Source organism: Microbacterium sp. CFBP9023, assembly GCF_034045055.1.
Lineage (GTDB): Bacteria > Actinomycetota > Actinomycetes > Actinomycetales > Microbacteriaceae > Microbacterium.
In genome coordinates, this window is the sequence record NZ_JAXCWI010000003.1 from 282,641 (window position 1) to 340,311 (window position 57,671).

52 protein-coding genes (2 of these 52 running past the window's edge) are annotated in these 57,671 nt (G+C 68.1%); 38 read left to right on the forward strand and 14 right to left on the reverse strand.

Going from position 1 to position 57,671, the window contains the following annotated elements:
* The 4 genes in view from tsaD to SOM10_RS16070 are tightly spaced (at most 3 nt apart) and all read left to right on the forward strand, a layout consistent with a single transcriptional unit that may run on beyond the window.
* On the forward strand, positions 1-952 hold the 3' portion of the coding sequence (gene tsaD, locus SOM10_RS16055; RefSeq protein WP_320491066.1) for a tRNA (adenosine(37)-N6)-threonylcarbamoyltransferase complex transferase subunit TsaD. 119 nt of this gene lie to the left of the window's left edge; 952 of the gene's 1,071 nt are visible here — the last part of the coding sequence; the start codon falls outside the window, past its left edge; it ends in the stop codon at positions 950-952.
* Positions 952-1,464, forward strand: coding sequence for a hypothetical protein (locus SOM10_RS16060; protein WP_053098950.1), 513 nt, complete (start codon positions 952-954; stop codon positions 1,462-1,464). Before tsaD ends, SOM10_RS16060 begins: the two co-directional genes overlap by 1 nt.
* 3 nt (positions 1,465-1,467) lie before the next feature.
* Positions 1,468-2,529 (forward strand): hypothetical protein, encoded by a 1,062-nt coding sequence (locus SOM10_RS16065; protein WP_320491068.1) that lies wholly within the window; start codon positions 1,468-1,470, stop codon positions 2,527-2,529.
* Complete coding sequence (locus SOM10_RS16070; protein ID WP_320491070.1) at positions 2,513-3,736, forward strand: hypothetical protein; 1,224 nt, start codon at positions 2,513-2,515, stop codon at positions 3,734-3,736. The genes SOM10_RS16065 and SOM10_RS16070 overlap by 17 nt, the downstream gene beginning before the upstream one ends.
* Positions 3,737-3,750: 14 nt before the next feature.
* Here SOM10_RS16070 and SOM10_RS16075 read toward each other — a convergent pair whose 3' ends face one another.
* Positions 3,751-4,959: a class I SAM-dependent methyltransferase gene (locus tag SOM10_RS16075; protein ID WP_320491072.1), complete on the reverse strand. Its 1,209-nt coding sequence runs from the start codon at positions 4,957-4,959 to the stop codon at positions 3,751-3,753.
* A 143-nt stretch (positions 4,960-5,102) separates the two neighbouring features.
* Between SOM10_RS16075 and groES the strand changes: the two genes are divergently transcribed.
* The 3 genes from groES (at position 5,103) to SOM10_RS16090 (ending at position 7,903) form a co-directional block, all read left to right on the forward strand.
* A complete protein-coding gene (groES, locus tag SOM10_RS16080; RefSeq protein WP_039394204.1) occupies positions 5,103-5,399 on the forward strand; it encodes a co-chaperone GroES in 297 nt (98 codons plus the stop codon).
* 143 nt (positions 5,400-5,542) lie between these two features.
* A complete protein-coding gene (gene rarD / locus SOM10_RS16085; protein ID WP_320491084.1) occupies positions 5,543-6,481 on the forward strand; it encodes an EamA family transporter RarD in 939 nt (312 codons plus the stop codon).
* A 144-nt stretch (positions 6,482-6,625) separates the two neighbouring features.
* Positions 6,626-7,903 (forward strand): ABC transporter substrate-binding protein, encoded by a 1,278-nt coding sequence (locus SOM10_RS16090; RefSeq protein WP_320491085.1) that lies wholly within the window; start codon positions 6,626-6,628, stop codon positions 7,901-7,903.
* Between the two features lie 118 nt (positions 7,904-8,021).
* On the opposite strand, the gene SOM10_RS16095 is transcribed toward SOM10_RS16090, so the two are convergent.
* The 4 genes from SOM10_RS16095 to SOM10_RS16110 are packed head-to-tail and all read right to left on the reverse strand — an operon-like array spanning position 8,022 to position 12,094.
* Positions 8,022-8,786 (reverse strand): ABC transporter ATP-binding protein, encoded by a 765-nt coding sequence (locus SOM10_RS16095; RefSeq protein WP_053098956.1) that lies wholly within the window; start codon positions 8,784-8,786, stop codon positions 8,022-8,024.
* Positions 8,783-9,748 (reverse strand): ABC transporter ATP-binding protein, encoded by a 966-nt coding sequence (locus SOM10_RS16100; protein WP_320491362.1) that lies wholly within the window; start codon positions 9,746-9,748, stop codon positions 8,783-8,785. The genes SOM10_RS16095 and SOM10_RS16100 overlap by 4 nt, the downstream gene beginning before the upstream one ends.
* A gap of 46 nt (positions 9,749-9,794) precedes the next feature.
* Entirely contained in the window at positions 9,795-10,772 is a 978-nt protein-coding gene (locus SOM10_RS16105) for a branched-chain amino acid ABC transporter permease (protein ID WP_053098957.1), read from the reverse strand.
* 5 nt (positions 10,773-10,777) lie between these two features.
* Entirely contained in the window at positions 10,778-12,094 is a 1,317-nt protein-coding gene (locus SOM10_RS16110) for a branched-chain amino acid ABC transporter permease (RefSeq protein WP_042539449.1), read from the reverse strand.
* Between the two features lie 300 nt (positions 12,095-12,394).
* Here SOM10_RS16110 and guaB point away from each other — a divergent pair, with 300 nt between their 5' ends.
* Positions 12,395-13,897, forward strand: coding sequence for an IMP dehydrogenase (guaB, locus tag SOM10_RS16115; RefSeq protein WP_053098958.1), 1,503 nt, complete (start codon positions 12,395-12,397; stop codon positions 13,895-13,897).
* Between the two features lie 61 nt (positions 13,898-13,958).
* Here guaB and SOM10_RS16120 read toward each other — a convergent pair whose 3' ends face one another.
* Entirely contained in the window at positions 13,959-14,372 is a 414-nt protein-coding gene (locus SOM10_RS16120; RefSeq protein ID WP_056277275.1) for a hypothetical protein, read from the reverse strand.
* Between the two features lie 217 nt (positions 14,373-14,589).
* Between SOM10_RS16120 and SOM10_RS16125 the strand changes: the two genes are divergently transcribed.
* The 8 genes from SOM10_RS16125 to SOM10_RS16160 all read left to right on the forward strand — a co-directional run bounded on the left by SOM10_RS16125 (position 14,590) and on the right by SOM10_RS16160 (position 22,838).
* Entirely contained in the window at positions 14,590-15,633 is a 1,044-nt protein-coding gene (locus SOM10_RS16125; RefSeq protein WP_053098960.1) for a response regulator, read from the forward strand.
* The gene (locus SOM10_RS16130; RefSeq protein ID WP_320491093.1) at positions 15,633-16,622 is read left to right on the forward strand and encodes an ATP-grasp domain-containing protein; all 990 of its coding nucleotides are present in this window, start codon (positions 15,633-15,635) and stop codon (positions 16,620-16,622) included. Before SOM10_RS16125 ends, SOM10_RS16130 begins: the two co-directional genes overlap by 1 nt.
* Positions 16,619-17,332, forward strand: a complete 714-nt coding sequence (locus tag SOM10_RS16135; protein ID WP_320491095.1) for a PHP domain-containing protein — start codon at positions 16,619-16,621, stop codon at positions 17,330-17,332. Before SOM10_RS16130 ends, SOM10_RS16135 begins: the two co-directional genes overlap by 4 nt.
* Complete coding sequence (locus tag SOM10_RS16140) at positions 17,317-18,819, forward strand: glycosyltransferase family 2 protein (protein ID WP_235567436.1); 1,503 nt, start codon at positions 17,317-17,319, stop codon at positions 18,817-18,819. Before SOM10_RS16135 ends, SOM10_RS16140 begins: the two co-directional genes overlap by 16 nt.
* Positions 18,816-18,959, forward strand: a complete 144-nt coding sequence (locus tag SOM10_RS16145; protein WP_200955156.1) for a hypothetical protein — start codon at positions 18,816-18,818, stop codon at positions 18,957-18,959. The genes SOM10_RS16140 and SOM10_RS16145 overlap by 4 nt, the downstream gene beginning before the upstream one ends.
* On the forward strand, positions 18,956-19,303 hold the full coding sequence (locus SOM10_RS16150) for a response regulator transcription factor (protein WP_053098963.1): 348 nt from the start codon (positions 18,956-18,958) through the stop codon (positions 19,301-19,303). Before SOM10_RS16145 ends, SOM10_RS16150 begins: the two co-directional genes overlap by 4 nt.
* Entirely contained in the window at positions 19,300-21,084 is a 1,785-nt protein-coding gene (locus SOM10_RS16155; RefSeq protein ID WP_320491099.1) for a PAS domain-containing sensor histidine kinase, read from the forward strand. The genes SOM10_RS16150 and SOM10_RS16155 overlap by 4 nt, the downstream gene beginning before the upstream one ends.
* A 65-nt stretch (positions 21,085-21,149) precedes the next feature.
* Positions 21,150-22,838 (forward strand): ABC-F family ATP-binding cassette domain-containing protein, encoded by a 1,689-nt coding sequence (locus SOM10_RS16160; protein WP_320491100.1) that lies wholly within the window; start codon positions 21,150-21,152, stop codon positions 22,836-22,838.
* 2 nt (positions 22,839-22,840) lie between these two features.
* On the opposite strand, the gene SOM10_RS16165 is transcribed toward SOM10_RS16160, so the two are convergent.
* The gene (locus SOM10_RS16165; RefSeq protein WP_320491102.1) at positions 22,841-23,920 is read right to left on the reverse strand and encodes an FAD-dependent oxidoreductase; all 1,080 of its coding nucleotides are present in this window, start codon (positions 23,918-23,920) and stop codon (positions 22,841-22,843) included.
* Positions 23,921-23,996: 76 nt separating this feature from the next.
* On the opposite strand from SOM10_RS16165, the gene SOM10_RS16170 reads away from it, so the two are divergent.
* The 6 genes from SOM10_RS16170 (at position 23,997) to SOM10_RS16195 (ending at position 31,625) form a co-directional block, all read left to right on the forward strand.
* On the forward strand, positions 23,997-25,112 hold the full coding sequence (locus tag SOM10_RS16170) for a GuaB3 family IMP dehydrogenase-related protein (protein ID WP_053098967.1): 1,116 nt from the start codon (positions 23,997-23,999) through the stop codon (positions 25,110-25,112).
* A 57-nt stretch (positions 25,113-25,169) separates the two neighbouring features.
* Entirely contained in the window at positions 25,170-25,928 is a 759-nt protein-coding gene (locus SOM10_RS16175) for an SURF1 family protein (RefSeq protein ID WP_082298004.1), read from the forward strand.
* Positions 25,929-26,173: 245 nt separating this feature from the next.
* Entirely contained in the window at positions 26,174-30,802 is a 4,629-nt protein-coding gene (locus SOM10_RS16180) for an ExeM/NucH family extracellular endonuclease (RefSeq protein WP_320491104.1), read from the forward strand.
* A 129-nt stretch (positions 30,803-30,931) separates the two neighbouring features.
* The gene (locus tag SOM10_RS16185) at positions 30,932-31,141 is read left to right on the forward strand and encodes a WXG100 family type VII secretion target (protein ID WP_056277292.1); all 210 of its coding nucleotides are present in this window, start codon (positions 30,932-30,934) and stop codon (positions 31,139-31,141) included.
* Positions 31,138-31,278 (forward strand): hypothetical protein, encoded by a 141-nt coding sequence (locus tag SOM10_RS16190; protein WP_320491108.1) that lies wholly within the window; start codon positions 31,138-31,140, stop codon positions 31,276-31,278. Before SOM10_RS16185 ends, SOM10_RS16190 begins: the two co-directional genes overlap by 4 nt.
* Positions 31,275-31,625, forward strand: coding sequence for a DUF2510 domain-containing protein (locus SOM10_RS16195; RefSeq protein ID WP_320491110.1), 351 nt, complete (start codon positions 31,275-31,277; stop codon positions 31,623-31,625). Before SOM10_RS16190 ends, SOM10_RS16195 begins: the two co-directional genes overlap by 4 nt.
* Positions 31,626-31,634: 9 nt before the next feature.
* Here the strand turns inward: SOM10_RS16195 and SOM10_RS16200 are convergent, their stop codons facing one another.
* A complete protein-coding gene (locus SOM10_RS16200) occupies positions 31,635-32,441 on the reverse strand; it encodes a DeoR/GlpR family DNA-binding transcription regulator (protein ID WP_053098975.1) in 807 nt (268 codons plus the stop codon).
* Positions 32,442-32,690: 249 nt separating this feature from the next.
* Here SOM10_RS16200 and SOM10_RS16205 point away from each other — a divergent pair, with 249 nt between their 5' ends.
* The 11 genes from SOM10_RS16205 to SOM10_RS16255 all read left to right on the forward strand — a co-directional run bounded on the left by SOM10_RS16205 (position 32,691) and on the right by SOM10_RS16255 (position 43,899).
* The gene (locus tag SOM10_RS16205) at positions 32,691-33,986 is read left to right on the forward strand and encodes an ABC transporter substrate-binding protein (protein ID WP_056277298.1); all 1,296 of its coding nucleotides are present in this window, start codon (positions 32,691-32,693) and stop codon (positions 33,984-33,986) included.
* Positions 33,987-34,069: 83 nt separating this feature from the next.
* Positions 34,070-34,993, forward strand: a complete 924-nt coding sequence (locus tag SOM10_RS16210) for a carbohydrate ABC transporter permease (RefSeq protein ID WP_053098977.1) — start codon at positions 34,070-34,072, stop codon at positions 34,991-34,993.
* Positions 34,994-34,995: 2 nt separating this feature from the next.
* Positions 34,996-35,841 (forward strand): carbohydrate ABC transporter permease, encoded by an 846-nt coding sequence (locus SOM10_RS16215; RefSeq protein WP_053098978.1) that lies wholly within the window; start codon positions 34,996-34,998, stop codon positions 35,839-35,841.
* A 46-nt stretch (positions 35,842-35,887) separates the two neighbouring features.
* Positions 35,888-36,751: a ketose-bisphosphate aldolase gene (locus tag SOM10_RS16220; protein WP_053098979.1), complete on the forward strand. Its 864-nt coding sequence runs from the start codon at positions 35,888-35,890 to the stop codon at positions 36,749-36,751.
* 30 nt (positions 36,752-36,781) lie between these two features.
* Entirely contained in the window at positions 36,782-37,978 is a 1,197-nt protein-coding gene (locus SOM10_RS16225) for an ADP-dependent glucokinase/phosphofructokinase (RefSeq protein WP_320491114.1), read from the forward strand.
* Entirely contained in the window at positions 37,975-38,952 is a 978-nt protein-coding gene (locus tag SOM10_RS16230; protein WP_320491116.1) for a carbohydrate kinase, read from the forward strand. The genes SOM10_RS16225 and SOM10_RS16230 overlap by 4 nt, the downstream gene beginning before the upstream one ends.
* A gap of 40 nt (positions 38,953-38,992) precedes the next feature.
* Positions 38,993-39,463 carry a DUF3817 domain-containing protein gene (locus SOM10_RS16235; protein ID WP_053098982.1) on the forward strand — a complete coding sequence of 157 codons (471 nt, stop codon included), beginning with the start codon at positions 38,993-38,995 and terminating at the stop codon, positions 39,461-39,463.
* Complete coding sequence (gene guaA, locus SOM10_RS16240) at positions 39,460-41,046, forward strand: glutamine-hydrolyzing GMP synthase (protein WP_072590861.1); 1,587 nt, start codon at positions 39,460-39,462, stop codon at positions 41,044-41,046. The genes SOM10_RS16235 and guaA overlap by 4 nt, the downstream gene beginning before the upstream one ends.
* Before the next feature lie 81 nt (positions 41,047-41,127).
* Entirely contained in the window at positions 41,128-42,066 is a 939-nt protein-coding gene (locus tag SOM10_RS16245) for an L-lactate dehydrogenase (RefSeq protein ID WP_053098984.1), read from the forward strand.
* 113 nt (positions 42,067-42,179) lie between these two features.
* Positions 42,180-42,608 carry a YciI family protein gene (locus SOM10_RS16250; protein ID WP_053098985.1) on the forward strand — a complete coding sequence of 143 codons (429 nt, stop codon included), beginning with the start codon at positions 42,180-42,182 and terminating at the stop codon, positions 42,606-42,608.
* A gap of 1 nt (position 42,609) precedes the next feature.
* Positions 42,610-43,899 (forward strand): RNA polymerase sigma factor, encoded by a 1,290-nt coding sequence (locus SOM10_RS16255; protein ID WP_295101092.1) that lies wholly within the window; start codon positions 42,610-42,612, stop codon positions 43,897-43,899.
* 77 nt (positions 43,900-43,976) lie between these two features.
* Here the strand turns inward: SOM10_RS16255 and SOM10_RS16260 are convergent, their stop codons facing one another.
* Together SOM10_RS16260 and SOM10_RS16265 are read right to left on the reverse strand one after the other, a co-directional pair.
* Positions 43,977-44,249: a GlsB/YeaQ/YmgE family stress response membrane protein gene (locus SOM10_RS16260; protein WP_053098987.1), complete on the reverse strand. Its 273-nt coding sequence runs from the start codon at positions 44,247-44,249 to the stop codon at positions 43,977-43,979.
* A 158-nt stretch (positions 44,250-44,407) separates the two neighbouring features.
* Positions 44,408-45,334: a Bax inhibitor-1/YccA family protein gene (locus SOM10_RS16265; RefSeq protein WP_295101094.1), complete on the reverse strand. Its 927-nt coding sequence runs from the start codon at positions 45,332-45,334 to the stop codon at positions 44,408-44,410.
* An 87-nt stretch (positions 45,335-45,421) separates the two neighbouring features.
* On the opposite strand from SOM10_RS16265, the gene SOM10_RS16270 reads away from it, so the two are divergent.
* Positions 45,422-46,408 carry a glycerophosphodiester phosphodiesterase family protein gene (locus SOM10_RS16270; protein WP_320491123.1) on the forward strand — a complete coding sequence of 329 codons (987 nt, stop codon included), beginning with the start codon at positions 45,422-45,424 and terminating at the stop codon, positions 46,406-46,408.
* Between the two features lie 6 nt (positions 46,409-46,414).
* On the opposite strand, the gene SOM10_RS16275 is transcribed toward SOM10_RS16270, so the two are convergent.
* Together SOM10_RS16275 and SOM10_RS16280 are read right to left on the reverse strand one after the other, a co-directional pair.
* A complete protein-coding gene (locus tag SOM10_RS16275) occupies positions 46,415-46,876 on the reverse strand; it encodes a hemerythrin domain-containing protein (RefSeq protein ID WP_187250070.1) in 462 nt (153 codons plus the stop codon).
* A gap of 29 nt (positions 46,877-46,905) precedes the next feature.
* Positions 46,906-47,301: a YccF domain-containing protein gene (locus tag SOM10_RS16280; RefSeq protein WP_187250071.1), complete on the reverse strand. Its 396-nt coding sequence runs from the start codon at positions 47,299-47,301 to the stop codon at positions 46,906-46,908.
* A 165-nt stretch (positions 47,302-47,466) separates the two neighbouring features.
* On the opposite strand from SOM10_RS16280, the gene SOM10_RS16285 reads away from it, so the two are divergent.
* The 4 genes from SOM10_RS16285 to ligD all read left to right on the forward strand — a co-directional run bounded on the left by SOM10_RS16285 (position 47,467) and on the right by ligD (position 55,125).
* Entirely contained in the window at positions 47,467-50,310 is a 2,844-nt protein-coding gene (locus SOM10_RS16285; protein WP_320491126.1) for a lamin tail domain-containing protein, read from the forward strand.
* A 98-nt stretch (positions 50,311-50,408) separates the two neighbouring features.
* On the forward strand, positions 50,409-52,871 hold the full coding sequence (locus tag SOM10_RS16290) for an ATP-dependent helicase (protein ID WP_053098992.1): 2,463 nt from the start codon (positions 50,409-50,411) through the stop codon (positions 52,869-52,871).
* Positions 52,872-52,897: 26 nt separating this feature from the next.
* Positions 52,898-54,031, forward strand: a complete 1,134-nt coding sequence (locus SOM10_RS16295) for an SseB family protein (RefSeq protein WP_320491128.1) — start codon at positions 52,898-52,900, stop codon at positions 54,029-54,031.
* Between the two features lie 41 nt (positions 54,032-54,072).
* Complete coding sequence (gene ligD / locus SOM10_RS16300; RefSeq protein WP_056277321.1) at positions 54,073-55,125, forward strand: non-homologous end-joining DNA ligase; 1,053 nt, start codon at positions 54,073-54,075, stop codon at positions 55,123-55,125.
* A 3-nt stretch (positions 55,126-55,128) separates the two neighbouring features.
* On the opposite strand, the gene SOM10_RS16305 is transcribed toward ligD, so the two are convergent.
* The gene (locus SOM10_RS16305) at positions 55,129-56,172 is read right to left on the reverse strand and encodes an ATP-dependent DNA ligase (protein ID WP_320491129.1); all 1,044 of its coding nucleotides are present in this window, start codon (positions 56,170-56,172) and stop codon (positions 55,129-55,131) included.
* A 50-nt stretch (positions 56,173-56,222) separates the two neighbouring features.
* On the reverse strand, positions 56,223-57,671 hold the 3' portion of the coding sequence (locus SOM10_RS16310; protein WP_053098996.1) for a phytoene desaturase family protein. Its footprint extends 3 nt past the window's final position; the window shows 1,449 of its 1,452 coding nt (coding positions 4-1,452); the start codon falls outside the window, past its right edge; the stop codon is at positions 56,223-56,225.

The window sequence follows — 57,671 nt, forward strand, 5'->3', positions numbered from 1 at the left end:
CTACGGCGGAGTGGTTCCCGAGGTCGCCGCCCGCGCCCATCTCGAGGCGCTGCAACCCTCGATCGACGCCGCCCTGGCCGAGGCCGGCGTGCGGCTCGGCGACCTCGACGCGGTGGCCGTCACGAGCGGACCCGGCCTCGCGGGAGCGCTCATGGTCGGCGTCGGCGCCGCCAAGGGGCTGGCGGTGTCGCTCGACAAGCCTCTGTACGCGGTCAATCACCTGGTCGGACACATCGCCGCCGACATCCTGACTCCCGACTCCGAGCCGCTGGAGTACCCGACGATCGCGCTGCTGGTATCGGGCGGGCACACCTCGCTGCTGCACGTGCGCGATCTCACGACCGACGTCGAGATGCTGGGCGAGACCATGGACGATGCCGCGGGGGAGGCGTTCGACAAGGTCGCCCGACTGCTGTCGCTGCCGTACCCCGGCGGACCCGAGATCGATCGAGCGGCACTCGACGGAGATCCGAACGCGATCCGCTTCCCTCGAGGGCTTTCGCGCGCCTCCGACCTCGCGAAGCACCGTTACGACTTCTCCTTCTCCGGGCTCAAGACCGCTGTCGCGCGCTGGGTCGAGCGCTGCGAGGCAGACGGCGTTCCCGTGCCCGTCGCCGACGTCGCCGCGAGCTTCCGTGAGGCGGTCGTCGATGTGCTCGTGACGAAGGCGCTCGCCGCGTGCGCAGACCTCGGCGTGCCCCGCCTGCTGCTCGGTGGAGGAGTGATCGCCAACCGACGACTCCGCGAGGTCGCCCTCGCGAGGGCGGAGAAGGCCGGCGTGACGGTGCGCATCCCGCCGTTGACGCTGTGCACCGACAACGGCGCGATGATCGCGGCGCTCGCCGCGGAGCTCATCGCGTCCGGCCGTCGCCCGTCGACGCTGGCGTTCGGAGCCGACTCGACGCTTCCCGTCACCGAGATCCAGGTCGACGAGCGCGTCGCGGTGATGTGATGAGCGACGTGCCTCGCACTCCGGATAGGGCGGGTGCAGAACCGGGGCCCGCCTCGAGTGCCGCGGTGCCGCCGACCAGGATCGAGCGCCCGAGCGGCGAGGTCGAGCATCCGGCGGGGTCGGCACGCATACCCGGGTCGCGCCGCGAGGGATACACGAAGCTCCCCACCGGCCCGGTCGGAGTCGAGCCGGTGGTCGTCACGGGGCCAGTCGCCGAGGACATCGGTCGGGAGAGCGACTGGGAGCCGGCGACGGGCACGTCCGCCGTGGACGACACCCGCCTCGCTCCCTGGGCGCTGATGGCGGCGGTCGTCGCCTTGGCCGCGTCGTTCTTCGTCGGTTGGGGCATCCCGATCGCCATCGTCGCCGTGATCGCGTCGATCATGTCGCTGCGCCGACCGGTCGAGAGCCGCGCCATCGCTCGTTGGGCGCTCGTTCTCGGTCTGTGTGCGACCGTCTACAGCCTCGGCTGGCTCGTCTGGGCCGGGATGCAGTTCGAGAGACTCGGATAGCCGATGCTCGACGCGGACCGATCCGTCGAGCTGCGCGCGCTCCAGGCGCGGGCGTACGGCCGTGCGGGGGCGTTGAGCGCGGCGGATGCAGCGCGGCTGCGCGAGCTGGAATCCGCGAAGACGCGTCTGGCGGGGCCGCCGGCGACGAGAAGTCCGGAGACGCGTGCGCCGGACCCTGCGCAGGCTCCGCGGGGCGTTGCCGAGGAGGAGGGGAGCGCGTCACCTGCCGACCCGGTCGTGGACGTCGAGCGCCAGGGCGAGTCCCCGCTCATCGCGCTGCGACACCATCGGCGTCTCGCGGTCGCGGTCGCCACGGCCTTCGCGGTCATCGGCCTCGCGCTGGGCTGGCTTCTCTTCACCGACCGGGGTCCCGCGCCGATGCAGCTCAGCGCCCAGCAGGAGGAGTGGCAGAGCGCGATCGTCGCATCGGGGGGCTTCGACCCGGGGTCGGTGCGGGCCATGGCGGAGGAAGAAGGCGTCGTGATCTGGTTCGCGACGAAGAACGAGAGCGCTGACGTGTGCCTGGTGCTCGGACACGAGGACGCGACGGCTCCCGCGTGCACGACGCGGGAGCAGGCCGTGGTCCAGGGCGTGAATGCCACTCTCACGAAACCCGTGAGCCAGAGTCAGACTTATGACGTCGAGGCGCAGATGTTCCTCACGCCGGCCGGCGAGCCGGCGGTCGTCACCCGCAGCTACATCACCTCGCCGCAGTCCACGGCGATGTTCGCCAGCCCCGACGAGGCGGAGGCGGCGACCGCCCTCGCCGAGCGGACGGGACTGGACCGGCGGACGATCCTGGTCGCCGGCTACGACGATGACGTGCCGATCTGGACGGGGATCGACATGTCCACGCAGAGGTACTGTCTCGTCTACGACGGGTCGATGCCCGACCCTCCGATGGCCTGCGATGACAGCATCATGCTCGCCGACGCGGACAGGACGCTCGTGCTCGACGTCGTGGGTGAGGGGAAGACGACCCGCTACGAGTACCGGTTCGGCTACGGTCAGCAGTACCTGACCGTGACGAAGGGCTGGGAGGGCGACGATGCTGCAGGAGAGTGACTCTGCCGAACTGCGCGCACTGCAGGTCAAAGCGTACGGCCGCGACGGCGGCCTGACCGAGGCCGAGGCGGCGAGGCTGAGAGAGCTCGAATCGCTGCGCGGCGAGCCTGGCAGGCCTGACCGGGTCGACCCTGGCCCGCGCGACCGGGTCGACGCGCCGGTCGGGCAGGGACCGGCCCACGAGCCGCCGACGTCGGAGAAGCCGTTCCGTGACGGTCAGGCACCCGTCGCCGACGCTTCCCCCAGCGCTCCCGACGAACACGCGGACGACGGACGCCGGTCTGCCGAGACCGGAGGCCTCCGCGCCGCATTCCGTCAGCACTGGAAGGCGGTCGCCGCGGCATCCGCACTTCTGCTCGTGATCGGTCTCGGCACCGGCTGGGCGCTCTTCGGGCGTTCCGGCGATGCCGTCGCGTTGACTTCCGCGCAGCAGGAGCGGCGTGCGGAATTGCAGGCCGAGGGCGGGTTCGACCCGGGCAGTCTGCGCGCGATCGGACAGGACGAGGACGCCCTCGTCTGGTACGCGACGAAGGACGACGGCGAGACGGTGTGCCTGACGCTCGACGCCGCCGACAAGTCGGCGGATCAGTGCCAGCCCGCGTCCGATCTCGACAACGGGAACGGCATCGGCCTGAACGCGAGCGTCGCGGTGCCGGGGGAGGGGGACGAGGGCCTCGAGGAGATCTGGGCGTCCGCCGCGCGAGCGATGAACGGGGAGGTCGTCGGCATCATCCAGCGATGGCGTTCGGACGAGAACTCCTGGCTGTCGCAGTTCCAGGGTGACGAGCGGGAACGCGCCGAGCAGCTGGTCGAGGAGGGTTTCGAAGAGTTCTCCTTCTCCGTCGTCGGGTACTTCCGCGATGCCCCGGTCTGGCGCGCACAGCGCGTCGAGAGCGACGACATCCAGGACTGCCTCATCGTCGATGCCGTCCAGGCCGTCGAATGCCGCCCGGCGAGCGAGGGACAATCGTCGGCGGACGTCATCGAGGTCGCCGGAACCGTCGTGGACGAGGCCGGAGGGATGATCTCCGACTGGAGCGTGCGTCTCGCGTACACGTTGAACGGCATGCCCTACCTCGTGGTGTCCGGAGACAGCACGACGGCGACGGCAGAGCCGACGGTGAGGCCCGGTGAGACGCTCGAGCTCGGCGGCGAATTCCAGGATCCGATCCAGGTCGACATCCCGTCAGACGACACCGAGGGCTAGGCGCCGGGGAGACGTCAGCCGGCTGCCGGAACCCGATCGGCGAGGATCGCTCGTCGCTGATCACCCACGCGAGTGAGGATCAGCGTCGCGGTCTGCTCGCCCCGCAGCGCCAGCTTCTTGCGGAAGGCCGCGGGGTCGATGTCCATGCCGCGCTTCTTGATCTCGAGAGATCCGATCTCGTTCGCCTTGAGGACTGCGCTGATCGCCTTCGGGTTCGCCGGCATCGTCTCGCGCACCCGGAACGACTGCACGAACGGACTGGTGACCGCGGCGTCAGAGGTGAGGTACGCGATGCGCTCGTCGAGCATTCCCGCGTCGAGGCTGCGCGCGACATCGCCGATCAGACGCGCCCGGATCACCGCCCCGTCCGGCTCGTGCAGGAACGCGCCGAGTTCCCGCACGGGCTCGTCGACGGCGTCGGCGCCTGCGGTGAGTTCATGTGAGCGCTCGCCGCGGATCACGAGGGCGGAACGGCGGATGCCGTCGCGGGCGAGAGCGCGCGTCCAGAGCACGAGCTCGACCACGCTGCCGTCTGCGCTCACCCACTGCGCCTCGGCGTCGACGGGAAGTGAATCGCGGTCGTGACCGGGACCGAGCTTGATGCCCGTCGATGTGCGCGAGGCCACAGCGAAGGCCCAGTCCAGCGGCGGAGAGTAGTCATCGGACGAGACCCGGCGCGTCTCGCTGTGCCCGGCGGTGCGGCGGGCCGGATCCATCCAGATCGCCTGGTTCTCGTCGCCCTCGACGGGCACGTGCGCCTCGGCCGTGCCGTGGATCACCCTCGCGCTGTCTCCGAGAGGCGCCAGGTTGTACGCCGCGATCGCCGAGGTCACCTCGTCGGCGTCGACGGCGACGACGTCGAGCCCTGCACCGGCGAAGGCAAGAGAATCCCCGCCGATGCCGCAGCCGAGATCCGCGACGCGAGTGATGCCGGCGCGGCGCATCCGCTGGGCATGCCGGGCGGCCACGCCCAGCCGTGTCGCCTGCTCGAGTCCGGCCCGGGTGAACAGCATCCGGGCCGCGAAGTCGCCGAACTTGCCTTTCGCCTTGGTGCGAAGTCGTGCCTGTCCGACCACGGCCGAGACGAGCTCGGGCGAGTGGCCGGCCGCACGTAGCCGGGATACGATCCGAGCGACGTCGGCGACCTCGTCGACGGGGCCGAGTTCGTCCAGCGCCTTCAGGCCCTCGGGGGTGAGCAGTGCGCGCAGCTCGGAGATCTCCACTGCCCCAGCTTAGGCGGCGGGCTGTTCGCCGCATTGGCACTCGCATTGCGTGAGTGCCAGCGGAACGCCTAGACTGGATTAGCACTCTCGGGTTGAGAGTGCGAAAAGTCTTCCTGTCAGCGTCAAGAAAGAAGAGGTAGACCGTGTCGGTTTCCATCAAGCCGCTCGAGGACCGCATCGTCATCAAGCAGGTCGAGGCCGAGCAGACCACCGCGAGTGGCCTGGTCATCCCCGACACCGCCAAGGAGAAGCCCCAGGAGGGCGAGGTCGTGGCCGTGGGCCCCGGCCGCATCGATGACAACGGCAACCGCGTTCCGCTCGACGTCGCCGTGGGCGACCGTGTGCTCTACAGCAAGTACGGCGGCACCGAGGTGAAGTTCGGCGCAGACGAGTACCTCGTCCTGTCGGCTCGCGACGTGCTCGCAGTCGTCGTCCGCTGAGACAACGTCTTCGGAAGGCCCGGATGCATCACGCATCCGGGCCTTCCTGCGTGTTCGGCCACCGGTCCATCGATTCCTGCCAATGTCCGGACGGCGGGTCTCGTGGGGCGGAGGCGGCGCGGCGACGGGCATAGGGTTGTGCGGTGACCCCGACGAACGCCGCCTCCCGAGCCACTCAGACGGCGGGAGTCGCGTACGCGGGGGGAGCGTATCTGCTCTGGGGCGTGCTGCCCCTCTACTTCCTGCTGCTCGTGCCCACCGGTCCGTGGGAGGTCGTCGCGTGGCGCGTGCTGCTGTCGTTCGTCTTCTGCCTGCTCCTCCTCACCGTGATGCGCGGCTGGGCCGCCTTCGGCGTCATCGTCCGACAGCCGAGGCTGCTGGGATGGACGGCTCTGGCGGGTGTCCTGATCTACGTCAACTGGCAGGTGTTCCTCATCGGGACCCTCTCCGGGAACATCGTGGAGACCAGCCTCGGCTACTTCATCAACCCGATCACCACCGTGCTGCTCGGGGTGTTCGTGCTCAAGGAGCGCATCCGCAGGCTCCAGTGGGCGGCGATCGGCATCGCGGCGGTCGCCGTGATCGTGATCGTCCTCTTCTACGGCGAGTTCCCGTGGATCGCCCTCTCGCTGACCGCCTCGTTCGGCGTCTACGGACTCATCAAGAAGAAGATCGGCCCCGCGGTCGATGCGGTCAGCGGACTCACGCTCGAGTCGTTCTGGCTGATCCCGATCGCCGTCGTGCAGCTGATCCTCGTCGCCGCCACACCCGCCGGGATCACGATGGGCTCCCACGGTGCGTGGCATGCGGTGCTTCTCGCGTTCGCCGGTGTGGCCACGGCGGTGCCCCTGCTGCTCTTCGCCGCGGGCACCCGACGCATCAACCTCACCGTCATCGGGATGATCCAGTTCATCACCCCCGTCATGCAGTTCATCATCGGCGCGGTCGTGCTCGGCGAGCCGATGCCGCCCGAGCGGTGGGCGGGCTTCATCATCGTCTGGGTCGCGATCCTCGTGTTCCTGATCGACCTGCTGCTCGCCGCGCGTCGCGGACGCCGGATCGATCAGCCGACACTCGTCTGAACTCCCGGTTCACCCGTCCGGAAACTCGGTGTCGGATCGTTAACGCACCGAAACATCGGCGACCCCTACGCGAAGCCTTTCAGTCCTAGTGTTAGAGCACCCGACCGTGGTCACAATCCACGGCCAGTCACGCAAGGGAGCATCATGACCTCATTCACGCGCTCGCGCAGCGCCAAGATTCTCGCCGGAGTCGCGCTGCTGAGCGTCTCGGCGATCGTCGTCGCAGGCTGCAGCGGCACGCCCTCTGAGGAGCCGTCCGACGGTGGCGGCGGCGGCGGATCGTCGGCCGACCTCACGCTCGAGCTCGGCTCGCTGCTGCCGCAGACCGGTTCGCTGTCGTTCCTCGGCCCGCCCATGGAATCCGGCGTCGGCCTCGCGGTCAAGGAGGTCAACGATGCTGCTGCCGGCGTCACGATCAACCTGACGGCTGAAGACGAAGGCGACACCGACACCAAGGCCTACGAGACGTCGATCAGCAAGCTCCAGGGCGCGGGCGTCACCGCCATCGTCGGTGCCGCGGCGTCGGGCGTCTCCCGCCTGATCCTCGACGGAAACGTCAGCGCCGGCATCCTGCAGATCTCGGCCTCGAACACCGGCCCGGACTTCACCGACTGGGACGACAACGGTCTCTACTTCCGCACCGCGCCCAGCGACCTTCTGCAGGGTGAGGTCCTCGGCAACCTGATCGCCGAAGACGGACACAAGACCCTCGGCGTGATCTACCAGAACGACGCCTACGGAACCGGACTGTTCGACAACATCAAGTCGACGTTCGAGAACGCGGGTGGCGAGGTCGTCGCTGACGCGTCGTACAACGTCGGTGACGGTCAGTTCGACGCACAGGTCGAGACGATCAAGGCTCAGAACCCCGACGCCGTCGCGATCGTGTCGTTCGACCAGTTCAAGACCATCGCCCCGCTGCTGGTCAACGCCGGCATCTCGCCCGACAAGTTCTACCTCGTCGACGGAAACCTGTCGGACTACGGCTCCTCGCCCGACACGAACTTCCCGTTCTCGCTCGAGGGCGCACAGGGCACGAAGCCGGGACCGGCGCTCGAGGACGACTTCACCGACCGTCTGCAGACGTTCTGGACCGGCGAGGGCAACCCCGAGGTCAACGACTTCACCTACGCAGCCGAGGCCTATGACGCGGTCGTGCTCGTCGCACTCGCGTCTCTCGCCGCCGGTTCGACCGAGGGCGCGGACATCGCTGCGAAGATGGCCGAGGTCTCGGGCGGCAGCGGAGACGGTGAGAAGTGCACCAGCTTCGAGGACTGCGCGGCGATCATCAACGACGGTGGAACCGCCGACTACGACGGCTACTCCGGCGAGATCACGTTCGATGAGAACGGCGACCCGCAGGGTGCATCGATCGGCACGTACGAGTACAGCGCCGACAACCTGATCTCCCGCACCAACTGATCACGAGCGAAGGCCCCGGATCCTCGATCCGGGGCCTTCGTCGTGTGCGTGCCCGCTGCGCGAGGGGACAGAAGAGGGGCGGATGCGAGTCGCATCCGCCCCTCTGTCGTGGGAGCCCTCAGGCGGCGTCGGTGCCGAGAGTTCCGAGGTAGAGACCGATGACCTTCGGATCGTTCAGCAGGTCGCGTCCGGTGCCCTCGTACGCGTCCTTGCCCTGGTCGAGCACGTAGCCGCGGTCGCAGATCTGCAGGCAGCGCCGCGCGTTCTGCTCGACCATGATCGTCGTCACGCCCGCCTTGTTGATGTCGGAGACGCGGATGAACGCATCGTCCTGACGCACGGGGGAGAGGCCGGCGGAGGGCTCGTCGAGCAGCAGCACCGACGGGTCCATCATGAGTGCCCTCGACATCGCCACCATCTGCCGCTCGCCGCCCGAGAGCGACCCGGCGCGCTGCTTGAGGCGCTTGCCGAGTTCGGCGAAGATGCCGGTGACGAACTCGAGGCGCTCGGCGTAGATCTTGGGGTTCTGATACAGCCCCATCTGCAGGTTCTCCTCGATCGAGAGCGAAGGGAACACGTTGTTCGTCTGCGGCACGAAGGCGACGCCCCGCTTGACGAGCTTGTCGGCCTTCAACCCGATGATGCTCTCTCCGTTCACGGTGATCTCGCCGCTGCGGACGTTCACCATCCCGAAGATCGCCTTCAGCAGGGTCGACTTGCCGGCGCCGTTGGGGCCGATGATGCCGATCAGCTCGCCCTGTCGGGCGACGAGGTTGGCGCCGTTGAGGATGTTCACACCGGGCAGGTAGCCGGCGTGCACGTCCTTCAGCTCGACGACGATGTCGTCCGTTCGCGGTGCCGCAGCGGAGGTCTCGGCGCTCATGCGTTGTCCTTCTGGTCGTGATCCGGCGTGCTCGTCGCTTCGAGCTCCGCCTCGGCTTCTGCTTCGATCTGCTCGCGGAGCTTGGCGGCGGTGGCGTTCTCGATCACGGGGATGCGACCGGTCACGGCACCGAGATCGAGGTCCTGGTGGGCGCCGAGATAGGCGTCGACCACGGCCGGGTCCTCCATGACCTCGTCGGGCGGGCCCTCGGCGACGACCTTGCCCTCGGCCATGACCACGACCCAGTCGGCGATGTGGCGGACCATGTGCATGTCGTGCTCGACGAACAGCACCGTCATGCCCAGGCCCTTGAGGTCGAGGATGTGATCGAGGAGCGACTGGGTCAGCGCCGGATTGACGCCGGCCATCGGCTCGTCGAGCATCACCAGGGTCGGATCGCTCATGAGCGCTCGCGCCATCTCGAGGAGCTTGCGCTGGCCGCCCGAGAGCGCCGCGGCGAAGTCCTTCTCCTTGGCGTCGAGCTTGAAGCGGGCCAGCAGCTCGCGGGCCTTGACCTCGATCTCCTGATCCTGCTTGCGCCACAGGAACGGGAACAGGCTCGACCAGAAGCCCTCGCCGCGCTGTCCAGGAGCACCGAGCTTCATGTTCTCGAGCACGGTGAGCAGCGACAGCGACTTGGTCAGCTGGAACGTGCGCACCTGTCCCATGCGCGCCACCTTGAAGGAGGGAACGCCCGAGAGGCTCGCGCCGTCGAACGACCAGGTCCCGCTGTTCGGCTTGTCGAAACCGCAGAGCAGGTTGAACAGGGTCGTCTTCCCTGCTCCGTTCGGGCCGATCAGAGCGGTGATGGCGCCGCGAGGGATCTCGACGTGGTCGACGTCGACGGCCGTCAGACCGCCGAAGCGCCGCTGCACGGCATCCGCGATCAGGATGGGATCGACCTTCGGCACGCCGGGGGCCGCAGGGCCCTTGGCGAGTCCGGTGGTCTTCGGTCGGCGGATGCTGCCGGTCGCGGGCGCCGTCTGGGCGCTCTCGTCGGGGGTCAGTTCATTTGACAAAGGTCATCTCCCTCTTGTCTCCGAGGATGCCCTGAGGTCGGAAGATCACGAGCAGCATCAGGGCGATGCCGACGAAGATGAACACCAGGGTCGAGGCCTGGCTGTCGGACATGGGCAGGATTCCGGACCGCGCCATCGCCGGGAGCAGGTTCGCCATGAACGCGAAGACGACCCAGAAGAGGATGGCCCCGAGTGTCGGGCCGAACACGGTGGCCGCGCCGCCCAGCAGCAGGATCGTCCACAGGAAGAACGTGAGCGAGGTCGTGTAGCTGCCCGGCACGACAGCCGAGGGGAGGACGAAGACGATTCCTCCGGCTGCGCCGATCACGCCACCGACGACGAGCGCCTGCATCTTGTACGCGAAGACGTTCTTGCCGAGCGAGCGCACGGCATCCTCATCCTCGCGGATTCCCTTGAGGACGCGTCCCCACGGGCTGCGCATGAGCGACCACACCAGCAGGATCGCGACGAGCAGCACGATGAGTCCGAACACCCGGTTCCACAGGTCGTTCGCGCTGTAGGTCCACGGTCCGAAGCCGTAGGTGCCCGGCGGGAACGGATTGGCGTCGCGGAACCCGCCGTTGAACTGCGCGAGACCGTCTGCCGAGTTGGTGTACTCGTCGAAGATCTGGGTGGTGAAGAGCAGTCGTACGATCTCACCCGCGGCGATCGTCGCGATGGCGAGATAGTCGGCACGGAGCCGCAGCGTCGGGATGCCGAGGAGGACTGCGAAGAACGCGCCCCCGAGGAGACCGATGAGCATGCCGACCCACCAGGGGAGCCCGAAGGTCAGCACGGAGATCGCGTATCCGTATCCGCCGACCGCCATGAAGGCGGCCATGCCGAAGTTGAGCAGGCCCGCATAGCCGAAGTGCACGGCCAGACCGGTCGCCGCCAGCGCGTAGGCGAGGGTGACGGGGCTGAACAGATAGACGGCTGTGTTCGAGAAGATGCTTCCGAAGTCCATGGCGATCAGCCCAACCTTTCCCTGCGTCCCAGCAGGCCCTGCGGTCTGACGAGGAGGATCACGATGAGCACGACCAAGGCGCTCGCATACTTCAGATCCGAGGGGATCCAGAGGGTGGAGACCTCGACCGCGATGCCGACGATGAGGGAGCCGACGAGCGCACCGAACGCCGTGCCGAGCCCGCCGAGGGTGATGGCGGCGAAGATGAGCAACAGCATCTGCATGCCCATGTCCCACTTCACGCCGGGGCGGAAGTAGGCCCAGAGGATGCCGGAGATGGCGGCGAGCGTGCCGGACAGGATCCAGACGTAGCGCACGACCTTGTCGACGTCGATGCCGGATGCTGCGGCGAGCTGCGGGTTGTCGGAGATGGCGCGGGTCGCCTTGCCGATGCGGGTGCGGGTGAGGAAGAACGCGACGCCCACGATCACGACGATGCTGACCACGATGCCGATCAGGTCGATGTAGGACAGCGAGATCGGACCGAAACGGAACGGCTCGGGGCTGGCCCCCGGGAGCTGGCGCGTGCCACCACCGATCATGTACTGGAACGCATAGCGCAGGGCGAGAGACAGACCGATGCTGACGATCATCAGCTGCACGACACCGAGGCCTCGTCGTCGCAGCGGACGCCAGATGCCGGCATCCAGGGCCCAGCCGAAGAGACCGCCTCCGATCACGGCGGCGATGATGCCGAGCCACAGCGGCAGATGCCAGAAGCTCGTCGTCACGAGGGCGACCAGGCCGCCCCACGTGACCATCTCGGCGTGAGCGAAGTTCGACAGCCGCGTCGTGCCGTAGATGAGCGCCGCGCCCATGGAGGCGAGCGCCAGCAGCAGACCGAAGTTCAGGCCGCCCACGAGACGTGAGAGGAGCTGGTCGATGAAGGACGTCGTCATCCTCTCGCCCTCACCGAGGAAGAGGTTGAGGATCTTCGTGCCGGTCAGGCCGAACTCGACCTCGAACGACGCCGTCGTGCCGGCGATGGGCTGAGTGCCCTCGGGCAGCTGCGCCGCATCGACGATCACGCCGTCGGGGAGGGTCTCCTCGTCGACGGTGAGCGTGTACGTGTCCTTCTCGGGCACGTACAGGCGCCACTTGCCCTCGGCGTCGGTCTCGGTCTCGCCTTCGAAGCCGCCGCCCTCGATCGTCATCACGACGCCTTCGACGGGGTCGTCATCGAAGGTGATGACACCGGCGAAGTAGAAGTCTGTGATCTCCTGGCCGTCGTCCGTTTCTTCGGCGGAAGCCGCAGCCGGAGGCTGCAACCACAGGAAAGCGATGGCGAGGAGCGACGCGAGCAGGATGATGACCCACCGCATTCCGCTTCGATTCGCCGAGATCGTCGGACGCACAGAACCTCCAGCCCAGTACACAGGCCATGACGGAGTTGTTCATCGGCCCTGATGTACGACGGTATGAGCGTAATGTGTCGGCTCTGTTTCGACCAAGGCACGATCTGCTCACGGTGAGAACGATCCCATCACGAAGTTGCGAAATACCGATAGGTCACCCGGGGCGTCCTGCGCGCGATGTCAGCGGGCGCAGGGAATTTCCTCAGCCGCTCCGCACTTAGAATTGGTACACCCTCGCCCCAGATCGCGCCCGCAGGAGGACTATCCATGGACCAGCACGACCCCTTCGGCTTCGTCGGACTCACGTACGACGATGTGCTGCTCCTTCCCGGGCACACCGACGTCATCCCCAGCGAGGCAGACACCTCGTCGCGGATCACTCGCCGTATCTCGGTCGCGACTCCGCTGCTCTCCAGCGCCATGGACACGGTCACCGAATCCCGCATGGCCATCGCGATGGCGCGAGAGGGCGGCATCGGCATCCTGCACCGCAACCTCTCCATCGCCGATCAGGCGGCCCACGTCGACCGCGTCAAGCGCAGCGAGTCGGGCATGATCACCGACCCGATCACGACGTCGCCCGACGCGACCGTCGAAGAGGTCGACGCGCTCTGCGCCAAGTACCGCATCTCGGGTCTGCCGGTCGTCGACCCCGACGGCCGCCTCGTCGGCATCATCACCAACCGCGACATGCGCTTCGTCTCGGGCTTCGAGCGTCAGACCACCTTCGTGAAGGACGTCATGACGTCGGAGGGTCTCGTCACCGCACCGGTGGGCGTCGCCGCCGGCGAGGTCATCGCCCTGTTCGCGCATCACCGTGTCGAGAAGCTGCCGCTCATCGATGAGGACGGCAAGCTGGCCGGTCTCATCACCATCAAGGACTTCGACAAGAGCGAGAAGTACCCGCTCGCCACGAAGGACGACCAGGGTCGTCTGCGTGTCGGCGCGGCCATCGGCTTCTTCGGCGATGCCTGGGAGCGCGCAGAGGCGCTGCGCGACGCCGGAGTCGACGTCCTCGTCGTCGACACGGCCAACGGCCAGTCACAGGGCGTGATCGACCTCGTCACGCGGCTCAAGGCGGACGAGAGCTTCGCGCACATCGACGTCATCGGCGGCAACGTCGCCACCCGCGAGGGCGCTCAGGCGCTCATCGACGCAGGTGTCGACGCGGTCAAGGTGGGCGTGGGGCCAGGCTCCATCTGCACGACGCGCGTCGTCGCCGGCGTCGGCGTGCCCCAGGTCACGGCCGTCTACGAGGCGTCGCTCGCCGCACGTCCGGCCGGCGTCCCTGTGATCGCCGACGGTGGTCTGCAGTACTCCGGCGACATCGCCAAGGCGCTCGTCGCGGGTGCTGACGCCGTGATGCTCGGCTCGCTGCTCGCCGGCACCGACGAGTCGCCGGGCGAGATCGTCTTCCAGTCGGGCAAGCAGTTCAAGCAGTACCGCGGCATGGGCTCCCTCGGGGCCATGCAGACCCGCGGCAAGCAGACCTCGTACTCGAAGGACCGCTACTTCCAGGCCGACGTGCCCAGCGACGACAAGCTGATCCCCGAGGGCATCGAGGGACAGGTGCCGTACCGCGGCCCCGTGTCGGCCGTCGCGTATCAGCTGGTCGGCGGACTGCGGCAGTCGATGTTCTACGTCGGAGCCCGCACCATCGAAGAGCTCAAGCAGCGCGGCAAGTTCGTGCGCATCACCGCGGCGGGTCTCAAGGAGTCGCACCCGCACGACGTGCAGATCGTGGTCGAGGCGCCGAACTACAAGCGCTGAGACGAATCGAGAAGGGGCCGGATGCGATCGCATCCGGCCCCTTTCTCGTCCGGCCGCGAACTCAGCTGCAGGTGTAGGTGACTCCGCCGACCTGCCACACGCCCGGACCGAGGTCGGCGCACATCGCGAACAGGTTCGCGAAGACGCTCACGAGCACGATGATGCCGATGATCCAGATGACGGTGATGACGGCGCCGACCGCGATTCCCGCGATGGCGAGGCCGCGCGGTGCCCCGGCCTTGCCGAGCCTGACGGCGGCGACGATGCTCAGGATCAGTCCGAGCGGAGCGATGACGAAGGCCAGGACGAGTCCCGCGACCGCCAGCCCCTGCCCGGCGGGGGAGGTGTACGGCGTGGGCTGTCCCGGGCCGGCCATCGGGTAGGCGGCAGGATCCACGGCGGCATCCGCCGGTCGCGCTCCGTCCCACGCGGGAGGGCTGTACTGCGGGTCTTCGGGCCGCGTCGAGTCGGTCATGGTCGCTCCGTTTCGAGAGGGGCGGCCGTCCGCAGACCGCTTTCATCCTCGAGAGTACTGAGGGAGCAGCCGTGGCCGCCATCGCGGCGGTCTGTTGATATGCCAGTATTTAGAGACACCCGCTCGACTTCCCCTCGAGCTCCCGGCGCGAAGGGCGCAGGGAGTGCCACGCCGGCCGCTGACCGGCAGGGGGACTTCCCCACTGAGAGCTGCAGATATGCCCCAGGATGCTCCCCGCGTCCTCGTCGTCGACGACGACCCAGACGTCGCCCTGCTCGTCAAGACCGTGCTCGAGAGGCGGGCCGGCTGCGAGGTCGTGGTCGCTCACGATGGCGAGTCCGCCGTCGCGCGGCTCGAGACCTTCACGCCGGACGTGGTCGTCACGGACATCGAGATGCCCGGACTCGACGGGCTGGAGCTGCTCGCGCAGCTGCGTCGGAACGACCCGCTCCTGCCGGTGGTCGTCATGACCGCGCACGTCTCGGTCGAGTACGCCGTCTCGGCTCTGCGCGCGCAGGCCGACGAGTTCCTCACCAAGCCGCTCGACAACGTGAAGCTCGTCGAGGCGGTCACCCGGCTCGTGACGGAGGGCCGCACGCGCCGCGAGGCCAACCGCACCAAAGAGGTGGTGCTCGCCATCGGCGCGCACCCCGACGATGTCGAGATCGGCGTCGGAGGACTCCTCGCCGCGCACTCCCAGGCGGGCGACTCGATCACGATCCTCACCCTCTCGCGCGGTGCGCGTGGGGGAGACGCTGACAGCAGGCAGCACGAATCGCTCGCCTCGGCGGAGATGCTCGGTGCACGACTGTTCGTCAAAGACCTCATCGACACCGAGATCTCCGGCGGCGGAGCCACGGTCCGGTTGATCGAGGAGGTCGTGCAGGAGGTCCAGCCGACGATCGTCTACACGCACTCGTCGAACGATCGGCACCAGGATCACCGAGCGGTGAGCGAGGCGACGATCGCCGCGACCCGGCGGGTCGGAACGGTCGCCTGCTACCAGAGCCCCTCGGCGACGATCGACTTCCGCCCGACGCGGTTCGTCCGCATCGACCAGTACATCGGTCAGAAGCTGCGGCTGCTCGAATGCTTCGGCTCGCAGACGGCGACCCGGGACTACCTCGAACCCGAGTTCGTGACGGCCACCGCTCGCTACTGGTCGCGCTTCGGCGGAGGATCGGCGGTCGAGCCGCTCGAGGTCGTCCGTGAGACCGCCGAGTTCATCGGCGCCCACGAACTCACACGACGGGAGAGCTGATGAGCGCGCGCGTACTCGTGACGGGCGCCGGTGGCCCGGCGGGCGTCGCCGTCATCCGCTCGCTGCTTCGTCGTGAAGACCTCGAGGTCTTCGCCGCGGACATGGACGGCTGGGCGAGCGGCATCTACCTCGTGCCGCCGACGCACCGCCGTCTCGTGCCGCCGGGGCGCGATGACGACTTCGTCTCGGCGATAGCCCGCATGGTCGAGGATGACCGGCTCGATCTCGTGATCTCCACCGTCGATGTCGAGCTGATCGCGCTCGCCGGCAGGCGCGAGGAGCTGGCTCCGGCTGTGCTCGCCGCGCCCTCGCAGGACACGCTCTCCGTCGCCCTCGACAAGCTGCTGCTCGCCGAGCGGTGCGAGTCGACCGGTCTCACGCCGCGTACTGTCCTCGCGGGCCCCGATGCGCTGGCGGTCGATTGGGAGTTCCCCGTCTTCGCCAAGCCTCGTCAGGGAGCCGGCAGCCGCGGCGTACGGCTCGTCCCCGACCGGGCGGCGCTCGAAGCGCTGCCGCAGGACGAAGGACTCATCGTGCAGGACTTCCTCCCGGGCGAGGAGTACTCGGTCGATGTGATCGCAGATGCCTCCGGCTCGGTCGTCGCGGCGGTGCCGCGGACCCGAGCCAGGGTCGACTCCGGTGTGGCCATCGCGGGGCGCACGGTGCACGACGACGAACTCGAGAACGCGGCGGCATCCATCGCCCGGGCGATCGGACTCGTCGGCGTCGCCAACGTCCAGCTCCGGCGCGACCGCGACGGCCGAGCGGTGCTCCTCGAGGTGAATCCCCGATTCCCTGGCGCGCTTCCGCTCACGATCGCCGCGGGAGTAGACATCCCCTCGCTCGTCGCCGACCTGTTCCTGGGCCGCGGGATCCCGTCGACGGTCGCCTTCCGCGAGATCGCGTCGGTGCGCTTCCTCGAGGACGTGATCGTCGAGGTCGACGAGATCCTCGTCTCCGCGCACGCGGGACATCAGGAGGAACTGTGAGTCACGCGCTGCTGCGAGGCGACCACCACGTGCATTCGACGTTCTCGGATGACGCGGTCTCCACTCTCGCCGAGAACGTCGCCGCGGCATCCGCTGCCGGTCTCACGACCGTGCGCCTGGTCGACCACGTGCGGCAGTCGACGCCCTGGGTGCCCGAGTACCTCGCGGCGGTGAGGGCGCTGCGCGTGCCCGAGGATCTGACGGTACTGACGGGAGTCGAGGCGAAGATCCTCGATGCCTCGGGAGAACTGGACATCCCCGAGCTGCCGAGCGGGATCGATCGCATCCTGATCGCCGACCACCAGTTCCCCGGAATCGACGGACCCCTCGGTCCGAGCGCCGTCCGCGAACGGCTCGACGGCGGCTGGGCCGCCGAGGACGCGCTCGATCAGCTCGTGTCGGCACTGATCGCCGCGATGCGACGTCACCCCGGCAATCAGCTCGCCCACTGCTTCTCGATCCTGCCCAAGATCGGTCTCTCCGAAGCGGAACTCGGTGCCGATCGCATCACCGCGTGGGCGACGACGGCGGCCGAGACCGACACGCAGGTCGAGGTGAACGAGAAGTGGGGCTGCCCCGGCATCCCCCTGCTCGACGCGCTGCGCAGCGCCGGCGCCGAGATCGTCGCGTCCACGGACAGCCACATCGCGTCCGACGTCGGACGCTACGCGCGCGTGACAGAGATCCTCGACCGATGGAGGGCGAGCTGATGGCCGAACTGAACTGGGTCGAGACCGTCGTCGTCGTCATCCTCCTGCTCTGCGTGCTGGTCGGCACCCTGCCGGTGATCAACACCGGGCTGCAGTTCCTCGCCCTGCCCGTGCACGCGTTCCGCAACCACTACGGCAAGGCGGCACCGCACCATCCCCGCGTCGCGGTGCTGATCCCGGCGTGGAACGAGGGCCTCGTGCTCGGCCAGGCGATCGAACGCCTGATGCAGCTCGAGTACCCGGCCGACCGCCTGCGCATCTTCGTCATCGACGATGCATCGACCGATGACACCCCCGAGGTGGTCGCCGCGAAGGCGGCGGCATTCCCCGGACGGGTCGTGCATCTGCGTCGGGACAAGGGCGGCGAGGGCAAGGCGCACACGCTCAACCACGGACTCGACATCGTGCTCGCGGACGAGTGGACCGAAGCGGTGCTGATCATGGACGCCGATGTGATCTTCGCGCGGGATTCGCTGCGCAAGATGAGCCGGCATCTCGCCGATGAGAAGGTCGGCGCCGTCACCGCGTATATCGCCGAGGGCAGTCGCGACCGCAACTACCTCACCCGGTTCATCGCGATCGAGTACGTCATCGGGCAGCTCTCGGCCCGGCGGACGCAGAACGTCGGGGGAGCGATCGCGTGCCTCGCCGGAGGTGCGCAGCTGCATTCACGCGCGAATCTCGAGGCGATCGGCGGCCGGATCCCGACGGGAACGCTCGCCGAGGACACCATGACGACCTTCGAAGGGCAGCTGGCCGGGCGCAGGATGGTGTTCGAGCCGCACGCGGTCGTGCTGGCCGAAGAGCCGCGCACGATCGACAGTCTGTGGAAGCAGCGCCTGCGGTGGGCCCGCGGCAATGTGCAGCTGACGTCGATCTACCGGCATCTGTGGTTCCGCCCGAGCCGAGTGCACAACCTCGGCAGCTTCGCCTTCGGGCTCGCGTGGTTCACCATCCTGCTGCTGCCGGCCTTCATGATCCTCGCAGCCACCGCGCTGCTCGTGCTGCTGGTCCTGCACAGCGACATCGCCGAGTTCGTGTTCCGATTCATGTGGATCGCCGCCGCGTGCATCTATCTGTTCTCGATGCTCTACGCCGTGCAGCTCGATGGGCGGATCGGCCGACAGTCGTGGCGTGAGGCGCTGATGTTCCCCGGGCTCGGCGCCCTCATCCTGATGGCGATCGCCCTGTTCCCCTGGCTGTTCGAATCGGGCCTGAACGACCTCGGGCTCGCGCTCACCGACGAGACGCGGTTGATGTGGGCTGTCGTCTTCTACCTCTGGGGACCGATCTCGATGCTCGGGATCTGGCTCGCCCGTGTCGTCGAGCCCCTGCCGGCAGGACGGTTCTTCGCCGGGCTGCTGCTCTACGTCTGCGGGTACGGCTCGCTGCTCTGCGCCATCACGGTGGACTCCTACATCAAAGAGTGGCGCCACGCCGACGCCGCGTGGATCAAGACCGAGAAGATCGGACGGGTCGACTCATGACCGAAGCACCTTCGAGAAGCGCCGAGGAGGAGGAGATCGCCGCCGACGCCCGTCGGGAGAAGCTCCTCATCCCGCAGGCCCTCCTCGCCCTGGGCGTCGTCGTCGTCATCGTGATCGTGCGAGAGCTGTTCCTGCGATGACCGCGCGGCCGCTGGCCCTCGTGGTCGAGGACAGCGCAGACCAGACGGCGCTCCTGAAGCGCTATCTCGACCGCGAGGGCTTCGACGTGTTCGCCGCGGTGGACGCCGAATCGGCGATCGCCGCATTCTCGACGATCTCACCGGTCGTCGCCGTGCTCGACCTGCTGCTGCCCGGCATCAGCGGCTCGGAGCTGGCGAGACTCATCAAGACGCGCTTCCCGGAGTGCTTCCTGATCGTGAGTTCCGTGCTCGACGTCGCCGACTACCCCGACGCCGACGCGGCACTGCCCAAGCCGATCATCGGGGCCGAACTACGGGCACTCCTCAGAGAAGTGGCACGATGACTCCGACCAGCACCGTTCAGCAGACGATGGAGCGCAGCTGGCGCCGGTACTTCGACAATCCGACGCCGCTGATGAAGCAGGGTCCCACGGCGATCGCCGTCGCGGTCGCCTCCGTCCTCATGTTCACGATCCCCGGCATCCCGGTGACCGACACCGGCGTCGCGATCTTCGGCCTCGCCACCGTCGCGGTGGTGACGGCACTCGCGGCGGTGCTCTCGGTGCGCGGGGTGTACGACGGCTGGGTCGTCATGCTCATCCCGATGATCGACATCCTCGGATTGGGTGCGATCAGGGCGGGTACCGGCGGGCCGGCATCCCTCTTCTCCTCATTCGTGCTCCTCCCGGTCATCTGGATCGCCGCAGCCCCCGGTCGCCGCCAGGTCGTGATCGTCGGTGTGTTCTCATCGATCGCGCTGCTCATGCCGAACATCATCGATCCGCCGGAAGACCCCGTGGCCTGGCTTCGCGGTGTCATCGGCCCGCTGGTGTTCGCCACCGTCGGTGCGATCGTGAACGAGCTCTCCCGACTGCAGAGACTGCGCACGGCCCAGGCCGAGGCGCATGTCGTCGAGCGCACGGCCGCTCTCGCCGCCAACGAGGCGATGCTCGAGCAGCTGAAGTCGAGCGAGCAGCAGTATCGCGCGCTCTCCGAGTCCTTCACGAGCCTGTGGAACTCCATCACCGGCCAGGCGGTCATCGCCACCGACAACTGCGGGGTGATCACGGCATGGAATCCGGGTGCGGTGCGCCTGCTCGGCATGGCGGTGCCGGACGCGCTCGCCGCCGTTCCGGTCGACCGGTTCTTCCCCTCGCACGCTCTCGCCCCGTTCGCGACCGAGGCCGCCGCCCACGCTGACGACGGGCTCCACCCCGGCCTGCGTGCGCTGTTCGACGATGCCGACGCCGGTCTGCCGGTGGACTCGCACATCGACGTGGCGACCGTCGGCGGATCGACGGTTCCCGCGCGCGTCACCGTCACTCCGTACCAGGACTCCGACGGCTCCCGACACGGTTACCTGCTGGTGATCACCGACGAGACCAGGGCGGTGGAGGTCGCGCGCATGAAGGACGAGTTCGTCGGCATGATCTCGCACGAGCTGCGGACACCGCTCAGCGCCATCATCGGCTTCCTCGACCTGCTGCAGAACGATCCCGCGCAGCCTCTGACGACCGACCAGCAGGAGTTCGTCGACATCATCGAGCGCAACGCGCAGCGCCTGCTCAACCTCGTCGGGGACCTGCTGTTCACCGCCCAGGTGGAATCGGGCCGCTTCCCGCTCGAGCGCCGAGACGCCGACGTCACCGAGCTGGTGCGCAGCGCCGTCGCATCGTCCGGCCCGCACGCGCAGCGCGAGGGCATCGAGATCGTGGCCGAGATCCCGGCGTCTCCCGTCGTGCTCTCGCTCGACTCGGGACGTATCGGACAGGCCCTCGACAACCTGCTCTCGAATGCGATCAAGTTCACCGCTGCGGGCGGGCGGGTCACCGCGGGCGTGCGTCTCGTCGACGGAGGCGTCGAGCTCTCCGTGCGCGACACCGGTGTGGGCATCCCCGAAGACGAGCAGGGCATGCTGTTCACCCGATTCTTCCGCGCGTCGACAGCGACCCGCAACGCCGTGCCCGGCGTCGGTCTGGGCCTCACGATCACCCGGGCGATCGTGCTCGCCCACGGCGGCACGATGGACGTGACGAGCAGAGAGGGCGTCGGCACCGAGTTCCGGATGCTGCTCCCGGCGGCGCCGCGCACCGAGGCGATCCAGGTGGTCGGCCGCACTCGCTGACCGGTCGGCCCGATTGCTGATAGCCTGGTCGGCTCGCCACGCGGGCGGAAGGACGGCCACGCACGGTGGGATACATAGATGTTGCGGGGGTCTCGCTGACCCTTCCCGACGGCAGACCGCTGTTGGACGAGACGAGCTTCCGCGTCGGAGCCGGGTCGACGAGCGCCCTCATCGGGCCCAACGGGGCCGGTAAGACGACGCTGCTCCGCATCATCCGAGGCGACCAGCCCGCCGATGACGGCGTCGTGACGATCGACGGCGGCCTCGGCGTGATGGACCAGTTCGTCGGCCACGGCGAGTCCGGTCAGACCGTTCACGAGCTGCTGGTGCGGGTCGCACCCCATCGCATCCGGCAGGCGGCGCAGGCTCTCGAGGCTGCGGAGGACGCGCTGATCGAGCGCGATGAGCACGACACGCAGATGGCGTATGCGACGGCGATCGCGGAGTACGCGGATGCCGGCGGCTACGAGCACGAGACGGTCTGGGACCAGTGCACGGTCGCCGCGTTGGGAGTGCCCTTCGAGCGTGCCCGCTTCCGCGATCTCACGACGCTGTCGGGTGGCGAGCAGAAGCGACTCGCTCTGGAGGCGCTGCTGCGCGGACCCGACGAGGTGCTGCTGCTCGACGAGCCGGACAACTATCTGGACGTTCCCACCAAGCGCTGGCTCGAGGAGCAGCTCAGGCAGACGCCGAAGACCGTGCTGCTGGTATCGCACGACCGGGAGCTGCTGGCCCGTGCGGTCGATCGGCTGATCACCCTCGAGCCCGGCGGCGCGGGGGCCTCGGCGTGGGTGCACGGCGGCGGATTCGCGACCTACCACCAGGCGCGCAGCGACCGCATGGACAGACTCGACGAGCTGCGCCGCCGGTGGGACGAGCAGCACGAGAAGCTGCGGACCCTCGTCGCGAACCTCAAGGTGAAGGCGTCGGCGAACGACGGATTCGCGTCGCGGTACCAGGCGGCGCAGACGCGACTGCGCAAATTCGAGGAGGCCGGACCGCCGGAGGAGCGACCCCCGGCTCAGGACTTCGACATGAGGCTGCGAGGGTCACGCACGGGCAAGCGCGCGGTGGTCGCTTTCGGGCTCGAGCTCTCCGGGCTGATGAGGCCGTTCGACGCCGAGGTCTGGTACGGCGATCGGGTCGCCGTGCTCGGGTCGAACGGATCGGGGAAGTCGCACTTCCTTCGCCTCCTCGCACGCGGGGGCAGCGATCCGGACCCGACGCTGGGTCACGTGACGTCCACCGGGGAGCAGCTCGCGACGGTCGATCACCGTGGGCAGGCCGTGCTGGGAGCGCGCGTCGTGCCGGGGCTGTTCGCGCAGACGCATGCGCATCCCGAGTTCGTCGGCCGAACGCTGCTCGAGATCCTCCACAGGGGAGACGAACGACGGGCCGGCATGCCGCGGGATGCCGCGAGCTCGGCGCTCGACCGGTACGGACTCGTGCGGCAGGCGCAGCAGACCTTCGAATCGCTGTCGGGCGGCCAGCAGGCCCGCTTCCAGGTGCTGCTGCTCGAGCTCTCCGGTGCGACGCTGCTGCTGCTCGACGAGCCGACGGACAACCTGGACATCGAGTCGGCCGAGGCGCTCGAAGACGCTCTGCGTCGTTTCGAGGGGACCGTGCTCGCGGTCACGCATGATCGCTGGTTCGCCCGCTCGTTCGACCGGTTCCTCGTGTTCGGCTCCGACGGCGAGGTGTACGAAGCCGATGCCCCCGTGTGGGACGAGCGCCGCGTGGTGCGAGCCCGCTGAGTTCAGCGCAGTCGGAACGGCTCCGCCGCGAGAGCGGAGGGATCGAGGGCCAGATCGGCGAGGGTCGCGCCCACGCCAGGGGCGAACTTGAAGCCGTGGCCGGAGAAGCCGGCGCCGACGACGATCCGCCCCGATCGGTCGAGCACGAAGGCGCTGTCATCGGTCGAGGTGTAGGTGCAGCTGATCGGCTCCGCGGATGCCGGGTCGAGGCCCGGCATCCACTCGCCCACATAGTCGGCGAGTGGATGCGCGTGCGTCACCGCGTGCGGGCGGGCATCCGGGTCGACGACGTCGCCCACGCGGTGGAACCCGACCTTGACGCCCTCGCCGGGCGTCGGCATCCCGTAGACCGTCGCCGGGTAGCGGCCGGGATCGACGTAGTGATTGAACGAGGGCCACACCGAGCCGGCGGCGGGGCGGAAGTGCGCGGGGAACTCCTCGGTGACCTCCAGGCGCGGCAGAGGGATGCCGGGAAGCATCCGCTCGGTCCAGGCGCCGGCCGCGACGACGACGACGTCCGCCCGCACGCGGGCGTCAGGCAGCACGATGTCGACGCCCTCGTCGGTCTCGTCGATCCGCGTCACGGGGGTCTCCCAGCGCACCTCGCCTCCCGCGGCGACGATCCGTCGCTCGAACTCGCCCAGCGCGGCGGATGCGCGGGCGACGCCCGCGTCGCGGGAGAAGAGCACATCGTCGCCGAAGCGCATGCCCGACCATCGCGACGATGCCTCGTGCGCCGTCAGCATCTCGGCGTGGATGCCGCGCTCGGTCAGCCGCCGTTCGATCGCGGCGACGTCGACATCTCCGTGGGTGACCAGGCCGTGCAGACGCAGCAGCGGCTCGCCGCCCACCTGCCCGAGGGCGTCCCATCCGGCGCGTGCGCGGACGAGCAGGTCGAGATAGTGGTCCTCGTCGTAGGCGTTGTTGAAGTTGCGCGTGGCGCCGTGCGAGGCGCCCTGGTGGTGGCCACGGGTGAAGCGCTCGAAGACGACGGGCTTCATCCCTCGTCGGGTGAGCTCCCACGCGGTCGCAAGGCCCATCACGCCGCCACCGACGACGGCGACCTCCACCGAATCCGACATATTGCCTCCCGACCTCTCTCTCAGTCTCCCAGCCGTCGGTGTCATCGCGTACGCCCGGTAGTCTGGGGTGGTGACCATGGAGATCGAGCTCGGCCGAGGCAAGCGTGCGCGTCGCGCGTACACGTTCGACGACATCGCGGTGGTGCCCTCGCGGCGCACCCGCAACCCGGAGGACGTGTCGACCGCCTGGACGATCGACGCCTTCGGCTTCGGGATCCCGGTGCTCGGCGCACCGATGGACTCCGTCGTGAGCCCTCAGACGGCGATCATGCTCGGGCAGCTCGGCGGACTCGGCGTCCTCGACCTCGAAGGACTGTGGACCCGTTACGAGAACCCTGAGCCCCTTCTTGCGGAGATCGCATCCCTCGGTGAGGGAGAGGCGACCGCGCGCATGCAGCAGCTCTACTCCGAGCCGATCAAGCCCGCGCTCATCACGCAGCGTCTCGCCGAGATCCGTGAAGCCGGAGTGACCGTCGCCGGATCGCTGACGCCGCAGCGCACGCAGGAGTTCTACGACACGGTCGCCGCCGCAGGGGTCGACCTGTTCGTCATCCGCGGCACCACCGTGTCGGCCGAGCACGTCTCGAGCGTCGACGAGCCACTGAATCTCAAGAAGTTCATCTACGACCTCGACGTGCCCGTCATCGTCGGAGGCGCAGCCACCTACACTGCGGCCCTGCATCTGATGCGCACGGGTGCGGCCGGTGTCCTCGTCGGCTTCGGCGGGGGAGCGGCGTCGACCACTCGTGCGACCCTCGGCATCCACGCTCCGATGGCCACGGCCGTCTCGGACGTGGCCGCGGCCCGCCGTGACTACCTCGACGAGTCCGGCGGACGCTACGTGCACGTCATCGCAGACGGTGGCGTCGGCACGTCCGGTGACATCGTCAAGGCACTCGCGATGGGTGCTGACGCGGTCATGCTCGGCGTCGCCCTCGCACGCGCCACCGATGCACCGGGTCGTGGCTTCCACTGGGGTCCCGAGGCGCATCACCCCAAGCTCCCGCGCGGTCGTCGCGTCGAGGTCGGCGGCATCGGCACGCTCGAGGAGATCCTCTACGGTCCGGCGCCCGTCGTCGACGGCACGGCGAACCTCATCGGGGCGCTGCGCAAGTCGATGGCCACCACCGGATACTCCGACCTCAAGGAATTCCAGCGGGTCGAGGTCGTCCTCGCACCGTACGAGGCCTGAGGCCCGCACCACGCCGTGACTTCTGCTGCTCTGTTCCCCCCGACTCTCCGCGAGGTCATGCTCCGGGGACGCTGGATCGGGATGCTCGTGCTGTGCCTCGTGGTGGCCGGCGTGTTCGCGTGGCTGGGGCAGTGGCAGCTCGAGCGCGCGATCGAGACCGATCCGCCGCCCGCAGGAGCGACCGAGCAGGTGCGACCGCTGACCGATGTGGTCGAGCCGGGTGCGTACCTCCCCGAGCCGCTGGTCGGGCAGAAGGTCGAGACGTCGGGGACCTGGATCCGCGATGACTTCCTCATCGTGTCGAGTCGGTTCAATGACGGCGTCGAGGGCTACTGGGTGACCGGTCAGCTGCGGGTCGCGGAGCGCACGTCGATCGCGGTCGCGATCGGCTGGACCGCCGACCGTGCCGTCGCCGAGGCGGCCGTCGAGAAGCTCGATGAGAGCGCAGAGGACGTATCCCTCGTCGGTCGGGTGATCTCGGACGAGGGGCCATCGGTGCCGCCGAAGGACGATCCCCAGCGCATGGACCGCATGTCGACCGCTGCGCTGCTCAGCCACTGGCACGACGTCGACGAGCTCGACGTGTATCGGCCGTACCTCGCCTCGATCACGGCGACGGCAGGTCTCACGGACATCTCCTCGCCTGCACCCGAGGAGCAGTCGCCGGTGAACTGGCTCAACATCTTCTATGCCGCGGAGTGGGCGATCTTCGCCGGGTTCGCCTTCTACCTCTGGTATCGACTCGCCAAGGACGCCTGGGAGCGTGAGGTCGAGGAGTTCGAGGACGCAGCGACCGCCGCCGGCGACTCCGTCTGATTCCGCCTGACCCGACCCGCATCCGCGCGGCGCATCGCGCGCATGTGAGCGGTTCGCGGTCCGATATTCCACCTTCGTCAGGGGCGGGTCCGGACGTTCGGTGAGGGCTTGGTTACCAATCGGAAAACTCCGTTGAGGTTGTCGGAGGGCCTCCGTATGCTCGCTCACATGTGCGTCGGCTGAGAGCCCGCACCGCCCGGTTTCACGAGAGCCGTCGCCAGAACACACCCGAGGAGACAACACAGATGATGTCCGCTCCCGACGCCGCGAACCATCAGGTTCCCGGGTCAGACCGCAGAAGTCGGGGGCGTCTCGGCGTTCTCGCCGCCACCTGCGTCGCCGCACTGGGCGCCAGCGCCCTGATCGCCGCGCCAGCCTCCGCAGACGTCTCGGGAACGGGGGTGGTGATCAACGAGGCCTACCTCTCCGGGGGCAGTGCCGGGGCGGCGTTCACCAACAAGTTCGTCGAGCTCTACAACCCCACGGCGGCACCCGTCACCCTCGACGGGCTCTCGCTGCAGTATCGATCCGCGACAGGAACGGGCGGTTCGAACGGCGTCGCGCCGCTGACCGGCGTCATCCCCGCCGGCGGCCACTATCTCGTGCAGGCGGGCAGCAACGGAGCCAACGGCGCAGCACTGCCGACGGCCGACGTCGTCAGCACCCTCAACCCGAGCGGAACGAACGGCACTCTCGCGCTGGTCGAGGGCACCGCGGCGGTCACACTGACCCCCGGCTCGGTCACGGGTGTCGACGGCGTCATCGACGTGCTCGGCTACGGCACCTCGAACACATTCGAGACCTCCGCCGCGACTCCTCCCACGGGCAACACCGACGTCAAGTCGCTCAACCGCACGGGCGGCAAGGACACCGACGACAACAAGGCGGACTTCAGCCTGTCGCCCACCATCACGCCGCAGAATGCGGGCACGGTTCCCGACCCCGATCCGGAGCCTGAGCCCGAGCCGACCGACGTGTCGATCGCCGACGTCCAGGGAACGACCGACGTCTCGCCGCTGAACGGCCAGACGGTCACGGTCGAGGGCATCGTCACCGCCGACTATCGGACCGGCGGCTACAAGGGCATCGTGATCCAGACCGAGGGCTCCGGCGGTGCGGTCGACGCGACCCCCGGCGCATCGGACGGCGTCTTCGTCTTCCTCAACGCGCTCGCTCCCACGCTCGCGATCGGCGATCGCGTCTCGGTCACCGGCTCGGTCAGCGAGTACTTCGGCCAGACGCAGATCAACCCGGCAGCGCTGACCGGCATCTCGGTCCTGCAGGCAGGGGTGGGCGTTCCCGAGGTCACCCCGCTTCCCGACGCCGCCGTCGGCGGCGACCGTGAGCAGTACGAGAACATGTACGTGGCCCCGGCGGGCACCTATCGCCTGGCTTCCAGCCACCAGCTCTTCAACTTCGGAACCCTCTGGCTGAACGCCGGGGCGGATCTCAACGTCAAGAGCACGGAGCTCGTGCGTCCGGGAGCAGAGGCGGCGGCGATCACCGCGGCGAACCGCGCCAACCGGATCCTGCTCGACGACGGGTGGTCGATCCAGGTCTCGAACAGCGGGCACCCCAACGACCAGCCGTACTTCACGAAGGACCTCGTCGTCCGCAACGGCGACACGGTCGACTTCAGCGAGAACGGGTACGTGCTCCAGTACGGCTTCGACGACTGGCGTCTTCAGCCGGTCGTGCCGATCGACAGCACGTCGTCCGTCGACCTGAAGGTCGGCTTCCAGCCCACGAACCCTCGCACGGACACCGCCCCGACGGTCGGCGGCGACGTGCAGGTGGCGTCGTTCAACGTCTTCAACTACTTCACGACGCTGAAGAGCGAGAACTCGAACGCACGAGGCGCGGCGAATGCTGCCCAGTTCGAGATCCAGAAGTCGAAGATCGTCGCGGCGATCAACGGCCTCGACGCCGAGATCGTGTCGCTGATGGAGATCGAGAACTCGATCAAGCTCGGCGGCTCGCTCGACGAGGCGCTGGCCGATCTGGTCGACGGGCTCAACGACGCACTCGGCAGCGCGGAGTGGGACTACGTCCGCACTCCCGCTGAGCTGAACGACTCGGCGACGACCGACTTCATCACGAGCGCGATCATCTACAAGAAGGACGCGGTCGAGACGGTCGGCGACAGCCTGACCGTGACGGACGAGAGCGTCTGGGGCAACGCCCGCGAGCCGATCGCGCAGGCCTTCGACATCGACGGACGCGTCGTCACGGTGGTGGCGAACCACTTCAAGTCGAAGTCGGCACCCGAGGGCGGCGGCGCCGAGCCGGCAGACGGCCAGGGCTTTTTCAACGCCGACCGCGTGAAGCAGGCGAACTCGCTCAAGACCTTCACCACCGAGATCGAGGAGACGACCGGCAGCAGCGACATCCTGCTGATCGGTGACTTCAACGCCTACGCGAAGGAGGACCCGATCGAGGTCTTCACGAGCGAGGGGTGGAGCGACGTCGCACGCGAGAAGGCTCCGGAACAGCACACGTACACGTTCGACGGCGAGCTCGGCTCGCTCGACCACGTGCTCGCGTCGCCGTCGCTCGCCGCATCCATCACGGGCGCGGGTGTGTGGAGCATCAACTCTCCGGAGTGGAGCGACCGCGGCTACGCGTTCGGCGCCACCGAGGCGGGAACACCGTTCCGCTCCAGCGACCACGACCCGATCATCGTCGGCGTCTCCTCCGAGGTCCCGCCGGTGAGCATCGACGTCGTCACCATGAACGACTTCCACGGTCGCATCGAGGCCGACGGCGCTGCCGCAGGCGCGGCGGTCGTCGCCGGAGCCGTGCAGCAGTTCCGTTCCGAGAACCCGAACACGATCTTCGCCGGTGTCGGCGATCTGATCGGCGCATCGACGTTCACCTCCTTCATCAACGATGACAACCCGACGATCGACGCGCTCAACGCCGCCGGCCTCGACGTCAGTGCCGCGGGCAACCACGAGTTCGACCAGGGCTGGGAGGACCTGCGCGACCGCGTGCAGGACCGCGCGGACTGGGAGTACATCTCGTCGAACGTGTTCGTCACCGAGACGGGCGAGCCCGCGCTCGCACCGGCCTGGGTGAAGGAGCTCGACGGCGTGCGCGTCGGCTTCGTCGGCGCCGTCACCGAAGACCTCGACTCGCTCGTGTCGCCTGAGGGCATCGCGGATCTCGAGGTGCGCAGCATCGTCGATTCGGTGAACGCCGTGGCCGACGACCTGCGTGACGGAGACGCGTCCAACGGCGAAGCGGATGTCGTCATCCTTCTCGTTCACGAGGGCGCGTCGAGCGTCGAGCTGTCGAGCATCACGCCGGATTCGCCCCTGGGCGAGATCGTCTACGGCGTGGACGATGACGTGAACGCGATCGTCTCGGCCCACACGCATCTCGCCTACAACCACGTGATCGACGGGCGTCCGGTCATCTCGGCCGGGCAGTACGGCGAGAACCTCGGACTGATGAACATCCAGGTCGACCCGAAGACGAAGGACCTGATCTCGATCACCAACGAGATCAAGCCCCTCACCTCGGCAGGGAAGGCGCTCTACCCGGCCGTCCCGGAGGTCGCCGACATCGTCGCGAAGGCGAAGGCTGAGGCCGACGTGCTCGGCGCGGTCAAGGTCGGAGACATCACCGCCGACTTCAACCGCGCTCGTCAGACGAACGGCTCGGAGAACCGCGGTGGGGAGTCCACCATCGGCAACTTCGTCGCCGACGTGCAGAAGTGGTCCACCGGTGCGGACATCGCGCTGATGAACCCGGGAGGCATCCGCGCCAACCTGACGTACGCCTCGTCGAACGCCAACGATCCGAACGGCAATGTCACCTACCGCGAGGCGGCCACGGTGCAGCCGTTCGCCAACACGCTGGTGACCCTGTCGCTGAGCGGCGTGCAGCTCAAGGGCGTGCTCGAAGAGCAGTGGCAGCCGGCAGGCTCGGCCCGTCCGTTCCTGAAGCTCGGCGTATCGGAGGGTCTCGTCTACACCTACGATCCGGCCGCGGCTCAGGGATCGAGGATCACGTCGATCACGCTCAACGGCACGCCGATCGACCCTGCGGCGAACTACACGGTCGCAGCGAACTCGTTCCTCGCCGGGGGTGGAGACAACTTCTTCACCTTCAAGGAGGGCTCGAGCAAGCGTGACACCGGCAAGATCGACCTGCAGTCGATGGTCGACTGGTTCGATGCGAACAAGACGGCGACCCCCGACCTCGCGCAGCGCGCGGTGGGAGTCTCGGTCAGTGCACCGGATGCCGACGGCTACAGCGCCGGCGACCAGGTGACGGTCGCTCTCTCATCGCTGGCTTTCAGTGCGGGGGAGCAGGCGCCCGGCGAGGTGACTCTGTCGCTCGGCGGCACTCAGCTCGCCGCGAGCGCCGTCGATCCCACGATCGTCGACACGACCGATGAGGCAGGGCGCGCGTCGCTCGGCTTCACGGTTCCGGCGGGTGTCTTCGGTGAGCAGCTGCTCACCGTCGCCGTCGCCGGTACCGGGACCACCGTGCAGGTGCCGTTCTCGATCACGGGGGAAGAGCCGGTCGAGTTCGCAGGATCGATCGACCTCGGTTCGTCGAAGGTGGCAGCGGGCAAGAAGCTCACGATCACCGGCGAGGGCTACCAGCCGGGTGAGACGGTGACCGTGCAGCTGCGACCGAAGAAGGGCGCAGCCCTCGACGTCGGCACCGTTCAGGTCACCGCCGACGGCACGTTCTCGACCACCGTCACGGTGCCGAAGAGCACGCAGCCGGGCAAGTACACGGTCGCGGTCGCTCAGGCCGACGGCGATGAGGCGACGGCCACCGTCACCGTCAACCGCGCGGGCGGCATCATCGGCGGCATCATCGACTGGCTGTGGGACCTCATCTCCGGCTGGTTCTGACCTCGATAGGCGGCACGCCCGCCTGACACGCACGAAGGCCGTCGGGAGTGATCCCGGCGGCCTTCGTCGTTCCCGTGGTTCGTCAGGGTGCCGCGTTGCAGCGCGGAGGAGGGATGTTATGGTGCTGGCATGGGGGTAGCAGTCGAGGTCGATTTCGACCAGATCCAGACCATGATCGATGTCCTGCTCGGGTCGCTTTCCGATCTGCGGGCCGAGGGTGCCGCTCTCGACAGCGCTTCGCAGGTGATGCTCGCAGGTTGGGACGGCGAAGCTGCAGACGCCTACGAGAGTCGGCACGACCAGTGGCAAGCGGACCATGCCTACAGTCTCGACGCATGACTCCCTCAGACGACCTGACCGCCCGCATCGACGACTTCATCGGACGAGGTGACTCGGAGTCTCGCGCATCCGTGCTCTCGGGGGTTCTCTCGTCCACCGCCCTGCCCTCGTGGCCCCAGCCCTCGTTCGCCTCATGAGCGGCGGCGGACCCGTTGCGCCGGGCTGGTACGACGTCCATCGACGCACCCAGAGGTGGTGGGACGGTCGCCAATGGACGGAGAACGTCATCCATCACGGGCGACCGATCACGGCCACGGCACTTCGCACAGAGACGACCAGGATGCAGTGGATGTGGGTCGGAGTCGGCGTGGTCGCCTGGGCGGCGTTCCTGGTCTTCTCGTTCGCCTTCGGGGCGAGCGCGGCGTTCGCGCTCGCCCTGCTGCCGGTCGCCGGCACGGCGGCGATCGTCGCCGCCGCGATCACCGGGTCGCGCCTGATCGCGGCTGTTCCCCCCACCCCCGGTGGCCCGGTCGCCTCCCGATGACGAGAGCGGTCAGGCTGAGGGGCTGATGACCTCGACCTCTGCCTGCGCGAGAGCGGCGGCGAACGCCGGCGCCGGGGACGAATCCGTCACCAGGTAGTCGGCTCGGTCGAGCGTGGTGACCTGAGCGAACAGGCGTCGGCCGAACTTCGACGAGTCGGCGAGGATCGCGGTGCGCTCGGCCCGCTGGATCATCTCGGCCATCATGTTCGCGTCCCCCATGTTCGACGTCGAGAACCCGGCCTCGTCGATGGCGCCCACGGCGATCAGTGCCAGATCGCAGCGGATGTCCACTTCCGGGCCGCCCGGGGTCATCATGAACGCGACGGGTCCGGTGGTGGCCTGGGTGATCGCCCGCACGGCCCCGCCGAACACGTAGAGGTCGCGGAAGGCGGATGGCGAGATCTCCGCGGGGATCCGCAGGTTGTTCGTGGCGATCGTCAGGTCGCGATGGTTGCGAAGCGCCCGAGCGAGAGCCAGCGTCGTCGTTCCGGCGTTGAGCATCACCACCGCTCCGTCGTCGATGAGTCCCGCCGCGAGACGCGCAATCGTCTCCTTCTCCTCCGTCTGCAGCCGGAGACGGACGTCGAGCGCCCGGTCCTTGAGCTGCCCCTCGGCGCTGACCGCTCCGCCGTGGGTGCGGATGACGACGCCCTCTCGGTCGAGCTGATCGAGGTCCCGACGGATCGTGTCGATCGAGACGTGGAAGTGCTCTGCGAGACCTCCGACGGTCACTTCGCCGACCTGTTCGACGTAGGCGGCGAGGTCGGCTTTGCGGCCGGCGGGGAGTCGACGCTTGGGCGACGGAGTTGCTTCCATGCAGACATCTCTAGCACAGGTGCGCAGATAAACCGGCAGACTTCGGCAGAGATCGGCATCCGACGTATCCACGCGACCAACTTGGTTTTCGCCGTGACAATGCGGGTACAGTCGTGAAATCTGTAGTTACAAGTCGAAATAGATGCAGAGAATGCTTGACGATCTCGCAAACTACGGCATAACATTGCTCAAAACCGCATGAACAAGCATTGAAGCGCGAATGCGGCACGATCTCGAAGAGGAGAAGTGATGATCACAGTGGGGCGAGGGCGACGCATTCTGAAGCTCGCCGGCGCAGCGACAGCAGCCGTGACAGTCCTGGCCGTGGCAGGGTGCGCGGCAGGCGACAGCGGAACCGATGGAGGGGATGGCGGAGACGTCACCATCGAGTTCGCCCAGTGGTGGGAGCCCGAGCTCCCCGACGGTGAGTTCCGGGCGCTCATCGACGAATTCGAGGACGCCAACCCGGGCGTCACGGTCAAGCTCGTGAGCGGACCGTACGCATCGACCAAGGAGCAGCTGTTCGCGGGAGCGGCCTCCGGCACCATGCCGGACGTCGTCGGCCTCGACGGCGCGTGGGTCAACGACTTCGCCTCTCAGGGAGTGATCGCAGACCTCACCGCACTCATGGAGGAGTACGACTACGACGACAGCGAGCTGGCGAGCCAGATCCAGGTCGACGACAGCACATACATGATCCCGGTGGTGAACTTCGTCTACCCGATGTTCACCAACGACACGCTGCTGGCAGATGCGGGCGTCACCGCCCCGCCGGCCACGCGCACGGAGTTCGCCGACGCGGCATCGAAGGTCTCGGCGCTCGGCGGCGACGTGTCGGGCTGGGTGCTCCCGCTCTCCCTGGAAGCGCCGAACGGCGTGCAGAACGACGTCATGTCGTGGGTGTGGGCCTCCGGAGGCTCGATGCTCGAAGACGGTCAGCCCGATCTGACGAACGACGATGTGACGTCGGCGGTCGACTTCATCGGCGGCATGTGGGATGACGGCTCGATCGCCTCCGGTTCCTTCACGATGAAGGAGCAGGACAAGGTCGAGGAGTTCACCAACGGTCGTGTCGGCATGATGATCGACTCGCTCGCGCACATCAACCTGATCCGCGAGACGAACCCCGATCTGAAGTTCTCGATCTCGGCGCTGCCGGCCGAGGACGGATACGACGGCGAGCGCGGCATCCCCTACGCATCCTGGGGCATCGGCGTCGCCGAGAACTCGGAGCACAAGGAGGCGGCATTCAAGCTGGTCGAGTTCCTCATGAGCGAGCAGACCAACTCGGAGCTCTCGACGATGGCGAACGCGTTCCCCGGCAACTCGAAGTCGGTCCCCGGGTTCGTCGAGGACGATGAGCTGTTCAAGACGGCGTTCGAGATCTACCAGGCGGGCTACCCGGCGAACGAGTTCACCGGGCTCCCCGTGGCGGAGGAGCTGATGCGTCAGCTCGGCGAGCAGCTGCAGTCGGCCTTCGACGGTCAGCAGTCGATCGACGACGCGCTCAAGAAGGCGCAGGACGCGTGGGTCGCGGAGTTCTGATCTCCCACGACCCGCATTGAACGGGGTGCCGCATCGCTCCCGATGCGATGCGGCACCCGACCAACCAAGGAGCCACGCTTCCCATGAGCCTGAGAACGTCCGACGACACCGAGGTGATCGTCACCGGAGTCGCGCTGTCGCGTCGCCGACGGCAGCTGCGCAAGACGACCGAGTCGTACGCCTTCCTCTCGCCGACCATCATCCTGCTGTTCGTGCTGATGATCGTGCCGATCGTCATGGTGATCGGCTATTCGTTCCAGGACAACGTGATCCTGAACAAGTCGCCCGAGTTCGTCGGCATCGGCAACTACGTCGAGATCCTGTCGGATCCGCGCTTCTGGAAGGCGACGGGCAACACCATCCTCTTCACGGTGACGAGCGTGGTGGCGCACCTGGTGCTCGGTCTCGCCTTCGCGATGATGCTCAACAGCCCGCTGCTCGGTCGGTTCTCACGGTCCTTCTTCCGGGCCCTGTACGTGCTGCCGTGGCTGTTCACGGTCGCCGTGATCGCCGTGCTGTGGCGGATGCTGCTGGCCCCGAACGGTGTGGTGAACTTCCTGCTCAACACCGACATCGAATGGCTCGCATCGCCGCAGCTCGCGCTCGGCACCATCATCTTCATCAATATCTGGGCGGGATACCCCTTCTTCATGGTCAGCCTGCTGGCCGGCCTCCAGGGCATCCCGAATGAGCTGAACGAGGCTGCCACCGTCGATGGCGCGGGTGCCGTGCAGCGCTTCTGGAACGTCACCATCCCGCAGCTGCGTCCCATCATCGTCAGCCTCGTGCTGCTCGACCTGATCTGGACGTCGCAGCAGTTCGCGCTCATCTGGATGACCACGGGTGGCGGACCGATCGACGTGACCGAGGTGCTCAGCACCTTCACCTACAAGCTCGCCTTCGCGAAGTACGACTTCTCGCTCGCGGCGACCTCCGCCGTGCTGGTCCTGCTCATGTCGATGGTGCTCGCCGTCTTCTACGTCCGTCACCAGAAAGCGAGGGACTGACCATGGCTCTCACCGTGCAGAACCAGCGCCGCGTCGCCAAGACCGGGGTCATGATCGGCCTCATCCTCGGAGCAGTGTTCGCCGCAGGGCCCGTGCTGTGGATGCTGTCGAGCTCGTTCAAGTCGAACACGCAGATCTTCGAACTGCCTCCTCGTCTGGTCACCGACACGTTCTCGTTCGACGCCTACATCGCGATCTTCACGAACCCCGAGACGATGCGGTTCTTCTTCAACAGCTACGTCGTCGCGGGCTCCGTCACGATCCTCACCCTCCTCGTCGCGATCCAGGCGGCGTACGCGTTCAGCCGGTTCGACTTCCGGGGCAAGCGCATCCTCAACGTGGTCATCGTCAGCGTGCAGGCCGTACCACCCATCACCCTGCTGATCCCGTACTTCGGTCTGATGGTGGCGCTCGGGCTGTACAACTCGTACCTCGGGCTGATCCTCACCTACATGGTGTTCACGCTGCCCTACGCGATCATCATGATGACCGGCTACTTCAACACCCTCCCCAAGGAGCTCGACGAGGCCGTCCGCGTCGACGGCGCCGGATCCATGACCGCCCTGTGGCGCATCCTCGTGCCGATCTCGATCCCCGGGATCGTGTCCGTCGGCATCTACACGTTCATGATCGCGTGGAACGAGTACCTCTTCGCTCTCACCCTCACCCGCACGATCGACATGCGCACGGTGCCCATCGGCATCCAGCTGCTCATGGGGCAGCACTCGTACGAGTGGAACCAGATCATGGCGATGAGCGTGCTCGGCTCGATCCCGGTCCTCATCCTCTTCCTCATCTTCCAGCGGTACTTCATCAGCGGTCTCACGGCGGGGTCCGTGAAGAGCTGACGTCGTCCCGACGGATCCACGACCACCACGAAACAGGAGAAATCACGTGCTCTACACCGGCAAATCCATCCTCGATGTCGCCAATGCCAACAACTTCGCCATCCCGGCGTTCAACATCAGCGACTGGGCGATGTTCAACGGAATCATGGACATCAGCGAGGAGAAGGCCGCTCCGGTCATCATCGCGATCCACCCCGACGAGGTGTCGCACATCACCACCGACCTCATCCCCGCGATGCACGCCCGCGCCCACCGGTCGAGCGTGCCCGTCGCGATCCACTGGGACCACGGCGGAAGCTACGAGGAGATCATCTCGGCCATCAAGGCCGGCTTCACCTCGGTCATGATCGACGCATCGCTGCTGCCGTTCGATGAGAACGTCGCGCTCACGCGCAAGGTGGTCGACGCGGCGCACGCCGTCGGCATCCAGGTCGAGGGTGAACTCGGCACGATCGGCGCCAACGACAGCTACGGCGAGTCGGGAGCGGCCGAGATCATCTACACGAACCCGGAAGACGCGGTGCGCTTCGTCGAGGAGACCGGCGTCGACAGTCTCGCCATCGCGATCGGCACGTCGCACGGCCTGTACCCGAGCGACAAGAACCCTGAGCTGCGTCACGACCTGCTCGAGCAGATCAAGGCCGCGGTCGGCATCCCGCTCGTGCTGCACGGCGGATCCTCGAACCCGGATGCGGAACTCCGCCGCGCCGTCGAGCTGGGTGTGAACAAGATCAACATCTCGAGCGACATCAAGGTCTCGTACCACAACCGCATGCGCGAGATCCTCGGCACCGATCAGCGTCTGCGCGAGCCGAACGCGATCCAGCCGGCGGCGCTCGAGGCCATGAAAGCCACCGCTGCTGAGAAGATCGAGCTGTTCGGTGCGGACGGCAAGGCGTCGCTGTACTGAATCCCGGATCTCGGAAGGATGATCGGCGACGTGGGCAGAACTCTCGTACTCGGACTCGGCGGCACCGTCGACTACGAGCTGAAGTGGGATTCGTCGGTGTTCGACAGGCTGGCGCACGCGCACGGAGTGCGGCGGCACGAGCTCACCACCACGGCGCCGATCACCGACGAACGGTCGTTGCTGGTGGCGGTGCTCGCGTTCGTCGCCTCGGGGACCGGGGCGGAGCGTTTCGTCGCCTCGTCCGAGGTGATCGAGGACTTCGTGTCGCACTTCGAGCACGCGATCACGCTCGGTGGCACCGGTGTGCGAGCGGGGCTCGTGCTCGACGCCCTCGGCATCCCGAGCGTGCAGCACCTCGTCAGCATCGACGACAACGTCCGTCGTCTGCTGCCGGACACGATCTCGTACATCTGCTCGGCGACCGAGGACACCCTCGACCCGCATCTGATCGTGCAGTATCCGGTCGGCGCGCACGTGCGCCTCACGGACGGCGACGTCCTGTCGCCCGCGCCCAATCGGCTGATCTTCGCGAACGATCCGCCGAACCGGAGGATGCTGCTCGCCACCGATCTGCCGACGACGCTGTCGGACGCGGGCGTCTTCCTCGTCTCGGGATTCAACACGATGCAGGATCACGACCTGCTGGAGCTCCGGCTCGCCGAGGTGCAGGGCGCGATGCGCAGCCTCCCCGACGACGCGCTCGTCTACTACGAGGACGCGGGCTTCTACACGCGCGATTTCGCCGACACCGTGCGCCGCCATCTGCTGCCGCAGATCCATGTCTACGGCATGAACGAGGATGAGCTGCAGGAGTACCTCGGACGCGCGGTGAACCTCCTCGACACCGACGACGTCATCCGCGCCCTCCGCGCGGTGCACGCGATCATCCCCGCGCGGGCACTCGTCGTACACACCCGCTACTGGGCTATCGCCATCGGACCGGATGCCGCCCGGCACGGTGCCGCCCTCGACTCCGCCGTCCGCGTCGCCGCCACCCGCTACCGCGTGGGTGACGGCCTGACCGCCGCGGACGTCGACGACACCGATGCGATGCCCCGCCACGGGGGAGGGGAGGCGCTCGTCGCCGCCGTCGAGGCCGGTCTGCCCGGTTCCGTCGGGGTCGCCGCATTCTCGCTCGATGTCGCCACCCCGACGACCGTCGGGCTCGGCGACACGTTCGTCGGCGGCTTCCTCGCCGGAGCCGTGCGATCGAAGGAGAACGTGTGAACCCGATCCTGCTGCCGTCCAACCGGCCCGCCGAGCGCTTCTACCGCGGCGGTGCGCGCATCAGCGCCTTCCGCGGCGAAGCCAGTGACGCTCCCCGCGAGCCGGAGGACTGGATCGGCTCGACGACCACGGTCAACGGCGAGCCCCTGCTCGGGCTCACCACGCTCCCGGACGGCCGCGTGCTGCGTGACGTGATCGAGCACGATCCGACGGCCTGGCTGGGCGATGCCCACGTCGCACGGTGGGGTGTGGACACGCGACTGCTCGTGAAGCTGTTGGACGCGGGGCAGCGACTGCCGGTGCATGCACACCCGCACGACGACTTCGCAGCGACGCATCTCGGTCGAGCACACGGCAAGGCAGAGGCGTGGTACATGCTGCAGGGCGGCACGGTGCATGTCGGACTTCGGGAGGACGTCGATGCCGCGGCGCTCGCCGACCTCGTGGATCGGCAGGACGTGGACGCACTGCTCGGTCTGCTGCACGAGGTGGAGGTCGCTGCGGGCGACGTCGTCTGGGTGCCGCCGGGCGAACTGCACGCGATCGGCGCCGGCATCCTGCTGCTCGAACTCCAGCAGCCCGAAGATCTGTCGATCCTTCTCGAGTGGGACGGCTTCGCGATCGACGGTGCCGAGGCCGGGCATCTCGGCCTCGGCTTCGAGCTGGCGCTGGCCGCGGTGAACACCCGTGGGCGCTCGGCGGCCGACCTGGATGCGCTGATCGGAACCGCCCCCGATTCCGGTTCCGTCTTTCCAGCCGCCGCGGACGAGTACTTCCGACTCGAGCGGATCCCCGTCGACGGCTCGACCGTCGTCGGTCGCGGCTTCTCGATCGTGATCGTGAGCGGCGGTGACATCGAGATCGACGGACGGAGACTCCGCATCGGTTCCTCGCTGCTCGTGCCGGACGCGGCTGGGGTGCTCGAGGCGACGGGCGCGGGCGAGCTTCTCGTCGCCCGCCCGCCCGCGCCCTGACTCGGAATCGACGCGGACTCTCCCCGGCTAGACTGGAGCCATGCCCGAACCGAAAGTCGCCAGCTTTCCGGCGATCCGTGGTGCACTGAAGTTCTACCAGATCGCGTCGATCATCACCGGAGTCATGCTGCTCCTGCTGGTCGCCGAGATGGTGCTGAAGTACACGCCGATCCGACTCGAGCTCTTCGCAGGGGGATCCGGCGGTCTGCTGTGGTTCGCACCCGTGGTCGAGGGACCCGAGGGCCTCGAATCGACCGGCGACGGACTCAACATCTCGCTCTCGATCCTCGTCGCGCACGGCTGGTTCTACGTCGTCTACCTCTTCGCGTGCTTCCGGATGTGGAGCCTGATGCGCTGGCCGTTCCTGCGCTTCATCCTGCTCGCGCTCGGCGGCGTCATCCCGCTGCTGTCGTTCTTCATGGAGGCCATCGTCGCCCGCGACGTCAAGGCCTACCTCGCTTCCCGGGAGGCCGCCGCGGCCCCCGCCCCTGCCACGGAAGGTGTCCGGTGACCGAACAGTCCGAGACCCAGCAGCGCCCCGCGCTCGTCGTCGACTTCGGCGCGCAGTACGCGCAGCTGATCGCCCGCCGAGTGCGTGAGGCGGGTGTCTACAGCGAGATCGTGCCGCACACCGCCACGGCCGCCGAGATCGCCGAGAAGAACCCCGTCGCCATCATCCTCTCGGGTGGTCCGTCGTCGGTCTACGAAGAGGGCGCCCCGCGCCTCGACCCGGCCGTGTTCGACCTCGGAGTGCCCACGCTGGGCATCTGCTACGGCTTCCAGTACATGGCGCAGACGCTCGGCGGCGAGGTCGCGAACACCGGGCTTCGCGAGTACGGCGCGACGGATGCCGTCATCTCCGGCGACGGCGGCACGCTGCTCGGCGGCCAGCCGGCAGCGCAGAACGTCTGGATGAGCCACGGCGACCAGGTCGCCAAGGCGCCCGAGGGGTTCGACGTGCTCGCCACGACCGACGCGACGAAGGTCGCGGCGTTCGCGAACGAGGAGCGCGGCTTCTACGGTGTGCAGTGGCATCCCGAGGTCAAGCACTCCGACCACGGACAGCAGGTGCTCGAGAACTTCCTGCACAAGGGAGCCGGGCTCGCCTCCGACTGGAACAGCGACAACGTGATCGCCGAGCAGGTCGAGCGCATCCGCGAGCAGGTCGGTGACGCCCGCGTCATCTCCGCCCTCTCCGGCGGTGTCGACTCGGCGGTCTCGACCGCGCTCGTGCACAAGGCGATCGGCGACCAGCTGACCGCGGTGTTCGTCGACCACGGCCTTCTCCGCAAGGGCGAGCGCGAGCAGGTCGAGAAGGACTACGTCGAGTCGACCGGCGTGCGTCTGATCACGGTCGACGCGGCAGATGTCTTCCTCGGTCACCTCAAGGGCGTCACCGACCCCGAGGAGAAGCGCAAGATCATCGGGCGCGAGTTCATCCGCGCTTTCGAGAAGGTGCAGCTCGACCTCGTCGCCGAGGCGAAGGCCTCGGGCGGCGCCCCGGTCAAGTTCCTCGTGCAGGGCACGCTCTACCCCGACGTCGTCGAGTCGGGCGGCGGTGCAGGCACCGCGAACATCAAGTCGCACCACAACGTCGGCGGGCTGCCCGATGACCTCGACTTCGAGCTCATCGAGCCGCTGCGCGCGCTGTTCAAGGACGAGGTCCGTGCGATCGGCCGCGAGCTCGGCATCCCCGAGGCCATCGTCGGGCGCCAGCCGTTCCCCGGCCCCGGCCTCGGAATCCGTATCATCGGCGAGGTCACGCAGGACCGCCTCGAGATCCTCCGCGAGGCCGATGCCATCGCTCGCGAGGAGCTCACCAAGGCCGGACTCGACCAGGACATCTGGCAGTGCCCGGTCGTTCTCCTCGCCGACGTCCGCTCGGTCGGCGTGCAGGGCGACGGACGCACCTACGGCCACCCGATCGTGCTGCGTCCGGTGTCGAGTGAAGACGCCATGACCGCCGACTGGACACGCCTGCCCTATGACGTGCTGGCCAAGATCTCCAACCGGATCACCAACGGCGTGCGCGACGTCAACCGCGTCGTGCTCGACGTGACGTCGAAGCCGCCGGGGACCATCGAATGGGAGTGAGCGTCTCGCTCACCTGATCTCGAACGGGCACGGACCATCACGGTCCGTGCCCGTTCGCGTTATTTCGGGCAGGATGAGCGTATGACCAAGGCGCGGACGAAGATCACGGTGATCGGTGCAGGCAGTGTGGGCGTCAGCGTCGCGTATGCGGCGCTGATCCGGGGGAGTGCGGCCGAGGTCGCGCTCTACGACATCGCCACCGACAAGGTGGATGCCGAGGTGCTCGATCTCGCGCACGGGACGCAGTTCACCTCCGCGGCCGTGAGCGGCGGCTCCGACCTCGCCGTCGTCGAGGGCAGCGACGTGATCGTCGTCACCGCCGGAGCGAAGCAGCAGCCGGGACAGACCCGCATGGAGCTCTCGGGCATCAACGCTCGTCTGCTCGAGAAGCTCATGCCCCAGCTCGTCGAGCGCGCGCCGAACGCCGTCTTCATCATCGTCACGAATCCGGCCGATGTGATGACGGTCGTCGCCCAGCGTGTCTCGGGCCTGCCGCCGCATCGCGTCTTCGGATCCGGAACCGTGCTCGACACGTCGCGTCTGCGCTGGCGGCTCGCGCATCGCGCGAATGTGAGCACCGCAAGCGTGCACGCCGACATCGTGGGCGAGCACGGCGACACGGAGTTCCCGCTCTGGTCGAACGCGACCATCGGCTCGGTGCCGATTCTCGACTGGCCCGCCGATGAGCCGTTCACCGTCGACGAGCTCGACCGCATCGCCGTCGAGGTGCGCGATGCGGCCTATGCCGTCATCCGCGGCAAGGGAGCCACGAATCTCGCGATCGGCGTCAGCTGCGCCCGCATCGCCGAGGCAGTGCTGCACGACGAGCGGGCGGTGCTTCCGGTCGCGACGGTGCTCGACGGCGAATACGGGCTTCGCGGTGTCGCGCTGTCGGTGCCCTCGGTGGTGGGCGCTGCCGGGGCCGTGCCGTTGGCCGAGACGCCCATGAGCGAGCACGAACTCGCACTGCTGCGGGCCTCGGCCGACGCGATCCGGGCTGCGGTCGACGAGCTCGACTGAACGGCCACCGGAGAATCCCAGAGTTTTTTCGCGGAGATGTCGATCTGCGGCACCTTCGTTCGACGTCTTCAATGAGAGGGTCGACAGGCGGCCCCACCACCGAGGAGAACACCATGAAGTACATGCTGATCATGCGCTCGAACGACGAAGCGGTCGAGGCGTACAAGGAGATGCCGTTCGAGCAGGTCATCGAGGCGATGGGCAAGTACAACGAGTCGATGATCAAGGCCGGCGTGCTGGCTGCGGGCGAGGGCCTCAGCGACGCGGCGGAGGGATTCGTCGTCGACTTCAGCGCCGAGAAGCCTCTCATCACCGACGGGCCCTACGGAGAGACGAAGGAGCTGTTCAACGGCTTCTGGATCCTCGAGGTCTCCAGTCGTGAAGAGGCGGCGGAGTGGGCGAGCAGGGCTCCCCTCGGCAAGGGGTCGTTCCTCGAGGTGCGGCGCGTGACCGACGAGTCCGACTTCCCGGCCGACAACGAGTGGATCGAGAAGGAGAAGGGCTGGCGCGAAGAGGAAGAGGCGCGTCGCGCCCAGCAGTGAGATGACCGACTCCGCACACCGCGAGACGGTCCGCCACGCACCCGACGAGGGCGTGCGGCGGGCCGTCGCCGCCGTGTGGCGCATCGAGTCGGCGAAGATCGTCGCGACCCTGACGCGTGTGGTCGGCGACTTCGGCCTCGCCGAGGACCTCGCGCAGGAGGCGCTGCTCGATGCCCTGCGGCAGTGGCCGGTCGAGGGCGTGCCGCGCAACGGCGCCGCCTGGCTCACGGCGGTCGCGAAGCGCAAGGCGATCGACGGCTGGCGGCGCCGCGAACGTCTCGACGACCGGATGGCCGTGCTCGCCCACGACCTCGAGCGAGAGCAGGCGGATGCCGCAGACGCGCCGCCCTGGGACCCGGATGCGGTCGACGACGACGTGCTGCGGCTGATCTTCATCTCGTGCCACCCGGTGCTCTCGCGCGAGGCGCAGGTGGCGCTCACCCTCCGCGTGGTGGGCGGCCTGTCGAGCGAGGAGATCGCCCGGGCGTTCCTCGTGCCGACGGCGACCGTGCAGCAGCGCATCGTGCGGGCCAAGAAGACTCTCGGTGCGGCGCAGGTCCCGTTCGAGATGCCACCACGGGAGGAGCACGCAGAGCGCCTGGGAGCGATCCTGGGCGTGCTCTACCTGATCTTCAACGAGGGGCACGCCGCGAGCAGCGGTCCCGACTGGATGCGCCCCGAGCTGAGTCTCGAGGCGATCAGACTCACGCGGGTGCTGGCCGCGCTGATGCCGCGCGAGCGCGACGTGCACAGCCTGCTGGCCCTGATGGAGCTCACCGCCGCGCGGTTCCCCGCCCGGATCGATGCCCATGGCGAACCGGTGCTCCTGTCCGACCAGGACCGTCGTCGCTGGGATCGCAGCCGCATCGCGCGGGGACGTGCTGCGCTCGCGGCCGCTGACGCACTCGGCTCGGGTCGCGGCCCCTACGGCCTTCAGGCGGGGATCGCGGAATGCCATGCGACAGCCGCGTCCGTCGACGACACCGACTGGGAGCGGATCGTTCTCCTGTACGAGGCGCTCGGTCGGATCGCTCCCTCGCCGGTCGTGGAGCTCAACCGGGCGGCTGCCGTCGCGATGGCGACGGGCCCGGCATCCGCTCTGCAGATCATCGACCGGCTCGGCGCCTCGGGTGCGCTGGCCGGTTACCACCTGCTGCCCGCGACGCGGGGGGAACTGCTGCTGCGACTCGGTCGCGCGGAGGAGGCGCGCAGCGAGTTCGCCGTCGCCGCAGCGCTCGCAGGCAACGACAGGGAGCGGGCGCTGCTGCAGGCCAAGGCCGACGCGCGCTGAGCAGACGGCACACAGAGAAACCGCCCTCTTCACCAGCGTCGCTGGGGAAGAGGGCGGTTTCCTGTGTTGCTATGAGGTCAGCTGCGGGCCTTGCTGCCGCGGTTGACGATCAGGCCGTAGATCAGCAGCACGATGATCGAGCCGCCGATGGCGAGGAGCCACGTGCCCAGGTCCCAGAACTCCGTGAGAGGACGGTTCAGGATCAGGCTTCCGAGCCACCCGCCGAGGAGGGCGCCGACGACGCCGAGCAGGAGGGTGATGAACCATCCGCCACCCTGCTTGCCGGGAAGGATCAGCTTCGCGATGGCTCCGGCGATGAGGCCGAGAAGAAGGAATCCGAGAAAGCTCATGTTCAGCTCCTTTGTTTCGTGAGCCCTGGGGTGCCAGGGCTCGTGTGATCCACTGTGCCCTCTCAGCTGATTATCAGCCAACCCCTTGCGCTGGAGGCCTCGGATATGCCAAGAGGCCCGCCCCGAAGGGACGGGCCTCTGAGTGAGGCGGTTCGCGGTCAGTTGTTGCCGCGGACGATCGCGATGATGCGCAGGATCTCGACGTAGAGCCAGACGACCGTGACCATGATGCCGAAGGCGCCGAGCCAGCCGTACTTGCGGGGAGCGCCGTTGCGCACGCCCTGCTGGATCTGGTCGAAGTCGAGGACCAGCGAGTAGGCCGCCATGATGACGACCAGGACGCCGATGATCAGACCGAGCGGGATGCCGAAGATCTCAGCGCTGTAGAGGCCGAACGCCTGTCCCTGGGGGAGGACGCCGGTCCACATGAGCACGAGATTCAGCAGCGAGAACACGAGGTAGCCGACCATGGCGATCATGAAGATCTTGGTGGCCTTCTTCGACGCGCGGACCTTGCCGCTGGCGAAGAGAGCGAGGGTCACGCCGACGACCGAGACCGTGGCCAGGGTCGCCTGCACGACGATGCCGGGCCACATGACCTCGAAGAACGCCGAGATGCCGCCGACGAAGAGGCCCTCGAATGCGGCGTAGGCGAAGATCAGCGCGGGGCGGACCTTCTTGCGCGAGGTGAACGTGATGACCATCGCGAGCACGAAGCCGCCGAGTGCGCCGACGATCCACGGCATGAGGTTCGGCTCGAAGCGGTTGTAGGGGTTCAGCTCGGGAGCGGCGACGCCGCCCAGAGTCAGGAACCAGCCGACGGCGGCGGTGACGAGCAGGATGGCGAAGAGTCCGGCGGTCTTCCAGACGGTGTCCTCGACGGACATGCGGTCGGTCTCGATCGCGCCGGCCGGGGGAGCCGCGTACATGCCCTCCAGCTGTGCGTTCGCCGCGGCGTCCATGGTGCCGTGCTGGAACGACGCGGCTTGCGCCCCCTGCGCTCCCTGCGGGGCACCCGGGTAGGTCGCGACGTTGCGCGGATCCTGCTGCTGGAACGCCGGGTTGTTGAAGGCGAAGTTGCTCATGTGGGCCTCACTCCAAAGTGGGTTGTAGGTCGCTTTCCTCCACGATACCCGGAAGGGCAGGTCATCAGGGTGTTCTACGCTGAGAGCGTGCCCAGGAAATCGCCTCTCGTGATCGGGCATCGCGGTGCGCCCGGCTATCGTCCGGAACACAGTCGCTCGTCATACGAGCTCGCCCTCGCGATGGGAGTCGATGCGGTCGAACCCGACGTCGTCGCCACGAAGGACGGCGTGCTCATCGTGCGGCACGAGAACGAGATCTCCGGCACCACGGATGTGGCCGAGCACCGGGAGTTCGCCGACCGGAAGACGACCAAGCGCGTCGACGGCGAGGCCCTCACCGGCTGGTTCACCGAGGACTTCACCTGGGATGAGCTCACGACGTTGCGCAGCCGGGAGCGCCTTCCGAAGGTGCGCGTGTCGAGCGCGAGCTTCGACGGTTCGCAGGCGATCCTGCGGTTGACCGACGTGCTCGACATCGTCCGGGCCGGCTCGGTCGAGTACGGACGCGAGATCGGCGTGGTGCTCGAGGTCAAGCACGCCACATACTTCGCGAGCATCGGCCTCGACCTCGCGCCGCTGATCGAACGCGACCTGCGTGCGGCGGGGTGGGCCGGGGGCGAGCTGCCGCTGATCGTGGAGTCCTTCGAGTCGACGATCCTCGGACAGCTGAGGGCCCGAGGCATCGCGGCGTCGTACGTCTATCTGATCGAGGCGTCGGGACGCGCGTACGATCTGGTCGTCGCTCAGGGCACGCAGGCGCCCACGTATGCGGCCACCGTCACCCCGCAGGGACTCGATGCGCTCGTCGGCCGGGTCGACGGAATCAGCGTCGACAAGCGCATGCTGCTCGCCGCAGGCAACTCGATCGTCCCCGATGCGCACGCGCGCGGGCTCACGGTCTTCACATGGACCTGTCGGCCGGAGAACGCCTTCCTCTCGGCGGAGTTCCGCGGCCACGGAGGCAAGAGCGCCTACGGGGACTACGAGGCCGAATGGGGCGTCATCGCTCGCACGGGAGTCGACGGGGTCTTCGTCGATCACCCCGACCTCGGGGTCGGATTCTTTCGCGGCTGACCTCGATCAGAACGGGCCGAGCACGTCCGGAACGGGGCGATCGAGGTGGAGCGCTCGCAGCGGCTCGAGGATCTCGCGCTCCTCGAAGCGGAAGTGCGACTCCATGATCGCGCCGATGCCGTCGAGGTGGCGCTTCAGCGTCTCGCTGCCCTCTCCGCTCTCGACGGCCGTGCGGAGTCCTCCGAGCAGGTGGGCCAGCATCGAGTGATCCTGCATCAGCTTGGCGATCACGTCGCCGAGTTCCGGGTGCTGGTCGCGCAGCGCGGGGAACAGGGCGCGGTCCTCGCTCAGATGATGCCCATCGAGGGCCGAGCAGAAGCCGATGCAGAACAGCGCGAGCTCGCGCGCGGCATCCGGAGCATCCGAACCGTCCTGCACCGCCTCCCTCGTGGCCTCGAGGGCGGCGCGGAGTCTCGTGTGCGCCCGGCGCAGCTCTGCGTCCCAGGCGATCAGGCGATCGGCATCCATCCCGGCAATTCTAGAGCCGGCATCCGCGGTCAGAGCGTGCGGTCGAAGGCGCCGCGGCGCGACACGATCTCCTTGCCGAGAGGCATCAGCGAGACGGGCACCATCTTGAAGTCGGCGATGCCCATCGGGATGCCGATGATCGTGATGCAGAGCGCGAGGCCGGAGACGATGTGTCCGATCGCCAACCACCAGCCGGCGAGGATGACCCAGAGCACGTTGCCGAGGAACGAGCCGACTCCGGAGGTCGGCTTGCTGACGATCTCACGCCCGAACGGCCAGATCGCGTAGCGGGCGATGCGGAACGAGGCGATGGCCCAGGGGATCGTCACGATCGGAATGCACAGCAGGATGCCGGCCAGCATGTAGCCGAGGAAGAGAGCGAGTCCGGCGAAGATCAGCCAGATGATGTTGAGGATCGTGCGCACGGGCCGATTCTCGCATCGACGGCTGAGCATCCGCCTGTTCGCGGCCTCCCGGGCCGATGGCGAACCGCCACCGGTCGTTCACCATCCGTGCACCTGCACGCCGTCGTTCGGCCATGCGGGATCGCTGATGTGGAGTCCTACCCGACTGATTCCCTCAGGAGCCCTATGTCCCGCCTGCACTCTGCGGCTGCGGTCACGACGGTCTGCGCGCTCAGCGCTGCCGCCCTGCTCGCCGTACCGCTCGCCGCCACCGGAGCCGAACCCGGTGTCCGCATCAACGAAGTCGAGTCGAGCGGGGGAGCACCCGGCGACTGGATCGAGTTCGTCAACACGTCGGCCGTCGCGGTCGACCTGAGCGGTTTCGTCGTCAAGGACGACGGCGAAGATGAGGCGTACACGTTCCCGGACGGATCGCTGATCGAGCCCGGCGCGCATCTCGTTCTCGACCAGGCCGATGCCGGAGCGGGCGACTTCGCCTTCGGCCTCGGCAAAGAAGACCAGGTGCGACTGTTCGACCCGAGCGCCGTGCTCGTGGACGAGACATCGTGGGCGGCTCACGCTGCAGTGACCTGGGGAGCGCGGGAGGTCGACGGCATCGTCGAATGGGCGGAGACGTCCGAGTCCACGAAGGGCGCGGCGAACGTCTTCGCATCCGACGAACCTCTGGGCGGCACCATCGCGATCAATGAGGTCGACTCGCAGCCGGCGGACTGGGTGGAGTTCCACAACGCGGGCGATGCCCCTCTCGACATCTCGGGCTACGAGATCCGCGACAACTCCGACGACCACCGCTGGCAGTTCCTGCCGGACACGGAGATCGCCGCCGGCGAGTTCCTCGTCGTCGAGGAGGGCACCATCGGTCTCGTCGGTGGCGTCGAGACGGCCTTCCGCGATCCGATCGGAATCGGCAGCGCCGACCGCATCCGCCTGTTCGACACGGCTGGCGTGCTGGTCGACGACACGCAGGCATGGAGCGGCCATGCCGCCATCGACGGCGACGCCATCGCCGCGACCCTCGCACGCTGCCCCGACGGAGAGGGCGCCTTCGTGCTCGCATATGCGACCCCGGGGGTGACGAACACGTGCGTCATGCCGGACGTCGTGATCAACGAGATCGAATCCGACGGCGACGCGACCGACTGGGTCGAGGTCGTCAACTCGGGCAGCACACCGGTCGACCTCTCCGGCTGGACCGTCATGGACGGCGACCCGGTCGGCCACGCGGCGGAGACGACGCCGCTGCCCGCGGGCACCGTGCTCGAACCCGGCGCGTACCTCGTCTTCGACCAGCCGAAGGACTTCGTGTTCGGTCTGGGCAACGGCGACGCCGTCACGCTGCGCGACGCGAACCTCAACATCGTCGACGAGCACGTCTACGCGGCGCATGCGGCGGGCGTCCTCGCGCGATGCGCGGACCGAGCTGGAGAGTTCGCCGACATCGCGGTCTCGACCAAGGGCCAGCGCAACGCGTGCGGCAACCCGGTGCGGATCAACGAGGTCGAGTCCGACGGCGGATCGCCCGGTGACTGGATCGAACTCGTCAACCCGACCGCATCCGCCCTCGACGTCTCCGGCGTCGTCGTGAAGGACGACGACGACACCCACTCCTACGTCATTCCGGCCGCGACCACCATCGCCGCGGGCGGATACCTCGTCATCGAGGGCACGGACCTCGGCTTCGGTCTGGGTGACGGCGACTCCGTGCGCGTCTTCGACGGAGATCTGCTCATCGACTCCACCACGTGGGGCGCAGGGCACGCGGCCACCACGTGGGGGCGCTGCCCGGACATCGCCGGCACCTTCGCGGCGACCGCGGAGAGCACGAAGGGTGCGGCGAACATCTGCGCCGGCGAGATCCCCGTCTCGCCATGGCCGGGTTCGGCCGACGTCCGGGTGCTCGACACCGCGCCGACGTTCCTCGAGGACAGCTCGGGTCTCGACGTGCAGGAGACGTCGGACGGATCGTTCCTCTGGGCCGTGGACAACGGCGAGGGGCGCATCTGGAAGCTCGAGGCCCACGCCGACGGCTCGTTCTCGCAGATCGCCGGGTGGGAGTCGGGCAAGCGCGTGCGATTCCAGAAGGATGCCGGCGACCCGAACGCCGCAGGCCCCGACACCGAGGGCATCACCGTCGACGGCGAGGGATCGGTCTACGTCGCCTCCGAGCGCGACAACAGCGCCAAGGGCGTGAACCAGAACACCATCCTGAGGGTCGACCCCGAAGCCTCCGCCGACGACCTCGTCGCCGAGCAGGAGTGGGATCTGACCTCGTCGCTCCCCGCCGTGGGAGCGAACCTCGGCATGGAGGCGGTGCAGTGGGTGCCGGACAGCGCTCTCGACGGCGCACTCTTCGACGTCAACACCGCGGCCCCGTACGACTCGGCAGACTACGCCGGACACGGCGGCGGCCTGTTCTTCGTCGCGGTCGAGGACAACGGTCACGTCTACGCGTTCGCGCTCGGCGCCGACGGCCAGGCCACGCTGGTGTCGGAGATCGCACCCGGTCTGCCTGGCGTCATGGCGCTCGACTACGACAGCGTGCTCGACGTGCTGTGGGCGGTCTGCGACGACGGCTGCCAGGGGCAGTCGGCCCAGATCACGCTGAACGGCACCGAACAGCCCGGCATCGCGCACTTCGCCCGCCCTGCCGGCATGCCCGACATCAACAACGAGGGATTCGCGACCGCCCCGGCCTCGCTGTCGGTCGACGGTGAGCGTCCGGTCTGGTGGTTCGCCGACGGTTTCGCCGCCGAGGCGCTGCGAGTCGGCACCCTTCCCGGAGTGACCGGAGAGACGCCCGGCGAAGGGCCCGGGGAGAACCCGGGGCAGACTCCTGGCGAAGGCCCGGTCTCGAGCCAGCCCGGCGGCGCGCCTTCCGGTGACGACCGTGACGGTGCCGCCGGCCTCGCTGCGACCGGCGCGGAGGCGCCCGTGGCCCTGATCGCTCTGGCCCTGATGCTCGTCGTCGGCGGTGCGCTCGTCGCCGGTCGGCGCCGGCGCGTCAGCTGACACGAGCGACGCGACGAGGATGGGGCGGATGCACGCGATCCCGTGCATCCGCCCCATCCGCCGGCAGTGTCGGTGGCGCGGCCTAGACTCGTAGAGCCATGACCGAAGCCCCCCTCATCGTCCCCGGATCCGTCGGCCCTCGCTCCACCGGAGCGCAGGGACAGGACGACCTCCTCGCCGGCCTCAACCCGCAGCAGCTCGAAGCGGTGACCTACCGCGGACCCGCGCTGCTGATCGTCGCGGGTGCAGGCTCCGGCAAGACCAGCGTGCTGACACGGCGCATCGCCTCTCTGCTGAGGTCACGCGAGGCATGGCCCAGCCAGATCCTCGCGATCACCTTCACCAACAAGGCCGCCGGTGAGATGCGCGAGCGCGTCGAGGCGATCGTGGGCGACGCGGCGCGGGGCATGTGGATCTCGACGTTCCACTCCGCCTGCGTGCGGATCCTCCGGCGTGAGGCTCAGCAGTTCGGGTTCACCAAGTCATTCACGATCTACGACTCCGGTGATTCGCGGGCGCTCATCAAGCGGCTGGTCAAGCAGCACGAGGCCGATGCCTACGGTCTCACTCCCGGGGCCGTGCAGTCGCGCATCTCCAAGCTCAAGAACGAGCTGTCGGATGCCGACGCGTATGCGCGACAGGCGAACATGAACGACCCGGCCGAGCGGATCTTCGTCGAGCTTTTCGCCGACTACCAGCGGCAGCTGCAGAAGGCGAACGCGTTCGACTTCGACGACCTGATCGGCCAGACCGTCTATCTGTTCCGCGCCTTCCCGCAGGTCGCCGACACCTATCGGCGCAGGTTCCGTCATGTGCTGGTCGACGAGTACCAGGACACGAACCACGCTCAGTACGCCCTCATCCACGAGCTGACGCGTCCGGTCTCGGGCGATTCGCCCGACCCGTATGCCTCCGACGGCATGATGATCTTCGAGCCGGAGACCACGCCGGAGCTCGAAGGCGCGTCACTCACCGTGGTGGGTGATTCCGACCAGTCGATCTACGCGTTCCGCGGCGCCGACATCCGCAACATCAGCGAGTTCGAGCGCGACTTCCCCGGCGCTCGCGTCGTGCTGCTCGAGCAGAACTATCGCTCGACGCAGAACATCCTCTCGGCGGCGAACGCGGTGATCGGCAACAACTTCGACCGCAAGGACAAGAAGCTCTGGAGCGACAAGGGCGACGGCGACATGATCGTCGGCTTCACCGGGTACTCCCAGCACGATGAGGCCCAATTCGTCGCCGACGAGGTCGAGGCGCTGCACCGCGCCGGCATGCCGTACTCCGAGATGGCCGTCTTCTACCGCACGAACTCGCAATCGCGTGCGCTGGAGGAGATCTTCATCCGCTCCGCCGTGCCCTACAAGATCATGGGCGGCACGAAGTTCTACGAGCGTGCCGAGATCAAGGACGCCCTCGCCTACCTGGTCGCCGTCGCGAACCCGGCCGACGAGATGGCTGTCCGCCGCATCCTGAACAAGCCCAGGCGCGGCATCGGCGATGTGACCGAGACGGCGATCGCCCGGTTCGCCGAAGACCACGACATCACGTTCCGGCAGGCCCTGTCCGTGCCCGAGCAGCTGGGCTTCGGTCCGAAGATCCAGGCCGGCATCGCCCAGCTCGATGCCGTGCTGGCCGAGGCGACGGAGATCATGCTCCCCGCCTCCGGCGAGGTTCCCGCTCCGACCACCGTCGCCGACGGGCTCAGCGTGCTGCTGTCGAAGAGCGGCTACCTCGACGCCCTGCGGGCGAGCCGCGACCCACAGGATGAGGCGCGCGTCGAGAACCTCGACGAGTTCGTCGCCGTCGCGCGGGACTTCGCGCGCAACAATCCTGACGGGACGATCGTGGACTTCCTCACAGAGGTCGCCCTGGTCTCGGATGCCGATGACCTCGATGACGAATCAGGGTCGGTGTCGATGATGACGATGCACACCGCGAAGGGGCTCGAGTACGACGCGGTCTTCGTGACCGGCGTCGAAGAGGATCTGATCCCGCACCGCATCTCGGCTGGGGAGCCGGGCGGTCCTCAGGAAGAGCGGAGGCTCTTCTACGTCGGCATCACGCGCGCGCGGAAGCGCCTGCACCTGTCGCTCGCGATGACCAGGGCCCAGTTCGGCGAGGTCTCGGTCGCGATGCCCAGCCGCTTCCTGCAGGAGATCCCCGCCGGACTCATCGACTGGCGCCAGTCGCCCGGCGACGTCAACTCCCGGGGAGGCATGCAGTCCCGTGCGCTCAATGCGCGCCGGGCAGGCGGATTCGGCGGCTCCGGCGGCTCCGGTTCCGGCGACCGTTTCGCGGTGAAGCAGCTGCCGGGGCGCGACTCTCTCAAGCCGCTCTCGACCGCGATGGACAAGTTCCCCAACCGCGTGACGGCGAAGATGCGTGACAACGGCGACCTCGAACTCGCCGCCGGGGATCGCATCCGCCACACGGACTTCGGCGACGGACGGGTCGACGCGGTGACGGGCGAGGGTGCCAAGCGCATCGCGCACGTGCGCTTCGATTCCGCCGGCCAGAAGAAGCTCCTGATCAAGGTCGCGCCGATCGAGAAGATCTAGCCCTCTGGCGGGTTAGGCTGGCTGATATGGCCCTGTTCTCCCGCCGCAAGAAGTCCGCCGACGACGTCGTCGCCGACCAGTTCGACACCGAGACCGAGGAGTCCGCCGACGAGACTCCGGACGGTGCGGAGGCGCCGGCGGACGCCGCCGAGGCCACGCCCACCATCGGTATCTCCGTCCAGGCGTTCCGTGGGGTCGGTGCTCAGGCGGGACCGGAGGTCGAGCTGCCCGGTCCTGACGCGCCGGCAGCATCGGCGCCTGCGACAGCACCCGCCCCTGCTCCCGCTGCGCCGGCACCTGCCCCCGTGGCCGAGCCCGAGCGTCGACTGCCGCTGGCGCCCGCGATGCCGCCCGAGCAGACCGAGACCGTCCCGGGCATGAAGGACAACGTCCTGCTGCGTGAATCCCTGAAAGAGGTCGAGCAGGGCGCCACGAACGAGCAGCTGCTCGGAGTGCTCCGCCAGGCGCTGCAGGGGCACATGTACATCCGCGTCAACGGTGATGCACGCGCGCAGATCAGTGAGGGCAAGCCTCTCGCTGTCGCGGTCGTGCGTGATGGCGATCGTCAGTTCATGCTCGCGTTCAGTTCGGCCGCCGCTGTCCGAGACTCCGTGCAGCTCGAGAAGGACCCGACGGCGACATCTGCCGTCGCCCAGCCTGTCACGTCCGTTCTGCAGCAGGTCGTCTCGGGTGACTTCGCCGGCCTCATCGTCGACAACGCCTCTGCACCGCACCGCGTGGTGTTCCCGTCCGAGCTCCTGCAGAAGGCGCTCGAGCAGGCAGACGTCGACATGACGGTCAAGTCGCTGATCGCCGCGCCGCGTGAGCAGGACACCGCATCGAAGGTCGGTGAGGCGCTCGCGACGAAGCGCATGTGGGTCGCCGTCAACGAGGGAAATCCCGGCGGACAGGTCGGGATCGCCGAAGCGCAGACTCCCGAAGGCAAGCGGTTCCTCCAGCTCTTCTCGCACCCGCTCGAGGTGCTCGCGCTCGGTCGGGGCGATCGACCGCTGCCGTTCGAGCCGCTGCAGCTGGCCAAGATCCTCTCCAGCCACATCGATATGGCCGGGGTCATCATCGATCCGGCCGGCCCCAGCATCGTGGTCGAGCGCGACGCTCTCACCTCGGTGCTGATCCTCGCGATCGACATCGACGACTGACGGGCTTCCCCCGCGTCGCACCGGCCCTCTAGGGTCGGAGCATGGCCTCAGAACGCGTGACCCTGACAGTCATCGATCCCGATGGAGAGCGCGAGGTCGCGCTCTCGAGCCCGAACAGGGTCGTCTGGCCGAAGGACGGCATCACGAAGGCCGAGCTCGCGGAGTACTTCCAGCTCGTCAGCGTGCCGTTCCTCGAGGCGAACGGGAATCGTCCCGTCTCGCTCGAGCGCTTCCGCGACGGCGTGGGAAGCGACGGGTTCTTCTCGAAGAACCCGCCCAAGGGAACGCCCGACTATGTCGACGCCGTCACCGTGACCTACAACAGTGCGCGTCGGCATCCGCAGATCGTCCTGAATCGCCCGAGCGCGATCGTCTGGGCGGCGCAGATGAACACGATCGTCTTCCACCCCTGGGCGTCCCTCGCCACCGACCCGGACAATCCCGTCGAGTTGCGGATCGACCTCGACCCGCAGCCCGGCACGGGGTTCGCGGATGCCATCCCCGCCGCGCACGCGCTGAGAGAGGTGCTCGAGGAGGTCGGTCTCACCGCGTTCGTGAAGACCAGCGGCAACCGTGGACTGCACGTGTTCGCGCCCATCGAACCGACTCATGAGTTCCTCGATGTGCGGCACGCCGTGATCGCAGCCGGCCGCGAGCTGGAGCGACGGATGCCGGAGCAGGTCACGATGAGCTGGTGGAAGGAGGAGCGTGGTCAGCGGGTCTTCATCGACTTCAACCAGGCGAACCGCGACCGCACGATGGCCGGTGCCTACAGCCCCCGCGCGCTTCCCGGGGCCACGGTCTCGACGCCCGTGTACTGGGACGAGCTGGACGGTCTCGACCCCGCGGTCTTCACCGTCCGCAGCATCCCGAAGAGACTCGCCGAGGTCGGTGATCCCTGGGCGGGCAAGCAGGACGAGCCGGGGCGCATCGACACGCTTCTCGAGTGGTGGGAGCGGGACAAGGCGGCGGGCCTCGGCGAGTTGTCGTTCCCGCCCGAGTTCCCCAAGATGCCCGGAGAGCCCCCACGCGTGCAGCCCAGCAAGAAGGTCGACGCCCACTGGGATGCGAACGGCGATCCCGTCGAGGAGTGAGCCTCAGCCGATGACCTCGGCCAGGTCGTACCCGGCCACGGTGTCGAGCTGGTCGTAGGTGCACGAGCGCGCATCCCGGTCCGGACGCCAGCGGTCGAACTGCACCGTATGGCGGAACCGCGAACCCTCGAGCTGGTCGTAGCGCACCTCGAGCACGAGCTCGGGGCGCAGTCGGACGAACGAGACATCCTTGGATCCGCTGAAGCGCGAACGCTCACCCTCGCCGGTGAGGGCCTCGCCGGAGTCGTCGCGCTGCACGAGCGGGGCGAGCTCCTCGACGAGCTCCCGGCGGCGCACATCACTCCATGCGGCCACGCCGCCGACTTGCCGCAGCGTGCCGTCGGAGTCGTAGAGGCCGACGAGCAGAGACCCGACGCCGGACCCGGACTTGTGCACGCGGTAGCCGAGCGCGACCACGTCAGCGGTGCGGGCATGCTTGATCTTGATGAGGGTGCGCTTTCCGGGCGCGTACGGCTGATCGAGTGGCTTGGCGACGACCCCGTCGAGGCCTGCGCCCTCGAACTCGGCGAGCCAGCGCACGGCGGCGTCCCGATCGCGGGTGGTGCGCGTGATGTGCAGGGGATGCTCGACCCCGTCCATCAGGGTCTCCAGGCGCGCGCGGCGTTCGGCGAACGGAGTGCTCAGGAGGTCTTCGTCGTCGACGGCCAGCAGATCGAAGGCGATGAACATCGCAGGCGTCTCCGCAGCGAGCTTCGCCACTCGTGAGGCCGCGGGATGGATGCGCTGACTCAGCGCCTCCCAATCGAGTCGCTGCGCCCCCTCGCGGCCCGTGGCCACGACGATCTCTCCGTCGAGCAGGCACGGCCTCGGAAGCAGTCGCGGGATCGCCTCGACGAGCTCGGGGAAGTATCTCGTCAGCGGTTTCGCTCCGCGGGAGCCGATCTCGACGGTCTCGCCGTCCCAGGCGATCAGCCCGCGGAATCCGTCCCACTTGGGCTCGAACAGCAGCCCTCCGGCGGTCTTCGCGGGATCGGGGACGGATGCTGCCGCCTTCGCCAGCATCGGGGACGGGATCTCGTAGCGCATGGATCCATCCTGGCGTCGGTCGCGTCGTGGCAGAAGGGTGATTTCGCCCGTCAGGAGAAGAGGTCGTCGAGGGAGACGCGCATGCCGGCATCCTTGAGCGCCGTGCGGGCGGCATGCCATCCCGCCATGCCGTTGACGCCCGGGCCGGGCGGTGTCGACGCCGACGCGAGGTACACCCCGTGCATCGGAGTGCGCCAGGGCGCGATGCCGAGGACCGGGCGCCGCAGCGCCTGCGGGATCGTGAACGCCCCGCCGAGGATGTCGCCGCCGATCTCCGACGGGTTGACCGCCTCGCGCGACGACGCCGGCACCGAGTGGTGCGCGAGGATGAGGTCCCGGAATCCCGGTGCGAATCGCTCGACCTGACGCGTGATGAGTTCGGTGGCGTCGAGATCGGAGTCCTGGGGAACATGGATGTACGCCCACAGCACCGCCTTGCCCTCCGGCGCCCTGCTGGGGTCGAAGACCGAGGGCTGCACCGTCAGGACGTACGGTCGGTCGCTGATCCGTCCCCGGGCGACAGCGTTCTCACTCGCCCACGTCTCCGCGGCCGATCCGCCGATGTGGACGGTGGGCGACTGGGCGACGTCGGGATTCGCCCAGGGAATCGGCCCGTCGAGAGCGAAATCCACCTTCGCAGCGGCGGGGCCGTATCGGTAGTTGCGGATCGCCCGCGCGTAGGCCGCGGGGATGTCCGGATGGGTGAGGGTGAGGCGGGGCGATGTGTTCAGCATCAGCAGATCACCACGGGCGGGGTCGCCCCAGTCGAGCGATCCCAGGTCGGTGACGTGGATGCCCGATTCGACGGATCCGCCATGGGCCTCGATATCGGCGACCATGCTGTCGGCGATGCGCTGCGCGCCGCCTCGCGGGTACATCCATCCGCCGGCGTGCGCCTGCGCGGCGAGCAGCAGCCCGGCTGCGGCACCGGCGAGCGAGGGGAGCGGGGTGTTCGCGTGCGCCAGGACACCGGCCATCAGCGCGGCGGCCTCTTCGGTGCGGAAGCTGCGCCGGGCGAGCGGCGTGCCCTGGTCGAGCATCCGCAGGGCGAACCGGAGAGCCGTGATCGGCTCGCGAGGCACCCTGAGCATCTGATTGCCGGTGAAGTCGACGACACCCTCGACGTGAGTGCTGAGCGGGCGCAGGAGCGACAGCCAGGCCCGCTCGTCGACGCCGAGCCCTGCCGCGGTGCGTTCGATGTCGCGCCATGCGATTCCGGCTCTGCCGCCGTCTAGCGGGTGCGCGTACGAGATGTCGGGGAGGATCCAGTCCACCCGTTCGGCGAGGCCGAACGCCTGGAAGAACGACGAAGAGAGCGCGGCCGGGTGCACGGCGGCGCAGACGTCGTGCCGGAAGCCCGAGAGGGTCGATTCCGTCGTGCGGACTCCGCCGCCGATCGTGTCGGCGGCTTCGAGCACGTGCACCTCGTAGCCGGCGCGCGCGAGGGACACAGCCGCCGCCAGGCCGTTCGGTCCGGAGCCGATGATCGTCGCGCGTGC

Coding starts and splice junctions, on each gene's coding strand:
- guaB (WP_053098958.1), top strand. CDS start 12,395: ATGGACCAGCACGACCCCTTCGGCTTCGTCGGACTCACGTACGACGAT.
- SOM10_RS16105 (WP_053098957.1), bottom strand. CDS start 10,772: ATGGACTTCGGAAGCATCTTCTCGAACACAGCCGTCTATCTGTTCAGC.
- SOM10_RS16255 (WP_295101092.1), top strand. CDS start 42,610: ATGACCGACTCCGCACACCGCGAGACGGTCCGCCACGCACCCGACGAG.
- SOM10_RS16265 (WP_295101094.1), bottom strand. CDS start 45,334: ATGAGCAACTTCGCCTTCAACAACCCGGCGTTCCAGCAGCAGGATCCG.
- SOM10_RS16125 (WP_053098960.1), top strand. CDS start 14,590: ATGCCCCAGGATGCTCCCCGCGTCCTCGTCGTCGACGACGACCCAGAC.
- SOM10_RS16210 (WP_053098977.1), top strand. CDS start 34,070: ATGAGCCTGAGAACGTCCGACGACACCGAGGTGATCGTCACCGGAGTC.
- SOM10_RS16205 (WP_056277298.1), top strand. CDS start 32,691: ATGATCACAGTGGGGCGAGGGCGACGCATTCTGAAGCTCGCCGGCGCA.
- SOM10_RS16180 (WP_320491104.1), top strand. CDS start 26,174: ATGATGTCCGCTCCCGACGCCGCGAACCATCAGGTTCCCGGGTCAGAC.
- SOM10_RS16290 (WP_053098992.1), top strand. CDS start 50,409: ATGACCGAAGCCCCCCTCATCGTCCCCGGATCCGTCGGCCCTCGCTCC.
- SOM10_RS16250 (WP_053098985.1), top strand. CDS start 42,180: ATGAAGTACATGCTGATCATGCGCTCGAACGACGAAGCGGTCGAGGCG.
- SOM10_RS16305 (WP_320491129.1), bottom strand. CDS start 56,172: ATGCGCTACGAGATCCCGTCCCCGATGCTGGCGAAGGCGGCAGCATCC.
- SOM10_RS16185 (WP_056277292.1), top strand. CDS start 30,932: ATGGGGGTAGCAGTCGAGGTCGATTTCGACCAGATCCAGACCATGATC.
- SOM10_RS16150 (WP_053098963.1), top strand. CDS start 18,956: ATGACCGCGCGGCCGCTGGCCCTCGTGGTCGAGGACAGCGCAGACCAG.
- ligD (WP_056277321.1), top strand. CDS start 54,073: ATGGCCTCAGAACGCGTGACCCTGACAGTCATCGATCCCGATGGAGAG.
- SOM10_RS16145 (WP_200955156.1), top strand. CDS start 18,816: ATGACCGAAGCACCTTCGAGAAGCGCCGAGGAGGAGGAGATCGCCGCC.
- SOM10_RS16120 (WP_056277275.1), bottom strand. CDS start 14,372: ATGACCGACTCGACGCGGCCCGAAGACCCGCAGTACAGCCCTCCCGCG.
- SOM10_RS16090 (WP_320491085.1), top strand. CDS start 6,626: ATGACCTCATTCACGCGCTCGCGCAGCGCCAAGATTCTCGCCGGAGTC.
- SOM10_RS16235 (WP_053098982.1), top strand. CDS start 38,993: ATGCCCGAACCGAAAGTCGCCAGCTTTCCGGCGATCCGTGGTGCACTG.
- SOM10_RS16275 (WP_187250070.1), bottom strand. CDS start 46,876: ATGGATGCCGATCGCCTGATCGCCTGGGACGCAGAGCTGCGCCGGGCG.
- SOM10_RS16170 (WP_053098967.1), top strand. CDS start 23,997: ATGGAGATCGAGCTCGGCCGAGGCAAGCGTGCGCGTCGCGCGTACACG.
- SOM10_RS16175 (WP_082298004.1), top strand. CDS start 25,170: ATGCTCCGGGGACGCTGGATCGGGATGCTCGTGCTGTGCCTCGTGGTG.
- SOM10_RS16200 (WP_053098975.1), bottom strand. CDS start 32,441: ATGGAAGCAACTCCGTCGCCCAAGCGTCGACTCCCCGCCGGCCGCAAA.
- SOM10_RS16155 (WP_320491099.1), top strand. CDS start 19,300: ATGACTCCGACCAGCACCGTTCAGCAGACGATGGAGCGCAGCTGGCGC.
- SOM10_RS16190 (WP_320491108.1), top strand. CDS start 31,138: ATGACTCCCTCAGACGACCTGACCGCCCGCATCGACGACTTCATCGGA.
- SOM10_RS16070 (WP_320491070.1), top strand. CDS start 2,513: ATGCTGCAGGAGAGTGACTCTGCCGAACTGCGCGCACTGCAGGTCAAA.
- SOM10_RS16215 (WP_053098978.1), top strand. CDS start 34,996: ATGGCTCTCACCGTGCAGAACCAGCGCCGCGTCGCCAAGACCGGGGTC.
- SOM10_RS16065 (WP_320491068.1), top strand. CDS start 1,468: ATGCTCGACGCGGACCGATCCGTCGAGCTGCGCGCGCTCCAGGCGCGG.
- SOM10_RS16140 (WP_235567436.1), top strand. CDS start 17,317: ATGGAGGGCGAGCTGATGGCCGAACTGAACTGGGTCGAGACCGTCGTC.
- SOM10_RS16195 (WP_320491110.1), top strand. CDS start 31,275: ATGAGCGGCGGCGGACCCGTTGCGCCGGGCTGGTACGACGTCCATCGA.
- SOM10_RS16110 (WP_042539449.1), bottom strand. CDS start 12,094: ATGCGGTGGGTCATCATCCTGCTCGCGTCGCTCCTCGCCATCGCTTTC.
- SOM10_RS16245 (WP_053098984.1), top strand. CDS start 41,128: ATGACCAAGGCGCGGACGAAGATCACGGTGATCGGTGCAGGCAGTGTG.
- SOM10_RS16285 (WP_320491126.1), top strand. CDS start 47,467: ATGTCCCGCCTGCACTCTGCGGCTGCGGTCACGACGGTCTGCGCGCTC.
- SOM10_RS16295 (WP_320491128.1), top strand. CDS start 52,898: ATGGCCCTGTTCTCCCGCCGCAAGAAGTCCGCCGACGACGTCGTCGCC.
- SOM10_RS16060 (WP_053098950.1), top strand. CDS start 952: ATGAGCGACGTGCCTCGCACTCCGGATAGGGCGGGTGCAGAACCGGGG.
- SOM10_RS16130 (WP_320491093.1), top strand. CDS start 15,633: ATGAGCGCGCGCGTACTCGTGACGGGCGCCGGTGGCCCGGCGGGCGTC.
- SOM10_RS16260 (WP_053098987.1), bottom strand. CDS start 44,249: ATGAGCTTTCTCGGATTCCTTCTTCTCGGCCTCATCGCCGGAGCCATC.
- SOM10_RS16165 (WP_320491102.1), bottom strand. CDS start 23,920: ATGTCGGATTCGGTGGAGGTCGCCGTCGTCGGTGGCGGCGTGATGGGC.
- SOM10_RS16095 (WP_053098956.1), bottom strand. CDS start 8,786: ATGAGCGCCGAGACCTCCGCTGCGGCACCGCGAACGGACGACATCGTC.